This is a genomic window from Sphingomonas sp. ID1715 (assembly GCF_013044515.1).
Taxonomy (GTDB): domain Bacteria; phylum Pseudomonadota; class Alphaproteobacteria; order Sphingomonadales; family Sphingomonadaceae; genus Sphingomonas_B.
Genome location: NZ_JABEPR010000004.1, coordinates 1 through 53,720 on the forward strand (window position 1 = coordinate 1; position 53,720 = coordinate 53,720).

The 53,720-nt window shown below is 65.7% G+C and carries 65 protein-coding genes and 1 pseudogene (1 of these 66 running past the window's edge); 47 read left to right on the forward strand and 19 right to left on the reverse strand.

What is annotated here, in order from left to right; genetic code table 11:
* The 3 genes and pseudogenes from HJG53_RS11560 to HJG53_RS11570 all read right to left on the reverse strand — a co-directional run.
* Positions 1–322: pseudogene (locus HJG53_RS11560) on the reverse strand (inositol-3-phosphate synthase); the annotation flags it as partial.
* Positions 322–1,326, reverse strand: a complete 1,005-nt coding sequence (locus HJG53_RS11565; protein ID WP_171130753.1) for a glycosyl hydrolase — start codon at positions 1,324–1,326, stop codon at positions 322–324. The gene HJG53_RS11565 and the pseudogene HJG53_RS11560, both read right to left, overlap by 1 nt.
* Positions 1,323–2,135 carry a TIGR04290 family methyltransferase gene (locus HJG53_RS11570; RefSeq protein WP_254447720.1) on the reverse strand — a complete coding sequence of 271 codons (813 nt, stop codon included), beginning with the start codon at positions 2,133–2,135 and terminating at the stop codon, positions 1,323–1,325. Before HJG53_RS11570 ends, HJG53_RS11565 begins: the two co-directional genes overlap by 4 nt.
* 205 nt (positions 2,136–2,340) lie before the next feature.
* Between HJG53_RS11570 and HJG53_RS11575 the strand changes: the two genes are divergently transcribed.
* From HJG53_RS11575 to rpmD, 26 genes are all read left to right on the forward strand, one after another.
* Positions 2,341–3,234, forward strand: a complete 894-nt coding sequence (locus tag HJG53_RS11575) for a glycosyltransferase family 9 protein (RefSeq protein WP_254447721.1) — start codon at positions 2,341–2,343, stop codon at positions 3,232–3,234.
* On the forward strand, positions 3,231–3,656 hold the full coding sequence (locus tag HJG53_RS11580) for a DUF6165 family protein (protein ID WP_171130758.1): 426 nt from the start codon (positions 3,231–3,233) through the stop codon (positions 3,654–3,656). The genes HJG53_RS11575 and HJG53_RS11580 overlap by 4 nt, the downstream gene beginning before the upstream one ends.
* Positions 3,657–3,873: 217 nt before the next feature.
* A complete protein-coding gene (gene rpsL / locus HJG53_RS11585) occupies positions 3,874–4,245 on the forward strand; it encodes a 30S ribosomal protein S12 (protein WP_019831557.1) in 372 nt (123 codons plus the stop codon).
* Positions 4,246–4,291: 46 nt separating this feature from the next.
* The gene (gene rpsG, locus HJG53_RS11590) at positions 4,292–4,762 is read left to right on the forward strand and encodes a 30S ribosomal protein S7 (protein WP_171130760.1); all 471 of its coding nucleotides are present in this window, start codon (positions 4,292–4,294) and stop codon (positions 4,760–4,762) included.
* A gap of 68 nt (positions 4,763–4,830) precedes the next feature.
* Positions 4,831–6,903 carry an elongation factor G gene (gene fusA / locus HJG53_RS11595; protein ID WP_171130762.1) on the forward strand — a complete coding sequence of 691 codons (2,073 nt, stop codon included), beginning with the start codon at positions 4,831–4,833 and terminating at the stop codon, positions 6,901–6,903.
* Positions 6,904–6,982: 79 nt separating this feature from the next.
* Positions 6,983–8,173 (forward strand): elongation factor Tu, encoded by a 1,191-nt coding sequence (gene tuf, locus HJG53_RS11600; protein ID WP_171130764.1) that lies wholly within the window; start codon positions 6,983–6,985, stop codon positions 8,171–8,173.
* A gap of 109 nt (positions 8,174–8,282) precedes the next feature.
* Entirely contained in the window at positions 8,283–8,594 is a 312-nt protein-coding gene (rpsJ, locus tag HJG53_RS11605; RefSeq protein WP_046347132.1) for a 30S ribosomal protein S10, read from the forward strand.
* 299 nt (positions 8,595–8,893) lie between these two features.
* Complete coding sequence (gene rplC, locus HJG53_RS11610; RefSeq protein ID WP_171130766.1) at positions 8,894–9,646, forward strand: 50S ribosomal protein L3; 753 nt, start codon at positions 8,894–8,896, stop codon at positions 9,644–9,646.
* A 3-nt stretch (positions 9,647–9,649) separates the two neighbouring features.
* Positions 9,650–10,276, forward strand: a complete 627-nt coding sequence (gene rplD, locus HJG53_RS11615) for a 50S ribosomal protein L4 (RefSeq protein WP_171130768.1) — start codon at positions 9,650–9,652, stop codon at positions 10,274–10,276.
* The gene (locus HJG53_RS11620; RefSeq protein ID WP_171130770.1) at positions 10,269–10,583 is read left to right on the forward strand and encodes a 50S ribosomal protein L23; all 315 of its coding nucleotides are present in this window, start codon (positions 10,269–10,271) and stop codon (positions 10,581–10,583) included. The genes rplD and HJG53_RS11620 overlap by 8 nt, the downstream gene beginning before the upstream one ends.
* Complete coding sequence (rplB, locus tag HJG53_RS11625) at positions 10,583–11,419, forward strand: 50S ribosomal protein L2 (protein WP_171130772.1); 837 nt, start codon at positions 10,583–10,585, stop codon at positions 11,417–11,419. The genes HJG53_RS11620 and rplB overlap by 1 nt, the downstream gene beginning before the upstream one ends.
* Before the next feature lie 3 nt (positions 11,420–11,422).
* Positions 11,423–11,698 carry a 30S ribosomal protein S19 gene (gene rpsS, locus HJG53_RS11630; RefSeq protein WP_171130774.1) on the forward strand — a complete coding sequence of 92 codons (276 nt, stop codon included), beginning with the start codon at positions 11,423–11,425 and terminating at the stop codon, positions 11,696–11,698.
* Entirely contained in the window at positions 11,698–12,075 is a 378-nt protein-coding gene (gene rplV, locus HJG53_RS11635) for a 50S ribosomal protein L22 (RefSeq protein WP_171130776.1), read from the forward strand. Before rpsS ends, rplV begins: the two co-directional genes overlap by 1 nt.
* Positions 12,075–12,782, forward strand: a complete 708-nt coding sequence (gene rpsC / locus HJG53_RS11640; protein WP_171130778.1) for a 30S ribosomal protein S3 — start codon at positions 12,075–12,077, stop codon at positions 12,780–12,782. Before rplV ends, rpsC begins: the two co-directional genes overlap by 1 nt.
* Before the next feature lie 12 nt (positions 12,783–12,794).
* Positions 12,795–13,232 (forward strand): 50S ribosomal protein L16, encoded by a 438-nt coding sequence (rplP, locus tag HJG53_RS11645; RefSeq protein WP_171130780.1) that lies wholly within the window; start codon positions 12,795–12,797, stop codon positions 13,230–13,232.
* Complete coding sequence (gene rpmC / locus HJG53_RS11650; RefSeq protein WP_171130782.1) at positions 13,229–13,429, forward strand: 50S ribosomal protein L29; 201 nt, start codon at positions 13,229–13,231, stop codon at positions 13,427–13,429. The genes rplP and rpmC overlap by 4 nt, the downstream gene beginning before the upstream one ends.
* Before the next feature lie 13 nt (positions 13,430–13,442).
* Positions 13,443–13,715, forward strand: coding sequence for a 30S ribosomal protein S17 (rpsQ, locus tag HJG53_RS11655; protein ID WP_046347142.1), 273 nt, complete (start codon positions 13,443–13,445; stop codon positions 13,713–13,715).
* A gap of 12 nt (positions 13,716–13,727) precedes the next feature.
* A complete protein-coding gene (gene rplN / locus HJG53_RS11660) occupies positions 13,728–14,096 on the forward strand; it encodes a 50S ribosomal protein L14 (RefSeq protein ID WP_171130784.1) in 369 nt (122 codons plus the stop codon).
* A 2-nt stretch (positions 14,097–14,098) separates the two neighbouring features.
* Positions 14,099–14,419: a 50S ribosomal protein L24 gene (gene rplX / locus HJG53_RS11665; protein WP_171130786.1), complete on the forward strand. Its 321-nt coding sequence runs from the start codon at positions 14,099–14,101 to the stop codon at positions 14,417–14,419.
* Entirely contained in the window at positions 14,412–14,996 is a 585-nt protein-coding gene (rplE, locus tag HJG53_RS11670; protein ID WP_171130788.1) for a 50S ribosomal protein L5, read from the forward strand. Before rplX ends, rplE begins: the two co-directional genes overlap by 8 nt.
* Before the next feature lie 20 nt (positions 14,997–15,016).
* Complete coding sequence (gene rpsN, locus HJG53_RS11675) at positions 15,017–15,322, forward strand: 30S ribosomal protein S14 (protein ID WP_171130790.1); 306 nt, start codon at positions 15,017–15,019, stop codon at positions 15,320–15,322.
* A 10-nt stretch (positions 15,323–15,332) separates the two neighbouring features.
* Positions 15,333–15,728, forward strand: a complete 396-nt coding sequence (gene rpsH, locus HJG53_RS11680) for a 30S ribosomal protein S8 (RefSeq protein WP_171130792.1) — start codon at positions 15,333–15,335, stop codon at positions 15,726–15,728.
* Between the two features lie 2 nt (positions 15,729–15,730).
* Complete coding sequence (gene rplF, locus HJG53_RS11685; RefSeq protein ID WP_171130794.1) at positions 15,731–16,264, forward strand: 50S ribosomal protein L6; 534 nt, start codon at positions 15,731–15,733, stop codon at positions 16,262–16,264.
* A complete protein-coding gene (rplR, locus tag HJG53_RS11690; protein ID WP_171130795.1) occupies positions 16,264–16,617 on the forward strand; it encodes a 50S ribosomal protein L18 in 354 nt (117 codons plus the stop codon). The genes rplF and rplR overlap by 1 nt, the downstream gene beginning before the upstream one ends.
* A complete protein-coding gene (rpsE, locus tag HJG53_RS11695) occupies positions 16,618–17,346 on the forward strand; it encodes a 30S ribosomal protein S5 (RefSeq protein WP_254447722.1) in 729 nt (242 codons plus the stop codon).
* Between the two features lie 4 nt (positions 17,347–17,350).
* Positions 17,351–17,530 carry a 50S ribosomal protein L30 gene (rpmD, locus tag HJG53_RS11700; protein ID WP_010545738.1) on the forward strand — a complete coding sequence of 60 codons (180 nt, stop codon included), beginning with the start codon at positions 17,351–17,353 and terminating at the stop codon, positions 17,528–17,530.
* A gap of 84 nt (positions 17,531–17,614) precedes the next feature.
* Here rpmD and HJG53_RS19145 read toward each other — a convergent pair whose 3' ends face one another.
* The gene (locus HJG53_RS19145; protein WP_171130797.1) at positions 17,615–18,382 is read right to left on the reverse strand and encodes a Crp/Fnr family transcriptional regulator; all 768 of its coding nucleotides are present in this window, start codon (positions 18,380–18,382) and stop codon (positions 17,615–17,617) included.
* A 355-nt stretch (positions 18,383–18,737) separates the two neighbouring features.
* Between HJG53_RS19145 and HJG53_RS11710 the strand changes: the two genes are divergently transcribed.
* Positions 18,738–18,905 (forward strand): hypothetical protein, encoded by a 168-nt coding sequence (locus HJG53_RS11710; protein ID WP_171130799.1) that lies wholly within the window; start codon positions 18,738–18,740, stop codon positions 18,903–18,905.
* Positions 18,906–18,931: 26 nt separating this feature from the next.
* On the opposite strand, the gene HJG53_RS11715 is transcribed toward HJG53_RS11710, so the two are convergent.
* Both HJG53_RS11715 and HJG53_RS11720 read right to left on the reverse strand, forming a co-directional pair.
* Positions 18,932–19,099 (reverse strand): hypothetical protein, encoded by a 168-nt coding sequence (locus HJG53_RS11715; protein ID WP_171130801.1) that lies wholly within the window; start codon positions 19,097–19,099, stop codon positions 18,932–18,934.
* Positions 19,100–19,159: 60 nt separating this feature from the next.
* Positions 19,160–19,366, reverse strand: a complete 207-nt coding sequence (locus HJG53_RS11720; RefSeq protein ID WP_171130803.1) for a cold-shock protein — start codon at positions 19,364–19,366, stop codon at positions 19,160–19,162.
* A 283-nt stretch (positions 19,367–19,649) separates the two neighbouring features.
* Here HJG53_RS11720 and rplO point away from each other — a divergent pair, with 283 nt between their 5' ends.
* The 3 genes from rplO to HJG53_RS11735 all read left to right on the forward strand — a co-directional run bounded on the left by rplO (position 19,650) and on the right by HJG53_RS11735 (position 22,491).
* Positions 19,650–20,204: a 50S ribosomal protein L15 gene (rplO, locus tag HJG53_RS11725; RefSeq protein WP_171130805.1), complete on the forward strand. Its 555-nt coding sequence runs from the start codon at positions 19,650–19,652 to the stop codon at positions 20,202–20,204.
* A 244-nt stretch (positions 20,205–20,448) separates the two neighbouring features.
* Positions 20,449–21,813 carry a preprotein translocase subunit SecY gene (gene secY, locus HJG53_RS11730; RefSeq protein ID WP_171130807.1) on the forward strand — a complete coding sequence of 455 codons (1,365 nt, stop codon included), beginning with the start codon at positions 20,449–20,451 and terminating at the stop codon, positions 21,811–21,813.
* 30 nt (positions 21,814–21,843) lie between these two features.
* Positions 21,844–22,491, forward strand: a complete 648-nt coding sequence (locus tag HJG53_RS11735) for an adenylate kinase (protein ID WP_171130810.1) — start codon at positions 21,844–21,846, stop codon at positions 22,489–22,491.
* Here the strand turns inward: HJG53_RS11735 and HJG53_RS11740 are convergent.
* Entirely contained in the window at positions 22,488–23,780 is a 1,293-nt protein-coding gene (locus HJG53_RS11740) for an SLC13 family permease (protein WP_171131191.1), read from the reverse strand. The two genes, HJG53_RS11735 and HJG53_RS11740, sit on opposite strands and share 4 nt — an antisense overlap.
* A 93-nt stretch (positions 23,781–23,873) precedes the next feature.
* Here HJG53_RS11740 and HJG53_RS11745 point away from each other — a divergent pair, with 93 nt between their 5' ends.
* From HJG53_RS11745 to HJG53_RS11770, 6 genes are all read left to right on the forward strand, one after another.
* On the forward strand, positions 23,874–24,389 hold the full coding sequence (locus tag HJG53_RS11745; protein ID WP_171130811.1) for an SRPBCC family protein: 516 nt from the start codon (positions 23,874–23,876) through the stop codon (positions 24,387–24,389).
* An 86-nt stretch (positions 24,390–24,475) separates the two neighbouring features.
* Entirely contained in the window at positions 24,476–25,831 is a 1,356-nt protein-coding gene (gene gdhA / locus HJG53_RS11750; RefSeq protein WP_171130813.1) for an NADP-specific glutamate dehydrogenase, read from the forward strand.
* Between the two features lie 72 nt (positions 25,832–25,903).
* Positions 25,904–26,119 (forward strand): DUF2945 domain-containing protein, encoded by a 216-nt coding sequence (locus HJG53_RS11755; RefSeq protein WP_171130815.1) that lies wholly within the window; start codon positions 25,904–25,906, stop codon positions 26,117–26,119.
* A gap of 182 nt (positions 26,120–26,301) precedes the next feature.
* Positions 26,302–26,670: a 30S ribosomal protein S13 gene (gene rpsM / locus HJG53_RS11760; protein WP_171130817.1), complete on the forward strand. Its 369-nt coding sequence runs from the start codon at positions 26,302–26,304 to the stop codon at positions 26,668–26,670.
* A 71-nt stretch (positions 26,671–26,741) separates the two neighbouring features.
* Positions 26,742–27,131, forward strand: coding sequence for a 30S ribosomal protein S11 (gene rpsK, locus HJG53_RS11765; RefSeq protein WP_010545745.1), 390 nt, complete (start codon positions 26,742–26,744; stop codon positions 27,129–27,131).
* A gap of 88 nt (positions 27,132–27,219) precedes the next feature.
* A complete protein-coding gene (locus tag HJG53_RS11770) occupies positions 27,220–28,290 on the forward strand; it encodes a DNA-directed RNA polymerase subunit alpha (RefSeq protein WP_171130819.1) in 1,071 nt (356 codons plus the stop codon).
* Between the two features lie 160 nt (positions 28,291–28,450).
* On the opposite strand, the gene HJG53_RS11775 is transcribed toward HJG53_RS11770, so the two are convergent.
* From HJG53_RS11775 to HJG53_RS11785, 3 genes are all read right to left on the reverse strand, one after another.
* The gene (locus HJG53_RS11775; RefSeq protein WP_171130821.1) at positions 28,451–28,747 is read right to left on the reverse strand and encodes a PspC domain-containing protein; all 297 of its coding nucleotides are present in this window, start codon (positions 28,745–28,747) and stop codon (positions 28,451–28,453) included.
* 168 nt (positions 28,748–28,915) lie between these two features.
* Positions 28,916–29,764 (reverse strand): N-carbamoylputrescine amidase, encoded by an 849-nt coding sequence (aguB, locus tag HJG53_RS11780; protein WP_171130823.1) that lies wholly within the window; start codon positions 29,762–29,764, stop codon positions 28,916–28,918.
* The gene (locus tag HJG53_RS11785) at positions 29,761–30,765 is read right to left on the reverse strand and encodes an agmatine deiminase family protein (protein ID WP_171131193.1); all 1,005 of its coding nucleotides are present in this window, start codon (positions 30,763–30,765) and stop codon (positions 29,761–29,763) included. The genes aguB and HJG53_RS11785 overlap by 4 nt, the downstream gene beginning before the upstream one ends.
* Positions 30,766–30,875: 110 nt before the next feature.
* Between HJG53_RS11785 and HJG53_RS11790 the strand changes: the two genes are divergently transcribed.
* Positions 30,876–32,849, forward strand: coding sequence for a S9 family peptidase (locus tag HJG53_RS11790; RefSeq protein ID WP_171130825.1), 1,974 nt, complete (start codon positions 30,876–30,878; stop codon positions 32,847–32,849).
* A 96-nt stretch (positions 32,850–32,945) separates the two neighbouring features.
* Here the strand turns inward: HJG53_RS11790 and rpsD are convergent, their stop codons facing one another.
* The 8 genes from rpsD to rpiB all read right to left on the reverse strand — a co-directional run bounded on the left by rpsD (position 32,946) and on the right by rpiB (position 37,863).
* A complete protein-coding gene (gene rpsD / locus HJG53_RS11795; RefSeq protein ID WP_171130827.1) occupies positions 32,946–33,560 on the reverse strand; it encodes a 30S ribosomal protein S4 in 615 nt (204 codons plus the stop codon).
* Positions 33,561–33,714: 154 nt separating this feature from the next.
* Positions 33,715–33,978: a hypothetical protein gene (locus tag HJG53_RS11800; protein ID WP_171130829.1), complete on the reverse strand. Its 264-nt coding sequence runs from the start codon at positions 33,976–33,978 to the stop codon at positions 33,715–33,717.
* Between the two features lie 18 nt (positions 33,979–33,996).
* Complete coding sequence (locus tag HJG53_RS11805) at positions 33,997–34,251, reverse strand: hypothetical protein (protein ID WP_171130831.1); 255 nt, start codon at positions 34,249–34,251, stop codon at positions 33,997–33,999.
* A gap of 78 nt (positions 34,252–34,329) precedes the next feature.
* Entirely contained in the window at positions 34,330–35,376 is a 1,047-nt protein-coding gene (locus HJG53_RS11810; protein ID WP_171131195.1) for a TrmH family RNA methyltransferase, read from the reverse strand.
* A 93-nt stretch (positions 35,377–35,469) separates the two neighbouring features.
* Positions 35,470–35,934, reverse strand: coding sequence for a transcriptional regulator NrdR (gene nrdR / locus HJG53_RS11815; RefSeq protein ID WP_171130832.1), 465 nt, complete (start codon positions 35,932–35,934; stop codon positions 35,470–35,472).
* Position 35,935: 1 nt separating this feature from the next.
* On the reverse strand, positions 35,936–36,109 hold the full coding sequence (locus HJG53_RS11820) for a hypothetical protein (RefSeq protein ID WP_171130834.1): 174 nt from the start codon (positions 36,107–36,109) through the stop codon (positions 35,936–35,938).
* Positions 36,110–36,112: 3 nt separating this feature from the next.
* Positions 36,113–37,423 carry a serine hydroxymethyltransferase gene (glyA, locus tag HJG53_RS11825; protein ID WP_171130836.1) on the reverse strand — a complete coding sequence of 437 codons (1,311 nt, stop codon included), beginning with the start codon at positions 37,421–37,423 and terminating at the stop codon, positions 36,113–36,115.
* Positions 37,420–37,863 carry a ribose 5-phosphate isomerase B gene (gene rpiB, locus HJG53_RS11830; RefSeq protein WP_171130838.1) on the reverse strand — a complete coding sequence of 148 codons (444 nt, stop codon included), beginning with the start codon at positions 37,861–37,863 and terminating at the stop codon, positions 37,420–37,422. Before rpiB ends, glyA begins: the two co-directional genes overlap by 4 nt.
* Positions 37,864–37,947: 84 nt before the next feature.
* Between rpiB and HJG53_RS11835 the strand changes: the two genes are divergently transcribed.
* The 3 genes from HJG53_RS11835 (at position 37,948) to ahcY (ending at position 40,611) form a co-directional block, all read left to right on the forward strand.
* Positions 37,948–38,496, forward strand: a complete 549-nt coding sequence (locus HJG53_RS11835; protein ID WP_171130840.1) for a GNAT family N-acetyltransferase — start codon at positions 37,948–37,950, stop codon at positions 38,494–38,496.
* Positions 38,497–38,581: 85 nt separating this feature from the next.
* Complete coding sequence (locus tag HJG53_RS11840; RefSeq protein WP_171130842.1) at positions 38,582–39,085, forward strand: hypothetical protein; 504 nt, start codon at positions 38,582–38,584, stop codon at positions 39,083–39,085.
* Between the two features lie 119 nt (positions 39,086–39,204).
* Positions 39,205–40,611 (forward strand): adenosylhomocysteinase, encoded by a 1,407-nt coding sequence (ahcY, locus tag HJG53_RS11845; protein ID WP_171130844.1) that lies wholly within the window; start codon positions 39,205–39,207, stop codon positions 40,609–40,611.
* A gap of 65 nt (positions 40,612–40,676) precedes the next feature.
* Here the strand turns inward: ahcY and HJG53_RS19150 are convergent, their stop codons facing one another.
* A complete protein-coding gene (locus tag HJG53_RS19150) occupies positions 40,677–42,110 on the reverse strand; it encodes a radical SAM/SPASM domain-containing protein (RefSeq protein WP_171130846.1) in 1,434 nt (477 codons plus the stop codon).
* A gap of 358 nt (positions 42,111–42,468) precedes the next feature.
* Here HJG53_RS19150 and HJG53_RS11855 point away from each other — a divergent pair, with 358 nt between their 5' ends.
* The 7 genes from HJG53_RS11855 to addA form a co-directional block, all read left to right on the forward strand.
* Positions 42,469–45,627, forward strand: a complete 3,159-nt coding sequence (locus HJG53_RS11855; RefSeq protein ID WP_254447742.1) for an amidohydrolase family protein — start codon at positions 42,469–42,471, stop codon at positions 45,625–45,627.
* Between the two features lie 28 nt (positions 45,628–45,655).
* Positions 45,656–48,010, forward strand: coding sequence for a PAS domain-containing sensor histidine kinase (locus HJG53_RS11860; protein WP_171130849.1), 2,355 nt, complete (start codon positions 45,656–45,658; stop codon positions 48,008–48,010).
* A gap of 1 nt (position 48,011) precedes the next feature.
* Positions 48,012–48,455 (forward strand): tRNA (adenosine(37)-N6)-threonylcarbamoyltransferase complex ATPase subunit type 1 TsaE, encoded by a 444-nt coding sequence (gene tsaE, locus HJG53_RS11865; RefSeq protein ID WP_171130851.1) that lies wholly within the window; start codon positions 48,012–48,014, stop codon positions 48,453–48,455.
* The gene (locus HJG53_RS11870) at positions 48,452–49,423 is read left to right on the forward strand and encodes an aminoglycoside phosphotransferase family protein (protein WP_171131197.1); all 972 of its coding nucleotides are present in this window, start codon (positions 48,452–48,454) and stop codon (positions 49,421–49,423) included. Before tsaE ends, HJG53_RS11870 begins: the two co-directional genes overlap by 4 nt.
* Complete coding sequence (locus tag HJG53_RS11875; protein WP_171130852.1) at positions 49,420–50,181, forward strand: nucleotidyltransferase family protein; 762 nt, start codon at positions 49,420–49,422, stop codon at positions 50,179–50,181. The genes HJG53_RS11870 and HJG53_RS11875 overlap by 4 nt, the downstream gene beginning before the upstream one ends.
* Positions 50,182–50,254: 73 nt before the next feature.
* Positions 50,255–53,170, forward strand: coding sequence for a PD-(D/E)XK nuclease family protein (locus HJG53_RS11880; protein ID WP_368039570.1), 2,916 nt, complete (start codon positions 50,255–50,257; stop codon positions 53,168–53,170).
* Positions 53,167–53,720 carry the beginning of a double-strand break repair helicase AddA gene (gene addA / locus HJG53_RS11885; RefSeq protein ID WP_254447723.1) on the forward strand. Its footprint extends 2,908 nt past the window's final position, so 554 of the gene's 3,462 nt are visible here — the first part of the coding sequence; its start codon is at positions 53,167–53,169; its stop codon lies beyond the right edge, outside the window. The genes HJG53_RS11880 and addA overlap by 4 nt, the downstream gene beginning before the upstream one ends.

The window sequence follows — 53,720 nt, forward strand, 5'->3', positions numbered from 1 at the left end:
TATGCTCGGCGACGCCGTCGAGCACACGCCCCATGCGCACGGTCGCGCCGGTGCGCGGCACGGACTCGCAGAAGACAGCGGTGCAGTTGGGCCTGGCGAAGATCGCCTGGGCGACATCCCGGCCGACCTTGCGCCGGTCCACATCCCAGGCAGCGACCACGCGAATGTCGCTTGGGCGATAGCCGCCCAGCTCCCAATGCATCAGCCCGACATGCTCGTTCGCGCCATCACGATAATGCGCCAGCCCCTGCACCAGCGAACTCGCGCAATTGCCCACGCCGACCAGCGCGACGTTGATGCCATGGGGCTCGGGCGACAGCATCAGGCGGCGCTCCGTTCGGCGGCGAGACGCTCGTCGCGGTTGAAGTTCAGCGGGTTGAGTTCGGGCTCCTGCCAGTCGGCGAGCGGCACCACCGGTGCGTCGAGCCGCTGGGGCTGAGCGGGCGCATAGCGGTTGATCATCCAGGCGCAGAAGTCAGCGAACGCCTGGGGGTCTTGCGCGGGGCTGGTGTGATGAGGGGCGACGCCCAGATGCTGCGGCGTGAAGCAGAAGGTGACGGTCACGTCGAAGTCGGCGAGTGCTTCCATCTGCCGGTCGAACCAGTCGATCGCGCCGGGGCGGAAGCTGTCAGCCCAGCTGAGCCCGGTGCGGATGCGGCGGGTGCCGAGCCGCTTCATCCACTGCACCGCCTCGTCGAGCCGCGGATCGTGGAAGTGGAACCATTGCATCAGGCCGACATCGGCGGCGTGCGTCGCATAGGTTTCGAGCGCGGGCTTGGGCGTGCCGTCCTCGCGGATCAGGCCGAGATAGAAGTGGCGGTAATAGGAGGAGCCCTCCGCCTCGCGGTGGCGTGTCTCCGCGCCCCAGCTCTGCGGCAGGTCGAAGAGCGAATACCAGAAAATGCGGGGCACGACGTCCCTGAGCAGCTCGGCGGTGCGCTGGAGGCCGAAGACCTGCACTTCCTCGGCGCCGAACGAGCTGACGCCGACTTCCGTCACCCACACCGGCTTGTCGGTCACCGCCTTGATCTCGGCGATCTTGTCCGGCCAGGCGCTGAGCGGCCAGAGATTCCAGTCGAGCGGGAAGCCGTGCACGGCGACGACGTCGACGCCATCGAGCGCGCCATGATCTTCCATCCGCCGCAGCCAGTGCGGGTCGATCGGCGACATGCCGCCCAAGACCCGCGTCATGGCCGCATTGACGGAGCGGATGGCTTGGCCGGCGCGGATCACATGGTCGGCGAACTGCGACCAGTCGGGGTCGATCTGGGGGTCCCAATGCGACTTGTTGTTGGGCTCGTTCCAGATCATTGCGGCTTCGATCAACGCGTATTCCCCTTGACTGGATAGACGGCGGCGGGTCCGTATTTGGCGTAAGGTACGGGCGCGACGCGGCAGAGATAGACGTCGGCCTCAGGTGTCCTCTCGACGGTGAAGCCCGCGGCGCGAAGCATCGCCATGCTGCAGGCGGCGTTCGGGGCCCACCAATTGGTCCAGTCGTGCGCGAACTCGCGCTCGATGAAATGGAGCTTGGGATAGCCGGGATCGTCGAAGAAGGCGGGCGGCTCGCCGGTGGCGGGATCGAAAAAGGGGTGATCCGAGGGCACGTCGAGCACCGCGCCCGATCCCTGCTGCAGCGTCTGGAACAGCATCAGGTCGCCGGCGACATGCTCGCGGATCAGGTCGAGCGCGAGCAGCGGGTGGCGGAGATGGTAGAGCACGCCCATGAAGATGACGAGGTCGAAGCGTTCGCCGAGCGTCGCTACGTCATAGACGGAAAGCTTGGCGAACTCGACGCCGGTAAAGCCCAGCGCCTCGGTGGCGAGCCGGGCCTGGGCCAGGTAGCGATCGTCGCTGTCGATGCCGAGCACGCGCTCCGCGCCGCGACGCTTCATCTCGACCGAGTAGAAGCCGGCATTGCAGCCGATGTCGAGGACGCTCTTGCCGGTCAGGTCGGCAGGGATCGCATCGGCGAACTGGGCGAATTTGAAGCGCGGATAGTCGCCGAGAAAATGATCGGGAGCGGTGGCGATGCCGTCGAGATCGATGTTGTGGAACCAGGGTCCGAGCGCTTCGATCCGCTGGCGCAGCGAGGCACTTCGTGTGTCGGCAAATCTCTCGTCGTCGCGGCTCAACTCTCGCCCCTTTTTTCCGGGACGCTCCGGCGGCTGGATAGCCGCCATGACACTTCCGGCTGTGGCTTTCGTTTCGCTAACGAACGGGTTGCAGCGCCGTTCCCTCGGTCAACGCCACCCAGCAACAAAGCTGTGAGCGCGTCATTTTTCAGTGCCTTCGTATCGGATGTGGAACCAGTGTCGGCGGTGCGACTTGATCCCGCCGATGAGCGATAGAATGGCGCAATGGGTGGCGGTGATGCGGGCGGAGCGCTACGCCGAGGCCTGGTCGCTCGGCGCGCTGGCTCTGGCCGAGCGCGACCCCGCGACGCGCGACGATCCGTCGCTGCCCTATCATCTGCGCTGGGTGTGGGACGGCACGCCTGTCGACGGACGGGACGTGCTGGTGCGCTGCTATCACGGGCTCGGCGACACGATCCAGTTCGCCCGCTTCCTGCCGCTGCTCGCGGCCCGCGCGGCTTCGGTGACCTTGGAGGTGCAGCCGCGCTTGCTGGAGCTGCTGCGGACGCTCGATGCCGGCTTGAGGCTGCACCCGTTCGATCCCGCGCGTCCGCTGCCGCCCGCGGAAGTCGATCTCGACGTCACCGAACTGGATTTCGCCCTGCGGGCGACGCCCGACTGCGCGCGCCCGCCCTATCTGCGCGCGCCCGCTGCGATCCTGCCGGCCGGCACGATCGGACTCTGCTACGGAGCGGGGGAGTGGGACGCGGACCGGTCGGTTCCCCCGGCGCACTTCGCCTCGATCTGCCAACGGCGCCCGGTACTCACGCTCGTGTCGGAGCCGACCGAGTTGGCCGTGCTGAACCTCGCCGGCTGTCCGTTCGACATCGGCGCCACGGCGGCACTGGTCGCCGGCTGCGCGCTGGTCGTCACCGTCGATACGATGATCGGCCATCTGGCCGGAGCGCTTGGCCGCCCGACCTGGCTGCTGCTGAAGGCGCAGCCGGACTGGCGCTGGAATCCGGCGCAGGCGTCGAGCCCCTGGTATCCTTCAGTGCGGCAATATGTGCAGCCGCGCGCCGGAGATTGGGAGAGCGTCATTGCCGCGGTGGAGCGCGACCTGGCGGCGCGTGAAGCGCTTGCGGAGAAGCAGGGATGATCGAAACGCCGCTCGTGCCGGTCTCGTGGGGCGAATTGCTCGACAAGATCACGATCCTCGAGATCAAGGCCGAGCGGATTGTGAGCGAGACGTCCCGGGCCAATGTCTTGAAGGAACTGAGACTGCTGTCTCGCACCGCGGGCGAGGTGCTGGCACGGTCAAACCTGCGCCAGCCACTGGACGATCTTCGTGCCGTCAACCGCGACCTTTGGGACATCGAGGACGGGATCCGCGCCGAGGAGGCGAGGGGGCGCTTCGGGCCAGACTTCGTCCGGCTTGCCCGCGCGGTCTATATGCGCAATGACGAACGCGCTGCGATCAAGCGGCGGATCAATGCACTGCTCGGCTCAGAGCTGGTCGAAGAGAAGAGCTATTGGAGCGGCGCGAACGCGCCGTTCATGCTGAGCGGCGAACCTGCCTGAAGGGCGTTGACCGCGAGGGACTCGAAAGCTATAGCGCCGCCACGCTCGCGAGGCCGGTTGTGACCCAAGGCTGCTCCTGGACGCGCGGGTAAGCTTGAACATTGTTGGCGCATGAGGGGCCGGGGGGCAGATGCCGCCGGGCTCTTTTGTTTTGAATGGTTCGGGCGCTGACAAAGTAACCGCCGGGCTTTCCGGTAACACAAGGTGAAGGGCTTCAATGCCGACGATCAATCAGCTGGTCCGCAAGGGCCGCGAGCCGCAGAAGGCCAAGTCCAAGGTCCCTGCGATGGAACAGAACCCGCAGAAGCGGGGCGTGTGCACGCGCGTCTATACGACGACGCCGAAGAAGCCGAACTCGGCGCTACGCAAGGTGGCCAAGGTCCGCCTGACCAATCAGCGCGAGGTCATCAGCTACATTCCGGGCGAAGGCCACAACCTTCAGGAGCACTCGGTGGTGCTGATCCGCGGCGGCCGCGTGCGCGACTTGCCCGGTGTGCGCTATCACGTGCTGCGCGGCGTGCTCGACACCCAGGGCGTCAAGGACCGCAAACAGTCCCGTTCCAAGTACGGCGCAAAGCGTCCGAAGTAAGCTCCGGACACGTTCCGGATTGAGCTGAAGAGAAGGAATACAAGAAATGGCACGTCGTCGTCGTCCCGAGAAGCGGGAGATCCTGCCTGATCCGGTCTATGGGGATCAGGTCCTGTCCAAGTTCATGAACAACATCATGCTGGACGGCAAGAAGTCGGTCGCCGAAGCGATCGTCTATTCGGCGCTGGAAACGGTCGAGCAGCGCGCGAAGCGCGAGCCGCTCGGCGTGTTCCATGACGCGCTGAACAACATCAAGCCGGGCATCGAAGTCCGCAGCCGCCGCGTCGGCGGTGCGACCTATCAGGTGCCGGTCGAGGTGCGTCCCGAGCGCGCCCAGGCGCTCGCGATCCGCTGGCTGATCACCGCCGCGCGCAACCGCAGCGAGAAGACCATGTCGGGCCGCCTGTCGGGCGAGCTGATGGACGCCGCGCAGAACCGCGGCAACGCCGTCAAGAAGCGCGAGGACACGCACCGCATGGCCGAAGCGAACCGCGCCTTCAGCCACTACCGCTGGTAAGTTTCGTACCTATATCGTGGGGAGTGGGCGTCCGTGCCTGCTCCCTACATCGCTAAGGAACCACGATCATGGCCCGCAGCCATCCGCTCGAGCGCTACCGCAATATCGGCATCATGGCGCATATCGACGCCGGCAAGACGACGACGACCGAGCGCATCCTCTATTACACCGGCAAGTCCTACAAGATCGGCGAAGTGCATGAAGGCACCGCCACCATGGACTGGATGGAGCAGGAGCAGGAGCGCGGCATCACGATCACGTCGGCCGCGACGACTTGTTTCTGGAACGACCACAGGATCAACATCATCGACACGCCCGGCCACGTCGACTTCACGATCGAAGTCGAGCGTTCGCTGCGCGTGCTCGACGGTGCGGTCGCGTGCTTCGACGGCGTCGCCGGTGTGGAGCCGCAGTCCGAGACCGTGTGGCGCCAGGCGGAGAAGTACAAGGTTCCGCGCATGTGCTTCGTCAACAAGCTCGACCGCACCGGCGCGAGCTTCGAGCGGTGCGTCGACATGATCAAGGATCGCCTGGGCGCCCGCCCGGCCGTGCTTTATCTCCCGATCGGCATCGAGAGCGGCTTCAAGGGCCTGGTCGACCTGGTCGAGAACCGCGCGATCATCTGGCTCGAAGAGTCGCTGGGCGCGAAGTTCGAATATCAGGACATTCCGGCCGACCTCGCCGACGCCGCCGCGACCGCTCGTTCCGAGCTGATCGAGATGGCCGTCGAGCAGGACGACGAGATCATGGAAGCGTATCTGGAGGGCCAGGAGCCCGACGCGGCGACGCTCAAGAAGCTGATCCGCAAGGGCACGCTGAACTTCTCGTTCGTGCCGGTGCTGTGCGGTTCGGCGTTCAAGAACAAGGGCGTGCAGCCGCTGCTCGACGCTGTCGTCGACTATCTGCCGTCGCCGCTCGACATTCCGAACGTCCAGGGCGTGAAGCTCGACGGCGAGACGCCGGACGAGCGTCCGGCCGACGACACGGCGCCGTTCTCGGCGCTGGCGTTCAAGATCATGAACGACCCGTTCGTGGGCTCCTTGACCTTCGCGCGCATCTATTCGGGCAAGCTCGAAAAGGGCACGGTCCTCAACACGGTGAAGGACAAGAAGGAAAAGATCGGCCGCATGCTGCTGATGCATGCCAACAGCCGCGAAGACATCGATGAGGCCTTTGCCGGCGACATCGTGGCCATCGCGGGTCTGAAGGAAACGACCACCGGCGACACGCTGGCGGCGCCGAACGCGCCGATCATCCTGGAGCGGATGGAGTTCCCCGAGCCGGTCATCGAGCTGAGCGTCGAGCCCAAGACCAAAGCCGACCAGGAAAAGATGGGCATCGCGCTCAACCGCCTGGCCGCCGAGGATCCGAGCTTCCGCGTGTCGACCGACCATGAATCGGGCCAGACCATCATCAAGGGCATGGGCGAGCTCCACCTCGAGATCCTGGTCGACCGCATGAAGCGCGAGTTCAAGGTCGAAGCCAATGTCGGCGCGCCGCAGGTGGCGTATCGCGAGTATCTCGCGAAGCCGGTGTCGATCGACTACACCCACAAGAAGCAGTCGGGCGGCTCCGGCCAGTTCGGTCGCGTCAAGGTCGAGGTGAAGCCGGGCGAACGCGGTTCGGGATTCCAGTTCTTCGACGAGATCAAGGGCGGCAACATCCCGCGCGAATATATCCCGTCGGTGGAGAAGGGCTTCCGCGAGACTGCAGAGACCGGTCACCTGATCGGCTTCCCGATCATCGACTTCGAAGTGCACCTGATCGACGGCGCCTACCACGACGTCGACTCGTCGGCCCTGGCGTTCGAAATCTGTGCCCGCGGCGCGATGCGCGAGACGGCGGCCAAGGCCGGCATCAAGCTGCTCGAGCCGATCATGAAGGTCGAAGTCGTGACTCCGGAAGATTATCTGGGCGACGTCATCGGCGACATGAACAGCCGGCGTGGCCAGATCCAGGGCACCGACAGCCGCGGCAACGCGCAGACCGTCGAGGCGCTGGTGCCGCTCGCCAACATGTTCGGCTATGTGAACCAGCTCCGGTCCTTCACCCAGGGCCGCGCGCAGTACACGATGCAGTTCAGCCATTATGACGAAGTGCCGCAGAACGTGGCCGACGAAGTGAAGGCGAAGCTGGCGTAACTTGAAAACAGCCGCTATGGGGCCGCGTTCTCGCGACTCCTGTGGCAGCGCAGAAACCAACTGAAACGGTAGGAAGACAATGGCGAAAGCGAAATTCGAGCGGACGAAGCCGCACTGCAACATCGGCACCATCGGTCACGTCGACCATGGCAAGACGTCGCTGACCGCGGCGATCACCAAGGTGCTGGCCGAAACCGGCGGGGCCACGTTCGTCGACTACGCCAACATCGACAAGGCGCCGGAAGAGCGTGAGCGCGGCATCACTATCTCGACCGCGCACGTCGAGTATGAGACCGGCCAGCGCCACTATGCGCACGTCGACTGCCCGGGTCACGCCGACTATGTGAAGAACATGATCACCGGCGCCGCGCAGATGGACGGCGCGATCCTGGTCGTGTCGGCCGCCGACGGCCCGATGCCGCAGACCAAGGAGCACATCCTGCTCGCCAAGCAGGTCGGCGTGCCGACCATGGTCGTGTTCCTGAACAAGGTCGACCAGGTCGACGATCCCGAGCTGCTCGAGCTGGTCGAGCTGGAAATCCGCGAGGAACTGTCCAAGCGCGATTTCGACGGCGACAATATTCCGATCATCGCGGGTTCCGCGCTGGCGGCGCTCGAGGACAGCAACACGGAAATCGGCCGTGACGCGATCCTGAAGCTGATGGCGGCCGTCGACGAGTGGATCCCACAGCCGGAGCGTCCGCTGGACAAGCCGTTCCTGATGCCGATCGAAGACGTGTTCTCGATCTCGGGCCGCGGCACCGTCGTGACCGGCCGTGTCGAGACCGGCGTCGTGAAGGTCGGCGAGGAAGTCGAGATCGTCGGCATCAAGGACACCCGCAAGACCGTCGTCACCGGCGTCGAGATGTTCCGCAAGCTGCTCGATCAGGGCCAGGCCGGCGACAATATCGGCGCGCTGATCCGCGGCGTCGGCCGTGAAGAGGTCGAGCGTGGCCAGGTGCTCTGCAAGCCGGGCTCGATCAAGCCGCACACCGAGTTCACCTCGGAAGTGTACGTGCTGTCGAAGGACGAGGGTGGCCGTCACACGCCGTTCTTCGCCAACTATCGTCCGCAGTTCTACTTCCGCACCACGGACGTGACCGGCGAAGTCGTTCTCCCCGAGGGCACCGAGATGGTGATGCCGGGCGACAACGTGCAGCTGTCGGTCAAGCTGATCGCGCCGATCGCGATGGATCCGGGCCTGCGCTTCGCGATCCGCGAAGGTGGTCGGACCGTCGGCGCCGGCGTCGTCGCGACGATCACCAAGTAAGCCTTTTCGGCTTGCATCGCCGCCCGGCTCCCCCTAGGGGGCCGGGCGGTTTGCAATTTATGTAAGCCCGGGTCGAACCGGGCATGGCTCTTTCGCATCGGTAGTGGACATGGAAACCCAGAATATTCGCATTCGCCTGAAGGCGTTCGATCATCGCGTTCTCGACCAGGCGACCGGCGACATCGCCGACACCGCACGTCGTACCGGCGCGCTCATCCGGGGCCCCATTCCGCTCCCCACGCGTATCGAAAAGTTCACCGTCAACCGCAGCCCGCACGTCGACAAGAAGTCGCGCGAGCAGTTCGAAGTGCGCACCTACAAGCGCATGCTCGACATCGTGCAGCCGACGCCGCAGACGGTCGATGCGCTGATGAAGCTGGACCTCGCCGCGGGTGTTGATGTGGAGATCAAACTCGCGTAAAGGCGCCTCTCTCTCGCGGAAAAGTGATTCACTTTTCTGTTCCCCGGCGTAGGCCGGGGTCCAGCGGAAACGCTGAACTGGGCACCGGCCTTCGCCGGTGAACACGAACAATGGGATACCGCAGGACGCTTCTTCAAGCGGCCTGGACTGCGTCCCCGCCATTCGCAGCGATGCGGATATCCGGCCCGGGCGGGGGCGTATCGAACATGGGCCGGGGCCTCGGGATCACCGAGGCCTTTTTCGTTGGCACGCTCCCGAAGCCTCACGGCGACGGAGCCTCTGTTTGGAAGGAACGGATCATGCGCACTGGCGTGATCGCAAAGAAGATGGGGATGACCCGCCTGTTCCAGGATGATGGCCGGCACGTGCCGGTGACCGTCCTGCAGCTGGAAAATCTGCAAGTCATCGGACGCCGCGAAGCGGATCGCGACGGTTATGTCGCGGTGCAGCTCGGCGCCGGCGCGGCCAAGGCGAAGAACGTTGCCAAGCCGCAGCGCGGCATGTTCGGCAAGGCGGAAGTCGAGCCGAAGGCGCGCATCGTCGAATTCCGTGTCGCCGAGGACGCGCTCCTCGACGTCGGTGCGGAGATCACCGCGGACCATTTCGTCGCCGGCCAGCTGGTCGACGTTTCCGGCCACACCCAGGGCAAGGGCTTTGCCGGCGCCATGAAGCGCTGGAACTTCGGCGGTCTGCGCGCGACGCACGGTGTGTCGGTTTCGCATCGCTCGCACGGTTCGACCGGCAACCGCCAGGATCCGGGCCGCGTGTTCAAGAACAAGAAGATGGCCGGCCATATGGGCGACCGTCAGCGCACCCAGCAGAATCTGGAAGTGGTCGGCACCGATGTCGAGCGCGGCCTGATCTTCGTGAAGGGCTCGGTGCCGGGTCACAAGGGCACTTGGCTCACCGTCAAGGATGCGGTGAAGGTCAGCCGTCACAAGGACGCGCCGTATCCGGCTGCGGTCCGGACCGCCCAGAACAACAATGACGCTCCTGCCGACACGCCCGCCGAGGCGCCGGCGCAGGACGCCACCGAGAGCCAGGAAGGCTAAGCGATGAAGGTCAAGGTACAGACCCTCGACGCCAAGGGTAACGGCGACATCGAGCTCAAGGACGAGATTTTCGGCCTCGAGCCCCGCGCCGACATCCTGCACCGCGTCGTCACCTGGCAGCTCGAAAAGCGCCGCGGCACCGCGCGCCCGACCCGTGAACGGTCGGACGTCGCCCGCACCGGCAAGAAGTTCGGCCGTCAGAAGGGCGGCGGCACTGCCCGTCACGGCGATCGCCGCGCCCCGGTGTTCATCGGCGGCGGTAAGGCGCACGGCGCCCGTCTCCGCGACTTCAATCCGTCGCTGAACAAGAAGATCCGCGCGCTGGGCCTGAAGATGGCGCTGTCGTCGAAGGCTCGGGACGGCAAGCTGATCGTCATGGACAGCCTCGCGGTTGCCGAGAACAAGACCAAGACGCTGAAGGGCAACCTGCAGGCGCTGGGCTTTGGCAAGACCGCGCTGGTGATCGACGGCGACCAGGTCGAGACGAGCTTCGCGCTCGCCGCGGGCAACCTGCGCGAGATCGACGTGCTGCCGGCGATCGGCGCCAATGTTTACGACATCCTGAGGGCCGAGACGCTGGTGCTGACCCGCGCGGCCGTCGAGAAGCTGGAGGCCCGCTTCAATGGCTAAGACCCAGACGGTCGACCCGCGTCATTACGACGTGGTGGTTGCGCCGCACATCACTGAAAAGTCGACGCTGCTGTCCGAGCACAACGCCGTTGTGTTCAAGGTCGCGAGCGACGCCACCAAGCCGCAGATCAAGGCGGCGGTCGAGGCGCTGTGGGGCGTGACCGTCACCGGCGTCAATACGATCACCCAGAAGGGCAAGACCAAGCGCTGGAAGGGCAAGCCCTACACGCGGTCGGATGTGAAGAAGGCCGTGGTGACGCTGAAGGACGGCGACACCATCGACGTGACGCAAGGGGTTACCCGGTAATGGCGCTCAAGCAATATAACCCGACGAGCCCGGCCCGCCGTGGCCTGATCCTCGTCGACCGCGCGAACCTCTACAAGGGCAAGCCGGTCAAGGCGCTGACCGAAGGCAAGCGCAAGAGCGGCGGCCGCAACAACAAGGGCCATGTCACTTCGCGTGGCATCGGCGGCGGTCACAAGCAGCGCTATCGCTATGTCGATTTCAAGCGTCGTAAGTGGGACATGTCGGCGACGGTCGAGCGGATCGAATATGATCCCAACCGCACCGCCTTCATCGCGCTCGTGAAGTATGAGGATGGCGAGCTCGCCTATATCCTCGCGCCGCAGCGGCTTGGTGCGGGCGACGTCGTTGTCGCCGGCAAGAAGACCGACGTGAAGCCGGGCAATGCGATGGAGATCGGCCAGGTTCCGGTCGGCACCATCGTCCACAATGTCGAGATGAAGCCCGGCAAGGGCGGTCAGATCGCGCGTTCGGCGGGCACCTATGTGCAGGTCGTCGGCCGTGACCGCGGCATGGTGATCGTCCGCCTGAACTCGGGCGAGCAGCGCTACATCCGCGGCGAGTGCATGTGCACGGTGGGTGCGGTGTCGAACCCCGACAACGCCAACCAGAACCTTGCCAAGGCCGGCCGCAACCGGTGGCTGGGCAAGCGCCCGCTGACCCGCGGCGTCGCCAAGAACCCGGTCGACCACCCGCATGGCGGTGGTGAAGGCCGGACCTCGGGCGGCCGTCACCCGGTCACCCCGTGGGGCAAGCCGACCAAGGGTGCGCGCACCCGTCACAACAAGGCGACGGACAAGATGATTATCCGCAGCCGTCACGCGAAGAAGAAGGGTTAAGAGATGACCCGTTCCGTCTGGAAAGGTCCGTTCGTCGAGCTCAGCCTGCTGAAGAAGGCCGAGACCGCGCAGGAGAACAATGCGCGTGCGCCGATCAAGACCTGGTCGCGCCGCTCCACGATCCTGCCGCAGTTCGTCGGGCTGACGTTCAACGTCTATAACGGCCGCAAGTTCGTGCCCGTGTCCGTCAACGAGGACATGGTCGGCATGAAGCTCGGCGAGTTCGCGCCGACCCGCTTCTTCCCGGGTCACGCGGCCGACAAGAAGGGCAAGCGCTAATGGGCAAGCAGGCAGCTCCGCGTCGCGTCGACGACAAGGAAGCGCTGGCGGTTGGCACCACCATCCGTGGCAGCGCGCAGAAGCTCAACCTCGTCGCCGGCCTGATTCGCGGCAAGAAGGCGGGGGAGGCGATGAGCATCCTCCAGTTTTCGCCCAAGGCGATGGCCGTGGAAGTGCGCAAGGTGCTCGCGTCCGCGATTGCGAATGCCGAGAACAATCACAATCTCGACGTCGACGCGCTGGTCGTCAAGGAAGCCAGCGTCGGCAAGTCGATCTCGATGAAGCGGTTCGCCACGCGCGCCCGTGGTCGTTCGACCCGGATCGTGAAGCCGTTCAGCCGTCTTCGCATCGTCGTGCGCGAGCAGGAAGAAGCATAATGGGTCAGAAATCCAATCCCATCGGTCTGCGCCTGCAGATCAACCGGACCTGGGACAGCCGCTGGTTCGCGGAAGGCGACGACTATGGTCGTTTGCTGCTCGAGGATCTTCGGATCCGCAAGCACATCATGAAGACGCTGCCGCAGGCGGCGATCTCCAAGGTGGTGATCGAGCGTCCGGCGAAGCTGTGCCGCATCTCCGTCTATGCCGCGCGCCCCGGCGTGATCATCGGCAAGAAGGGCGCGGACATCGAGAAGCTCCGCAAGACGCTGAACGCGATGACCGCGTCCGACGTGTCGCTGAACATCGTCGAGATCCGCAAGCCCGAGATCGACTCCAAACTCGTCGCCCAGTCCGTGGCCGACCAGCTGGAGCGTCGTATCGCCTTCCGCCGCGCGATGAAGCGCGCCGTGCAGTCGGCGCTGCGGCTGGGCGCCGAGGGCATCCGCATCACCTGCGCCGGCCGTCTGGGCGGTGCGGAGATCGCGCGGACCGAATGGTATCGCGAAGGTCGCGTGCCGCTGCACACGCTGCGCGCGAACGTCGACTATGCCGAGGCCGAAGCGCACACCGCTTATGGTGTGTGCGGCGTCAAGGTCTGGATCTTCAAGGGCGAGATTCTCGGCCATGATCCGACCGCGACCGACCGGCTGATGATGGAAGCGCAGACTTCCGGCGTGCGCCCCGCGCGCGACGAGCGCCGCTAAGGATAAGAGAACATGCTGCAACCGAAACGCACCAAGTTCCGCAAGGCCTTTAAGGGCCGTATTTCCGGCGACGCACCGGGCGGTACCCAGCTCAACTTCGGCGCCTATGGCCTGAAGGCGATGGAGCCCGAGCGGATCACCGCCCGCCAGATCGAAGCGGCCCGCCGCGCGATCACGCGCCACATCAAGCGCCAGGGTCGCCTCTGGATCCGCATTTTCCCGGACGTGCCGGTCTCGTCGAAGCCGGCCGAAGTCCGCATGGGCTCCGGTAAGGGCGCGCCCGAATATTGGGTCGCGCGCGTCAAGCCCGGCCGCATCCTGTTCGAGCTGGACGGCGTGCCAGGCGACATCGCCGCGGTCGCGTTCAGCCGCGCCGCGATGAAGCTGCCGATCAAGACCAAGGTCGTGGCCCGCCTGGGCGACACCTCGCACCTGGGAGCAGGCAAGTGAAGCAGAGCGAGCTCACGCCGATGACCGACGACCAGCTGTCCGAGCAGCTCGGGGCACTGAAGCGCGAGGCCTTCAACCTCTGCTTCCAGGCGGCCACCAGCCAGCTGGAAAAGCCGTCGCGGGTCCGCGAGGTGCGCCGCACCATCGCGCGCATCAAGACGATCCAGTCCGAGCGTTCGCGCTCGGCTGCGAAGTAAGGAAAACGGAAACATGCCGAAGCGCGTGCTGACGGGGACCGTAGTCTCCGACAAGACCGACAAAACGGTGGTCGTCCGTGTGGAGCGCAAGGTGAAGCACCCGCTCTACGGCAAGATCATTCGTCGGTCGAAGAAGTATCATGCCCATGACGAGGGCAACGAGTTCAAGGCCGGCGAGATCGTGCGGATCGAGGAGACCGCGCCGATTTCCAAGCTCAAGACCTGGCGCGTGGTGGATCGCGTCGCAGCAGCCGTCACGCCCGAGCGTGCGTCGGCCGAAGGCTAAGGAGGCACTGCCATGATTCAGATGCAGTCCAACCTGGACGTCGCCGACAACTCGGGCGCCAAGCGCGTCCAGTGCATCAAGGTGCTGGGCGGCTCCAAGCGGCGCACCGCCGGCGTGGGCGACATCATCGTCGTGTCCATCAAGGAAGCGGCGCCGCGCGGCAAGGTGAAGAAGGGTGACGTGCACCGTGCCGTCATCGTCCGCACCGCCAAGGACATTCACCGTCCGGACGGCTCGACCATCCGCTTCGACGGCAATGCCGCCGTGCTGGTCAACAAGAACGAAGAGCCGATCGGCACCCGCATCTTCGGGCCGGTGGTTCGCGAACTGCGCGCCAAGGGCCACATGAAGATCATCAGCCTGGCGCCGGAGGTTTTGTAATCATGGCTGCCGCCAAGATCAAAAAGGGTGACACGGTCGTCGTCCTGTCCGGCAAGGACAAGGGCAAGACCGGCGAAGTCACCCGTTCGCTCCCGAAGGACGGCAAGGTCGTCGTTTCGGGCATCAACATCGCCACGCGCCACAAGAAGCCGAGCCAGGTCGACCCGCAGGGCGGCCTGGAGCGCACGGAAGCGCCGCTGCATGTGTCCAAGGTCGCGCTTGCCGACCCGAAGACCGGCAAGGCCACCCGCGTCCGCTTCGAAACGCGCGACGGCAAGAAGGTCCGCGTGGCCGTCAAGTCCGGGGAGGTCATCAATGGCTGACACCTACACCCCGCGGATGAAGCAGCGGTACGACGACGTCATCGTCAAGGCGATGACGGAGAAGTTCGGCTACAAGAACCGCATGGAAGTGCCCAAGATCGAGAAGATCGTGCTCAACATGGGCGTGGGCGAAGCGACGCAGGACAAGAAGAAGGTCGAAGCGGCCGCCTCCGAAATGGAAGCGATCGCCGGCCAGAAGCCTGTCATCACCAAGGCGAAGAAGTCGATCGCGCAGTTCAAGCTGCGTGAAGGCATGCCGATCGGTTGCAAGGTCACCCTGCGCCGCGAGCGGATGTACGAGTTCCTCGACCGTCTGATCACCATCGCGCTGCCGCGCGTCCGCGACTTTCGCGGGCTGAATGCCAAGTCGTTCGACGGCCGCGGCAATTATGCGATGGGTCTCAAGGAACAGATCGTGTTCCCCGAGATCAACTATGACCGCATCGAAAAGGTGCGCGGCATGGACGTGATCGTCACCACCACTGCGAAGTCCGACGATGAAGCGCGCGAGCTGCTGCGTCTGTTCGGCTTCCCGTTCCCGCGTGAAGACGCGGACGAACAGAAGCAAGCGGCCTGAGGGCCTGGAGAACTTAAGTCATGGCGAAACTGAGTTCCGTGAACAAGAACGAGCGTCGCAAGAAGCTCGTCAAGCAGTACGCACCCAAGTACGCGAAGCTGAAGGCGATCGCGAACGACGAGAGCCGCGACGAGACCGAGCGTCTGATCGCGCGTCTCAAGATGGCCGAGCTGCCCCGCAATGCGAACCCGACGCGGATCCGCAACCGGTGCGAGATCACCGGCCGTCCGCGCGCTTATTATCGCAAGTTCCGTCTCGCTCGTGTGATGCTGCGCGATCTGGCCAACAAGGGCCTGATCCCCGGCGTGACCAAGTCGAGCTGGTAAGGATCAGAATATGGCATTGACCGATCCCCTGGGCGATCTGCTCACCCGCATCCGCAACGGCCAGCAGGCCCGCAAGGACAGCGTGGTCACCCCCGCGTCCAAGCTGCGCGCCCGCGTGCTCGATGTGCTGCAGCGCGAAGGCTATATCCGCGGCTATCGCGAAGAAGACGTCGCCGGCCATGCGGGGCTCCGCATCGAGCTGAAATATTTCGAGGGCCAGCCGGCGATCAAGCACATCGCCCGCGTCTCGAAGCCGGGCCGCCGCGTCTATTCGGGCAGCAAGGAGCTGCCGCGCGTGCGCAACGGCCTTGGCATCACCATCGTCTCGACGCCCAAGGGCGTTCTGTCCGACGCGGAAGCGCGCGAACAGAATGCGGGCGGCGAGGTTCTCGCAGAGGTGTTCTGATCATGAGCCGCATCGGTAAGAAACCGGTTCCCGTACCCGCAGGCGTCACCGCCACCGTCGAGGGCGGTCAGATTTCGGTCAAGGGTCCGAAGGGCACGCTGACCATGCCCCTCCGCGACGAGATCAGCTACTCGGTCGAAGGCGACGGCATCCTCGTCAAGCCGGCGAACGACACCAAGCAGGCGCGTGCCTTTTGGGGCATGCAGCGGACCATGGTGCAGAACCTGATCACCGGTGTGACCGAGGGCTTCACCAAGACCCTCGAGATCACCGGCGTCGGCTATCGCGCGAATGCCCAGGGCAAGACCCTGAAGCTGCAGCTCGGCTACAGCCACGACGTCAACTTCGACGTGCCGGAAGGCATCACGATCGCGACGCCCGACCAGACGACGATCAACATCACGGGGATCGACAAGCAGAAGGTCGGCCAAGTCGCCGCCGAGATCCGCCGCTGGCGCAAGCCGGAGCCTTATAAGGGCAAGGGCATCAAGTATCGCGGCGAGTATATCTTCCGCAAGGAAGGGAAAAAGAAGTAATGGCGAAGCTCTCCATCTTCGAAAAGCGTCGCCAGCGCGTGCGGACCTCGCTCCGCGCCCGCGCCGGTTCGCGTCCGCGCCTGTCGATCCATCGCTCGGGCAAGCACATTTATGCGCAGGTGATCGACGACGAGGCGGGCCGCACGCTCGCCGCCGCCTCGACCCTCGACAAGGATGTGAAGGGCCAGGCCGGCGCGACCAAGGACGCCGCGGCGTCGGTCGGCAAGCGTGTCGCCGAGCGTGCGACGGCTGCCGGCGTCAAGGCCGTGGTCTTCGATCGCGGCGGCTTCCTGTTCCACGGGCGCGTCAAGGCGCTCGCTGATGCCGCCCGCGAAGGCGGATTGGAGTTCTAAATGGCTGACGAAAACGAAATCCAGGCCGAAGGCGCCGGCGCTGCCGCCGGTGCTCCTGCCGAAGGCGGCGAGCGCCAGGGCCGCGGGCCCCGCGGCGGTCGCGGTCGCGGCGGCGGCGACAATCGTGGCCGTGGCGGTCGGGACGGCAATCGCCGTCGCGACGATCGCCGTGGCGGCGCCGAAGACGGCGGCGAAGAGCTGATCGAAAAGCTCGTCCACATCAACCGCGTGTCCAAGACCGTGAAGGGCGGCAAGCGCTTCGGCTTTGCGGCGCTGGTCGTGGTCGGCGACGGCAAGGGCCGGGTCGGCTTCGGCCATGGCAAGGCACGCGAAGTGCCGGAAGCCATTTCGAAGGCGACTGCTTCGGCCAAGAAGAAGATGATCCGCGTGCCTCTCCGCGAAGGCCGCACGCTGCACCATGACGGCAACGGCCGTTTCGGCGCCGGCAAGGTGACGCTGCGTTCGGCGCCGCAGGGCACCGGTATCATCGCGGGCGGCCCGATGCGCGCGATCTTCGAGAGCCTGGGCGTGGCCGATGTGGTGACCAAGTCGGTCGGCACGTCCAACCCGTACAACATGATCCGCGCGACCTTCGAGGCGCTCGGCGAGCAGACTTCGCCGAAGTCGGTCGCGCAGCGTCGCGGCAAGAAGATCGCCGACCTGCTCGGCCGCGCGCAGAACGCCACCGCCCAGTCCGCCGAAGCGGACGCCGCGATGGTGACGGAGTAAGCTCATGGCGAAGATCAAGATCAAGCAGATCGGCTCCCCGATCCGCCGCACCAAGGATCAGCGCGCGACGCTGATCGGCCTGGGCCTCAACAAGATGCACAAGGTCAGCGAGCTCGAGGACACCCCCGAGGTCCGCGGCATGATCCGCAAGCTGCCGCATATGGTCGAGGTGATCGAGGGCTAACCCTCCGCTCATTGCCGAATACGAGAAGGCCCGGACGGCACCGCCGCTCCGGGCCTTTTCCATGGCAGCCTTGGGCTGGCCGTTTCACGCAAGTGCCAGGCTGTTCGGCATGTGCCTGGGCGCGGCGGGGGCGGGGCCGAGATAGGCGTCGTCGAACTCGCCGATATCCTGGAGCCGGTGCCAATCGAAGATCTCGACGGTGCGCGCGCGGATTGCGGCCACGCCCTCGTCGCGAAGCACCTTGAGCGTGCGGTTCACATGGACCGAGGTGAGCCCGGTGGCGTCGGCGAGATTCTCCTGCGTCGTCGGCATCACGAACGTGCAGTGCGCGGTCTGCGGTGCGCCGTAGCGCCGCGCCATCTCGCAGAGGAGATGGGCCATGCGCGTGCGGGCATCCCGGCGGCCGACATTCACCACCCATTGCGCGGTGATCGCCGCGTCGATCATGCATTCGCGCCAGAACGCCTCTGCGACGGTCGACCGCGTCCGCGTCAGTTCGCGCAGGGCCGCGTGCGGGACCATCAGGATCGTGGTCGTGGTCAGCGCCTGGAGGCCGGAGGTCGGGTTGGGCAGTACCACCGAGTGGAGGTCCGCCATATCGCCGCTGATGTGGAAGGCGGTATACTGGCGCAGTCCGGCGTGGTTCTGCGAGAAGCGGGCGGCAAAGCCTTCCAGGATGAAACAGGCATGTTCGACTGGTTCTCCCAGCCGCACGAAATCGCGCTTCTCGGCGATCTGCGAAGTGCGGTTGGGCAGCGCGGCCAGTGCGTGCTGATCGTCCCTGCTGAGATGCGAATGCGCAGCGAGACGCGCGACGAATGGATATAGGTTGGACGAAATAGAGCCTGTCACAGCATGCTCCCCAGACTGCAAGCGGGAGCACATAGTATCTCTCAGCCGCCGGTGCCTGCGGGCCAAAATGCCGGCGATGCAAGCTTATAACATAGGCTGTGTCCGCCGCACACTTGAATCAAGTTAACCTAGATGCAGGAGAATAACCTGGTTGAGATGAACCTGCACCCAATGATGGTACGTGTTCACAAGCCGCGGCGGAGCCATGGCGACGGCGAGTTGAGGCCTCGGGCATGGCCCAGATCGGGACAGCTGTTGCAAGCTGATATGCGTTAGGCATCGGGCACTTGGCTCAATGTCGGATTGCCGACATAGCTCGCTTGCCGCCTGCAGTCCGCATGCGCCGGAGCCCGAGTTGATGAGCGATGCGGCAGCCTTGCGCGAAAAGGCCGAAAAGTGTCGGCGGCTGGCAGACGCCATCCGCGATCCGATCGCCGTTGAGGGCCTGAGCAAACTTGCGGAGGAGATGGATCGACAGGCCGCAGCGCTGGAACCGGACCCGAAGACCTCCGCCATCGGCTAGGGCAACAGGTGCCGGTCGCGTTCCGCTCAGCCGCGTTCGGCGCGGAGCCGGTCGGTGCGCGCAGCCTTCTCAGCCATTTCATGCCAAGCCTGTGCGGAGCGCAGATTTCGCTCGCGGACATTGGCGAGCACGGCCTCCGCAGCGGCGGCCTCCGCGGCTTGCGCCTGGGCGCGATATTGTTCGGCTTGGCTCATGATATTTTCCTTGGGCGGCCGGAAGAGGCGGACGCATGCGCCCGCCTCCGCTTGAAAAGGTCAGGCCGACTGGAGATTGACCGCGCTGGTCTTGCCGCGGCGGTCGGTCTCGAGCTCGTAGCTGACGCGCTGATCGCGATCGAGGGTGCGCATGCCGGCGCGCTCGACGGCGGAGATGTGCACGAAAGCATCCGTGCCGCCGTCCTCGGGCTGGATGAAGCCATAGCCCTTGTCGGCGTTGAAGAACTTGACGGTTCCGGTGATCATGAGAGTCTTCCTTCGTTAGAACAGGCGTCCGACTGCCGGTGCGCCCGAGCAGCAGCTGCAGGGAGAGAAGGAAGAAGGAGCCGCAAAGCGCCAAAGACCGTCAGTTTGCGACCGTAGCGCGCGACAATTGGGGCGCGTGCGGGAGATGCGCAAGGGGGCGCGGCAATTCGTCGGCCCGTTACGCATTTGTCGCACAGCGCATTAACCCCGTGACAAACCCATTAGCCGCCGCTATGCGCCCCCGCTTCCATCCATCTGCGCGAACACAGGGAAACCGAGTGCTATGAAACTGAACGAAATCCGCGACAATCAGGGCGCGCGTAAGTCGAAGATGCGGGTCGGACGGGGCATTGGCTCCGGCAAGGGCAAGACCGGCGGCCGCGGCCAGAAGGGCCAGAAGAGCCGCGAGGGCGTCTCCATCGCCGGCTTCGAGGGCGGCCAAATGCCGCTCCACATGCGGCTGCCGAAGCGCGGCTTCAACAACATCTTCGCCAAGGATTATGCCGAGGTGAACCTGGGTGCGATCCAGAAGCTGGTCGATGCCGGTACGCTCGATGCGAACGGCACGATCGACCATGCCGCGCTGAAGGCCGCAGGCGTGGCGCGCGGCGGCAAGGACGGCGTGCGCGTGCTCGGCAAGGGCGAGTTCTCGGCCAAGCTGAACTTTAGCGTCGCCGGCGTGTCGAAGGGTGCGCGCGAGGCGATCGAGAAGGCCGGTGGTTCGGTGTCGGTGATCGAGGTCGTGCCGGCCGCGGAGAAGGCTGCGGCCAAGAAGAACAGCGTCCGCGACGCGAACCGCGCCGCACGCGGCCAGGCGCCGATCCCCGCCAAAGCGTAAGCTTTCGGTCCGATAGCCGTTCGTGCTGAGTAGAGACCGAGTAGCTGCGCCAGCAGCGTATCGAGGGCTCGTATCGAAGCATCCCTCGATACGCCGTCTCGGCAAGCTCGTCGGCTACTCGGGACGAACGGAGTTGGGGATTGGACCTGCCGCTCCCGTGACAAGCGCCTTCAGGTGACTATATGGGCGGCGGGGGCTGATCGGCTTCCCGCCGCTTGTGGCATTTCAGGACTGACAGACTCTCATGGCATCTCGCGCCGACGCAATGGCCTCCAACCTCAACCTGTCGAAGTTCGGGCAGGCGACCGAGCTGAAAAAGCGGCTGTGGTTCACGATCGGCGTGCTGATCGTCTTCCGCATGCTGAGCTTCATCCCGCTGCCGGGCATCGACCCGACCATTCTTCAAAGCCTGGCCAATCAAACACGCGGCGGCGTGCTCGATTTCTTCAATACCTTCTCGGGCGGTTCGCTGACCCGCATGTCGATCATCGCGCTGGGCGTGATGCCATACATCACCGCCTCGATCGTCGTGCAGCTGGCGACGACGCTCAGCCCCGCGCTCGGCGCGATCAAGAAGGAAGGGGAGAGCGGGCGCAAGCGGCTCAACCAATACACCCGCTACGGCACCGTCGCGCTGACCGCGATCCAGGGCTATTTCATCGCCGTCGGGCTTGAGAGCTTCGGTGGGAGCGGGGGACAGTCCGCCGTCGTCGATCCGGGCATGTTGTTCCGCATCACCGCCGTCATCTCGCTGATCGGGGGCACCATGTTCCTGATGTGGCTAGGCGAGCAGATCACCAGCCGCGGCGTCGGTAATGGCGTCTCGCTGATCATCATGGCCGGTATCGTCGCGCAGTTGCCGACGACGCTCGTCAACCTGTTCGAAGGCGGTCGCACGGGCAGCCTGTCGCCGTTCCTGATCCTGACGATCGTGATCGTCGCGCTCGGCCTGATCGGCTTCATCTGCTTCATGGAACGCGCTCAGCGTCGCGTGCTGATCCAGTATCCGAAGCGGCAGACGCAGCGCGGCATGATGCAAGCGGACCGCAGCCACCTGCCGCTGAAGATCAACACGTCGGGCGTGATCCCGCCGATCTTCGCGTCGTCGCTGCTGCTGATGCCGCTGACGATCACCCAGTTCGCGGGTCAGCGGACGGCGGGCGAGAGCCAGTGGGGCGATTTCATCATCGGCCTCAACCAATATCTGCAGCACGGCACGCCGCTCTACATGGCGCTCTATGGTGCCGGCATCATCTTCTTCGCCTTCTTCTACACGGCGGTGGTGTTCAATCCGGAAGAGACTGCCGACAATCTGAAGCGCTATGGCGGCTTCATCCCCGGCATCCGGCCAGGCAAGAACACGGCCGACTATCTCGACTACGTGCTGACCCGCATCACCGTGATCGGCGCGGCCTATCTGACGATCATCTGCCTGTTGCCGGAATATCTGGTGTCGGCGGCGGGCATTCCCTTCTATCTGGGAGGCACCAGCCTGCTGATCGTCGTCAACGTGACCATGGACACGGTGACGCAGATCCAGAGCCACTTGCTCGCGCACCAATATGGCGACCTGATAAAGAAGGCGAAGCTGAAGGGACGTGCCCGCTAGACGGCGCGACAAGGGGAGACTGGCCTGCCCATGAACATCATCCTGTTGGGGCCTCCGGGCGCGGGCAAGGGGACCCAGGCCACGCGCCTGGTCGCCGAGCGCGGCATGGTGCAGCTTTCCACCGGCGACATGCTGCGCGCGGCGCGCAAATCCGGCACGCCGGTCGGCAACCGCGTCGCGGCGGTGATGGACGCGGGCGAGCTGGTGTCGGACGAAATCGTGTCCGACCTGATCGGCGAGGCGCTCGACCTGATGGGCCCGAACCAGGGCGCGATCTTCGACGGCTATCCTCGCACTGCGGCGCAGGCGGAGTCGCTCGACGCGATCCTTGCCGCCCGCGGCCGCTCGCTCGATCATGTCATCGAGTTGGAAGTGGACGAGGATGCGCTGGTCGACCGGATCACCGGCCGCTTCACCTGCGCCCAGTGCGGCACCGGCTATCACGACCGCTTCAAGCAGCCGAAGGTCGCAGACACCTGCGACGTCTGTGGCGCGCATGAGTTCAAGCGCCGGCCGGACGACAATGCCGAGACGGTGCGCACCCGCATGGCCGAATATCGCGCCAAGACGGCGCCGATCCTGCCGATCTACGAAGCCCGCGGGCTGGTCAGCCGCGTCGACGGCATGGCCGATATGGACAGCGTCTCCGCCCAGATCGAAGCTATTCTGGACCGCTAGAACGGGAACCAGATTGGGATGGTGAGCGAGCCGACCAGCCAGGTCAGCAGGTTGAGCGGCAGCCCGAACCGCACGAAGTCCAGATAGCGATATTGACCCATCCGGTAGACGATGGTGTTCGTCTGATAGCCGAACGGAGTTGCGAAGGCCGCGCTGCCCGCCATCATCGTGGCAACGATGAAGGGGGTTGAACTCACCCCGATCGTTTCCGCTAGCGCCATCGCGACGGGCGTCAACAGCACTGCAACGGTGGCGTTGGACAAGATCTCAGTCAGGATCAGCGTCGCGCCGTAGAAGATGACGAGAGCCCAAAAGGGCGACAGGGGCAGAAGGAGTTGCGAGAGCGCGCGCGTCGCCGTCTCGGCGAGGCCCGTCTGCTCGAGCGCTAGGCCGATGATGACCATGCCCGCGATTAGCAGCAGCACGTCCGGTCTCAAGCCGGCATAGGCTTCGTCCGGCTCGATCACCCCAGTCGCGATCAGCACCACCGCGCCGGCGAAAGCGGTCGCGGCGATCGGCGCCACCCCTGCCGCTGCCAGGCCGACCGCAGCGATGAAAGTCGCGAGGGAGAACGCCGCTCGCCAGGGGTGCAACGGACGCTCCGGCGCGAAAATGTCGGCCCGACCGACATTCGCTGTGTCGGCCAGGGTGGCAGCCGGCCGAGGCTCGGTCGCCTCTGCGTCGCGGCCAAGGTGGTTGCTGAACAAGAGCAGGTAGATTGCTCCCGCCGCGGCAATCGCCAGCCCGACCGGCGCGATCTCGAAAATGCCGAAGCCGGGATGGCCGGCAGCGCGCGCCATGTCATTGACCAGCAGGTTGGTCGAGGTGCCGATCAGGGTGCAGCAGCCGCCCAGGACCGTGATGTAGGATAGCGGCATAAGGTAGCGCTTCGGCGGCTCTCCAATGCCGCGCGCGACGTCGCTCACCACCGGTGCGGCGAGGATCACGATCGGCGAGTTGTTGAGAAACGCGGACGCTCCGCCGCACGTCAGCACCACGATCCACATCCCCAGCCGGCCCAAGGCCCTGCCCAGCCGCACGCCCCCGCGAGCGACGAGGTCGAGCAGCCCGGAACGTTCCATCGCGTAGGAAATCACGAAGAGCGAGGCGAGGGCGATGATCGCGGGACTCGCGAACGCCGACTGGACCTCGCGCGGCTTGATGGCGCCCGTCATCAGCAACACGGCCGCGCCGAGCAGCGCGACAACCTCCGGCCGTCCCTTGTCCACGATCAGCGCAATGACGACACCGGCAAGCACCGCCAAGGTGATCGCCTGGGCTAAAGTGATCGTCAGCATGCCTGTGTTCGCGGCCGCCCTCGTCTCATGATAGGTGAACTGCCATCACGGCCATTTGGTCCGTTGCAGGGAGGGAGCAAGAGGATGCGCGTCATTATGATGCTGGGGGCAGTGGCGAGCGCGCCGGCAATGGCGGAGGTGAAGACGGCCTCGCCGACAGGGTTCGAAATCGCGAATGCCGCCCGCATTTCGGTGCCGCCGGAGCAAGTCTATGCGATGCTAGGCCAGCCGGCGCGCTGGTGGAACAAGGCGCACAGCTATTCGGGCGACTCTGCCAACTTCACCCAGGAGCTTCGCGCCGGCGGCTGCTTTTGCGAGGCGCTCCCGGCGGACCGCGGCTCGATCGAACATGGACGCGTCGTCTTTGCGCAGCCGGGCAAGGCGTTGCGCCTTTATGCCGCGCTCGGGCCGCTTCAGCAGGAGGCGGTCACCGCCGTGCTCACCTGGAGCCTCAAGCCGGTCGCTGGCGGCACCGAAGTGACCCAGAGCTATGTCGTCAACGGCTCTGTGCGGGGCGGAGCCGATAAGCTGGCGCCGATCGTCGATCGCGTGCTGGCCGAACAACTGCGCGGACTGCAAGCCGCCTTGGCCAAGCCATGAACTATGCTAACCCTCGGGGATAACGGCCTCGAATCAGAGAAGGCCACGGGTCATCGCAACACCGATCCGCACCAATGGGGGCATGAATGGCAGTTTCCGATCACGTCGACCTTCCTCGCTTCATCGAGGGAGTGAAGAAGCGCAACCCTGGGCAGCCGGAATTCGTCCAGGCGGTCCAGGAGGTCGCGGAGGATATTTTCGACTTCATTCAGGACAAGGAAGATTACCACAAATGGCAGATCCTCCGGCGCATCGCCGAGCCGGATCGCGTGGTTTCGTTCCGGGTCGTTTGGGAAGACGACAACAACAATATTCGCGTGCAGCGCGGCTGGCGTGTCCAGAACAACAATGCGATCGGCCCCTATAAGGGCGGCATCCGCTTCCACCCATCGGTGACGGAGGGGACGCTCAAGTTCCTTGCCTTCGAACAGACCTTCAAGAACGCCCTGACCGGCCTGCCGATGGGCGGCGGCAAGGGCGGGTCGAACTTCAATCCGAAGGGCAAGAGCGACGCCGAAGTGATGCGCTTCTGCCAGAGCTTCATGACGGAGCTATACCGCCACATCGGCGCGGACGTGGACGTGCCTGCCGGCGATATCGGCGTCGGCGCGCGCGAGATCGGCTATATGTTCGGCCAGTATAAGCGGATCACGAACGAGTTCACCGGCGTGCTGACCGGCAAGGGTCTGGAATATGGCGGCTCGCTGATCCGCACCGAGGCGACCGGCTATGGCGCCACCTATTTCCTCCTCAATATGCTCAAGACCAAGGGCCAGGACTTGGTCGGCAAGGTCGCGGTGATCTCGGGCTCCGGCAATGTCGCGACCCACGCCGCAGAGAAGGTGACGCAACTCGGGGGCAAGGTCGTGACCCTGTCCGACTCCGAAGGCTTCATCCACGATCCGGCCGGGCTCGATCAGGAAAAGATCAACTGGGTCAAGCATCTGAAGAATGTGAAGCGCGGCCGCATCAAGGAATATGTCGACCAGTTCGCCGGCTCGACCTTCACCGCAGGCAAGACGCCCTGGGGTGTGCCGTGCGACGTGGCGCTTCCGTGCGCGACGCAGAATGAGCTGCTCGGCGAGGATGCGAAGACGCTGATCGCCAATGGCTGCATCGCGGTGTCGGAAGGCGCCAACATGCCGACGAACCTCGACGGCGTGCACCTGTTCAAGGAAGCGAAGATCCTGTTTGCGCCCGGCAAGGCGGCCAATGCCGGCGGCGTCGCCGTCTCGGGGCTCGAGATGAGCCAGAACTCGGCGCGCATCTCCTGGAAGGAAGAGCAGCTGCAGCAGTTGCTCGTCGACATCATGGACGGCATCCACTCGCGCTGCGTGGAATATGGCCAGCAGGGCGGCGGCTATTGCGACTATGTGAAGGGCGCCAACATCGCCGGCTTCAAGAAGGTCGCCGACGCGATGCTGGCCTACGGCGTCGTTTGATGCGGTGAGCGGCGGGGCGGGAACGCCTCGCCGCATCCGCTGGTTGAGCGCTCCAGCCGCGAGGAGTGCGACATGGCGGAAAAGACGTTCAAGGCGGGCGACAAGGTCGAGTGGGACAGCTCGGGCGGCCATTCGGTCGGGAAGGTCGTGAAGAAGCTGACTTCTGAAACCCGGATCAAGGGCCACAAGGTCGCGGCGTCGAAGGACAATCCCGAATATCTGGTTCGGTCCGACAAGTCGGGCAAGGAAGCCGCGCACAAGCCCGAAGCGTTGAAGAAGGCCAAATAGCGGCTTCGGGTCGGATCGGGCGTTGACAGCCGGCGAGCCGCTCCCTAGATCGCTGCTCTTCCGACACACCGCTCGTTCCGGCGGCGCACTTGCGCGCTCGCCGGTCTTGCTCGTTTCGGGACTTTTGAAGCGCTGAGATGGGCCGGTCGCCAGCCGGCCTGTGGAGCAGGAGAAGACGTTACATGGCACGTATCGCGGGGGTGAACATCCCCACCAACAAGCGCGTCGAGATCGCGCTGACCTATATCCACGGCATCGGCCCGACCACGGCCAAGAAGCTGACCGAACAGCTCGGCATCGCGTCCGAGCGTCGCGTGCAGGACCTGAGCGATCAGGAAGTGCTGCAGATCCGCGAAGCGATCGACGCGGGCCTGACGGTTGAGGGTGACCTTCGCCGCCAGACGGCGATGAACATCAAGCGCCTGATGGACCTGGCCTGCTATCGTGGCCTGCGCCACCGCAAGGGCCTGCCGGTCCGCGGCCAGCGCACCCACACCAACGCCCGCACCCGCAAGGGCAAGGCGAAGCCGATCGCCGGCAAGAAGAAGTAATCCCTCGACGCGCCGCCTGAACGGCGGCGGCTCGGGACTAAAAGCTTCTCAGGACAAAGGTCAGACAGAAAATGGCACGTGAACCGCAGCGTATTCGCCGTCGCGAACGCAAGAACATCACCGCCGGCGTCGCCCATGTGAACGCCAGCTTCAACAACACCATGATCACCATCACCGACGCGCAGGGCAATGCGATCAGCTGGTCTTCGGCCGGCATGATGGGCTTCAAGGGCAGCCGCAAGTCGACGCCCTATGCCGCCCAGGTCGCCGCCGAGGACGCGGGCCGCAAGGCCGCCGAGCACGGCGTCCGCACGCTCGAAGTCGAGGTGAAGGGTCCGGGTTCGGGCCGCGAATCGGCGCTCCGTGCGCTGCAGGCGGTCGGCTTCCAGATCACGTCGATTCGCGACGTGACCCCGATCCCGCACAATGGCGTGCGTCCGTCCAAGCGCCGCCGCGTCTGATCTTTTTCGCGCGGACGGAACTCGCCCGGCCGCGCAGCTTTTCTCGGCGGGAGCGTGCACACTCCCGCCCTACCCCGAGGGGAACACAGTGGCTGTCAACGCAAAGAACTGGCAGGAACTCAAGAAGCCGACCGCTCTCGAGCGCAAGGCTGGCGGCGATAGCCGCCGCAAGGGCACCTTCGTCGCCGAACCGCTGGAGCGTGGCTTCGGCCTGACGCTCGGCAACGCGCTGCGTCGCGTGCTGCTGTCGTCGCTGCAGGGCGCGGCGGTGACCTCGATCAAGATCGAGAACGTCCTTCACGAATTCTCGTCGCTCGCAGGTGTTCGCGAGGACGTGACCGACATCGTGCTGAACGTGAAGCAGATCGCGCTGCGTATGCAGGGCGAGGGCGCGAAGCGGCTGCAGCTGTCGGCGACCGGCCCGGCGGAAGTGACCGCGGGCATGATCAACGTGTCCGGCGATATCGAGGTGATGAACCCCGATCTGGTCATCTGCCACCTAGACGAAGGCGCGACGCTCAACATGGAGCTGACCGCCGAGGCCGGTAAGGGCTATGTGCCCGCCGCCAACAACCGTCCGGCCGACGCGCCGATCGGCCTGATCCCGGTCGATGCGCTTTACTCGCCGGTGCGCCAGGTCGCCTACAAGGTGGAAAACACCCGCGTTGGGCAGGAGCTCGATTACGACAAGCTGACGATCACCGTCGAAACCGACGGCACCGTCTCGCCGGACGATGCGCTCGCCTATGCGGCGCGCATCCTGCAGGATCAGCTGCAGCTGTTCGTCCATTTCGACGACGGCATGGCGGTCTCGGCTCCGGTCGGCGGCGCGGTGCATGGCGGCGCGCTGTCGCCGGTCGAGGCCGAAACCGACTCCAACCAGCTCAACCGCTACCTGCTCAAGAAGGTGGACGAGCTGGAGCTGTCGGTGCGTAGCGCCAACTGCCTCAAGAACGACAACATCATCTATATCGGCGATCTCGTGCAGAAGACCGAGGCGGAGATGCTCCGCACGCCGAACTTCGGCCGCAAGAGTCTCAACGAGATCAAGGAAGTGCTGTCCTCGATGGGCCTTCGCCTGGGCATGGAAATCCCCGGCTGGCCGCCCGAGAATATCGAGGAAATGGCGAAGAAGCTGGAGCAGGACATTATGGGTTGAGCCGCGCACGGCACTAAGCAAGCTTAGTGCCGAGACGTGGCTCGCCCCGCCGGCGGCAAGGCCGACCGACGACGCGGGGTTCAATCCCGCGTTCCTCCGGCAGACACAAAGAAAAGGCCGCCCGATCGGGCGGCCTTTTTGTTTTCGCTGAGCGAGTTCCTCAGGCGGCGAGTTCGAGCTCCCGCTCGACTGAGTCGTTCACCGCTTCCACCTTCGGAGCAGCCTTCGGGGCTTGGATAGTGGGGTGCTGCCTGCGCGCGACCGGGAAGAAGTAGCGGCTTGCAAAGACCAGCACGCCGAGGGCCGCATAGGTACCGATCACCAGCATCGGGTTCCACATCACTGCCACGCCGAAAACGATGCGGAGGATGTTGGGGCTGAAGCCCAGATCGGTGCCCAATGCCTCGCACACGCCGAAGAAGGTATCGTCGCGGCTGAGAAGGTTGGCGGTCTGCATGTCTTCACTCCTGTCGGTCTGCGTCGCGGCCCGGCCGCGCTCTCCAACGGCTTTGCACGCGGCGTGCCAAGTCGGAGATCGACGGAAATGCGAGGGGCTTAGACGAAACGCGCCCTAGATAGGTGCGCAATCATTACCAACAAGTGGCGAAAAGCGCCGTGATCTGGCTCAGCGGTCCTCGACCAAGCGCGTATAGAGCTCCGGCCGCCGATCGCGGAAGAAGCCGAAGGCGGCGCGATGCCGCTTCACCCGCTCCAGATCGAGCGTGGCGGTCAGGACGCCTGTCTCGCCTGCGCCGAACTCGGCAAGCATGTCGCCGCGTTCGTCGCAGATGAAGCTGTGACCATAGAAACGCTGGCCGTCCTCGGTGCCGATCCGGTTGGCCGCCACCACCGGCACGACGTTCGACACCGCATGGCCGATCATCGCACGGCGCCACAGCCGGCTGGTGTCGAGATCGGGGTCATGTGGCTCGGAGCCGATGGCCGTGGGATAGAAGAGGATCTCCGCACCCATCAGCATCATCGCGCGGGCGGCTTCCGGATACCATTGGTCCCAGCATACGCCGACGCCCAAGGTCGCCCCCGGCGTCTTCCAGGTCTTGAATCCGGTATTGCCGGGCCGAAAGTAGAATTTCTCCTCATAGCCCGGCCCATCGGGGATGTGGCTCTTGCGGTAGAGGCCCATGATCCCGCCCGTGTCGTCGATCATCGCGAGGCTGTTATAGTGATGCGGGCCTTCGCATTCGAAAAAGCTGGTAGGGATATAGACGCCCAGTTCCGCCGCGAGCTTCCGCATGGCGAGCACGGACGGATGCTCCTCCGTCGGCCGCGCGTTGGAGAAGAGCCCTTCATCCTCGACCCGGCAGAAATAGGGACCTTCGAACAACTCGGGCGGCAGGATGACCTTGGCACCCTTGGCGGCCGCCTCGCGCACCAGCTCCGACACATGCGCGATGTTCTCGGTCTCGGGGCCGGGCAGGGCGAGTTGCAGGGCGGCGACGGTGATCTCGGTCATCTGGATTCCGGTGGCTGGAGCGCGGGCACTTGCTGGCTGATGCAGTGGAAGCTGCCGCCGCCGGTCAAGATATGATCGGCGCGGTGGCCGACAACCCTGCGCGTGGGGAAGAGCGCCTGAATGGCGGCGACTGCTGCCGTGTCGTTGGCCGCGCCATAGAGCGGCACCACGACGGTCGCATTGCCGATGTAGAGGTTCATGTAGGAAGCAGGGATGATCTCTCCGCCGCGCTCGACGCGTCCGGGAGAGGGCAAGGTGACGACATCCAGCCCGAAAGCCCGCGCTCGCGCCTGCGCGTCGCGATAGACGGCGGCGTTGGGGTCGTCGTCGCGCGCCGGTTCAGGGATGGCGATCCGACCCGGACCCACGAAGCGCGCGAGATTGTCGACATGGCCATCGGTATGGTCGTTGAGCAGGCCGTCACCGAGCCAGAGGACGCGGTCCAGCCCCAGATCGCCGCGCAGACGCGCCTCGATCTCAGCTCTGCCCAGGTCGGGATTGCGGTTCGGGTTGAGCAGGCATTGCTCGGTGGTGACGGCGAGGCCCGTGCCGTCGACGTCGATCGCGCCGCCTTCCAGCACATAATGGCAGCTGCGGCTGTCTAAGCCAGCACCCTGCGCCAGCCGGGCGGCGAGATCGTCATCGCCTTCCAGCCGGTACTTGCCGCCCCAGCCGTTGAAGATGAACGAGCGGGCCTCGCGTTGCGCACCATCCGACACGATGATCGGGCCGGTATCGCGCAGCCAGATGTCGCCGAACCTGGCGATGAGGATGTCGATGCCCGAGGCAGAGAGGCGCGTGGCCTCCGCGGCGGCCGTGGCATCGGAGGCGACCAGCACCACCTTTTCTCCCGAACCTTCGGCATGGACCGCATTGGCGAACGCCGCGACTTCCGCTTGGGCGGGGGCCAGATCGTCCTCCCAGAGCGACCCGTCGCTGGGAAAGCCGATCCACACGCTTTCGTGCGGAACCCATTCGGCGGGTTGGCGAGGGACGTTCATCATCCGCGCGATTCGCCGTTTAGCATTGTTTTTGCTCCGAAATGACGTGCCGGCCTTGCAAACCCGCGAAGAAGGCGCTGCTATAGAAATCGAATGCCCGGGGGGAAAGAATGAAGCTGCACACCGTTTTCGGGCTCGCTGCCACTGCGAGCCTGTCCTCTATTGCCGCAGCCCAGGCGGTGCCGCCGGAAAAGGCGTTCGGCGCGCGCGAGTCGGTGGTGAGCGCGAGTCTCTCACCCGACGGCAAGACCATGGCTTTCCTCGCCCCGACCGCAGGCAAAGGCAATGCGCTCTTCACCGTCCCGGTCGACGGCAGCGCGGCGCCGAAGCGATCGATGGTGGCCAGCGGCGACCCGGAACTGATCTCGAGCTGCGGCTGGGTGGCGAATGATCGGCTGCTCTGCACGATCGTGGCGCCACGGGAGTCGTCGGGATTCCTGCTGAACGCCTCCCGTCTCGTCGCGATCGATGCCGGCGGCACCAACTTCAAAATGCTGAGCGAGCGCAACACGGACAATGCGCTCTACTTCAACCGTTATGGCGGCGGCATCGTCGATTGGCTGCCAGGTCAGGACGGCGCGTTCCTGATGAGCAAGTGGATCGTGCCCGAGGTGACCACCGGCACCAACATCAAGAAGCGCGGCGAGGGCTTCGCCGTCGAGCGGATCGACACCCGGAGCGGCCAGGGCAGGTCGGTCGTCCGCCCGATCCTGAACGCCAGCGAGTTCATCAGCGATGGTTCGGGCGAAGTGCGGATCGCCGGCATCAGCCAATATACCGGGGATTTCAGCGCCACGGGCGTCGTCCGGTACATGTATCGACCGAAGGGGAGTACGGACTGGAAGGACCTGTCGAGCTACAACAACCTGACCTACACGGGATTCAACCCCTACGCGGTGGATCCGTCGGAGGACGTGGTTTACGGGCTCGAAAAGCAGAATGGCCGCTTCACGCTCGTCAAGCGCAAGCTCGACGGTAGCGATGTTGCAACAACGGTGTTCACGCACCCAGAGGTCGATGTTGACGGGCCTCTCCGGCTCGGTCGGAAGCAGCGGATCATCGGCGTCAGCTATGCCACGGATCGCCGTCACGCCGAATATTTCGACCCCACGCTAGAGAAGCTCGCCACCTCGCTCGCCAAGGCACTCCCGGGCTCGCCAATCATCAGCTTCGAGGGGGCGAGCGACGACGAGCAGAGGCTGCTGATCTGGGCTGGATCGGACAATGATCCGGGCCGCTATTATCTGCTCGATCGGGCGACCAAGCAGATGCGTCCGCTGCTGCTGAGCAGGCCGGAGCTGGACGGGTATAAGCTGGCGACGGTGAAGAGTATCGAGGTTAAGGCGGCGGACGGCACCTTGGTCCCGGCCTATCTGACGCTGCCGCCCGGTTCCTCGGGCAAGGGGCTGCCCGCGATCGTGATGCCCCACGGCGGTCCGCAATCGCGTGACGAATGGGGCTTCGACTGGCTGGCGCAATATTACGCCCACAAGGGTTTCGCGGTGCTGCAGCCGAACTTTCGCGGCTCCGCCGGCTATGGCGATAGCTGGTTCAAGGAGAACGGCTTCAAGTCGTGGAAGATCGCGATCGGCGACGTCGTCGACAGTGGCCGCTGGCTGGTGTCGCAGGGGATCGCCGATCCGTCCAAACTGGCGATCCTGGGCTGGTCCTATGGCGGCTATGCCGCGCTGCAGTCGGGCGTGGTCGCGCCCGACCTCTACAAGGCGATCGTCGCAATTGCGCCCGTCACCGACCTCGACGAGTTTCGGAAACAGTTCATCGACACGACGAGCCAGAAGGTGATGCGCGATTGGGTCGGCACCGGCCCGCATCTGAAGGAAGGCTCTCCGGCGCAGAATGTGGCAGCGATCAAGGCGCCCGTCATGCTCTTTCACGGCGAGGTCGACTTCAACGTGAAGGCGCTGGAGTCCCAGATCATGGCGGATCGCCTGAAGAGCGCCGGCAAGCCCGTCACCCTGATCACCTATCCAGGCCTGACGCACTCCCTCAACACGAGCGAAGCCCGCGCCGACATGCTCGGCAAAAGCGACGCCTTCCTGCGGGCGAGCATGGGGCTGAAATGACGAACGGCGCGGGGTGATTCCGCGCCGTCGAACCTCGTTTGAGGCAAGGCTGGCGGAGCCGACGAGCGGCTCCGGCCAGCTATGCAGATGCTGGTATCAGCGCGAGTAGAACTCGACGACCAGGTTCGGCTCCATCTTCACCGGATAGGGCACTTCGTCGAGCGTGGGGACGCGGGTGAAGGTCGCCTTGGCAGTGCCGTCCATCGCCACATATTCGGGGATGTCGCGCTCGGCGAGGCTCTGCGCCTCGAGCACCAGCGCCATTTCCTGCGCCTTGTTCGACAGCGAGATCTCGTCGCCGACATAGCAGCGGCGCGAGGCGATGTTGCACTTCACGCCGTTGACGCGGACATGGCCGTGGCTGACCAGCTGGCGCGCCGCCCAGATCGTCGGCGCGAACTTGGCGCGGTAGACGATCATGTCCAGCCGCTGCTCGAGCAGGCCGATCAGGTTCTGCGACGTGTCGCCCTTCATCCGCGAGGCCTCTTCATAGGCCTTCTTGAACTGCTTCTCGGTGACGTCGCCGTAATAGCCCTTCAGCTTCTGCTTGGCACGCAGCTGCAGGCCGAAGTCCGACATCTTGCCCTTGCGGCGCTGGCCATGCTGGCCGGGACCATATTCGCGCTTGTTGACCGGGGATTTGGGGCGACCCCAGATGTTCTCGCCCATGCGGCGGTCGAGTTTGTGCTTGGCGCTATGGCGCTTCGACATGTCTTACCTTTCAATCGCTTTCAACGTTAGTCCCGGTCTCGCCTGCTTGCTTCTCGAAAGAGGAAGGGCAGGGCCGCCGCTTCACCGGGGTGCGGGGCCGATTGCGAAGGCGCGCGCCTAGACGAAGGCGCGGGGGAGGTCAAGCTTCAGCGGGTCAGAACGGGCAGACGCCGCCATCCTTGCCGCAGGCGCCGGCGCCGTCCTCGACCAGCTGGCGCGCGGTCGCGTTGCCGTCGTCGGTGCGCTTCCGCCACTGGGTTTGAGTGAGGCAGATTTTTCGGGTCGCGATCAGCGACCCGATCGGCACTTCGCGCTTGCAGATCAGCTTTTCCTTTGCGGCCTCAGGCGCAGTCGCGGGCTGGTCTGCCGCAAGAGCGGGGGCCGCAGCAAGGATCAACAGGCCGATAAGGCTGCGCATGTCTCGTCCCCCTGGCGCTCAGTTCCCGGAGGAACGGCTCGTATTGTCGTACACGAACTTGCGCGCGATCTCGTTCTGCTCCTGCTCCATCCGCGTCCACTCTTCCTTGGTCATGCAGCGCTTGCGGCTGGCAATGAGGGAGCCGACGGGCGTTTCCCGCTTGCAGATCAATTTATCCTTGTTCGCGGCTGGCTGGGCCGCCGGCGGCGTAGAGGGCTGAGCCAAGGCGGAGGCACTCACCGCGATCAACGGCAGCAGCAAAAAGTGACGCATCGAAGACCCCTGTGAAAAGCTGTGTCGTCTGAAGTTTATCAAAAATCTCCGCATTCGCAACGGACGCGGAACGCGTGCTCAGCGGCGGGACAGCGCCGACAGCACGCCGCGCAATGTGCGGATTTCGAGGCTGTTCCAACCAGGCTTGGTCAGCACGCCACGGAGCGTTCGGCGGGTGGCGCCGGCGCGCTCCGGTGGCAGGAAATATCCGGTGGGCTCCAGCAACCGGTCGAGATGATCGATCAGGCCGTCAAGTTCTGCCTGCGGGGCCGGCGGCAGCGCTTCCGCGGCGGTCGGCTGCACCAGATCGGCCTGCTTCGACCATTCATAGGCGAGCAGGATCACCGCCTGCGCAAGGTTCAGCGACCCGAACTCGGGGTTGATCGGCACGGTGACGATCGAGCGGGCGAGGGCGACATCCTCCGTCTCGAGACCCGATCGCTCGGCGCCGAACAGGATCGCGCTCCGGCCAGGCGCGGCGTGGATGTCGCGGGCCGCCGCCTCGGGCGTCAGCACCGGCTTTGTCACCCCGCGCTTGCGCACGGTGGTCGCATAGACATGTGCGCAATCGGCGACCGCTTCCGCCGCGGTGGCGTACACCCGGGCTTGCTCCAGCACGACATCCGCCCCTGACGCTGCCGGCCCGGCCGACGGATTGGGCCAGCCGTCCCGCGGGGCGACGAGCCGCAGCTCGGTCAGCCCGAAGTTCAGCATCGCCCGCGCCGCCTTGCCGATATTCTCGCCGAGCTGGGGGCGGATGAGGATGATGATGGGGGGCGCGGTGCCGCCTGCTTCTATTCGCTCATCCTGAGGAGCCGCTGAGCTTGGCGAAGCGGCGTCTCGAAGCAGGGATCGGCTGGAAAGCGCTCGCACGGCCTCCCAGTCCCCACGAATGAGCGCTTCCTTCTTCGCCCGCGACCAGCCCTTCAGTTGGCGTTCGGCGGCGAAGGCTTGATCCCGCTCGGGAAACTGCTCCGACCACACAAGTTCTACCGGCCTGTATTTGCTCGTCCATCCGCCCAGGGCGCCGCTCTGATGCTGAGCGATCCGGAAGTCGAGATTGTCGGTGTGGCCGACATAATATTTGCCGTTCGAGCAGCGCAGCAGATAGGCGTAGAAATCCATTCCCATTCTCAACAGTTCGTCCTTCGAGACGGGCCTTCGCCGGGCTCAGTCCCTCCTCAGGATGAGCGGTTGGTCCAGGGAAGGCGCCCCGCCCTAGGTCGCGTCTCCGCCTCCCGCCAGCGTCCCCGCAAACTCGTGGAAGTCACGCGCCTCCGCGAACTCCTTATAGACGCTGGCGAAGCGGATATAGGCGACGCTGTCGAGGCCGCGCAGGCCGTCCATCACCAGCTCGCCGATCTGCTTGGAGGTGACTTCGCTTTCGCCGCTGGTTTCAAGCTGCCGCTGGATGCCGCTGATCAGTCGCTCGACCCGCACGGGTTCGATCGGGCGCTTGCGGCAGGCGATGGCGATCGAGCGGGCGAGTTTGTCGCGGTCGAACGGCTCGCGCCGGTCCTCGCTCTTGACGACGGTCAGTTCGCGTAGCTGGATCCGCTCGAAGGTCGTGAAACGGGCGGCGCACCCTTCGCACTGGCGGCGGCGGCGGATCGCCGCGCCATCGTCGGTGGGGCGGCTATCCTTGACCTGGCTGTCTTCGTGTCCGCAATAGGGGCAGCGCAATTCAGCCCTTTCGCTTGTGAATGCGGTAGGCGGCGATGGCGCCGCCGATCACCGCGCCGCCGATGAAGGTGACGAAGGGCAGGGGAATGCCGACGACCGCGCCGACGGCGGCCCATGTCGCGATTTCCTTCGTGTCGGGCGACATGCTGCCGTCCGGCCGCTTCTTCAGGTCCATGGCTCAGAGCTCCGGATAAATGGGAAAGCGTGTGGTCAACGCGGCGACCTCGTCGCGGACGTGCTGCTCGGCCTGTCCGTCGCCTTCGTCTCCATTGCGGGAAAGACCCTCCACGACCCTGGCGATCAGCTGCCCGATTTCGCGAAACTCCTGCGGGCCGAAACCGCGCGTGGTGCCTGCCGGAGTGCCCAGCCGGATTCCCGAGGTGACGAATGGCGAGCGCGTGTCGAACGGAACACCGTTCTTGTTGCAGGTGAGCCAGGCGCGATCCAATCCCTTTTCGGCCGCCTTGCCGGTGACACCCTTTGCCGTCAGATCGACCAGCATCAGGTGGTTGTCGGTGCCGCCCGAGACGACGCCCAGACCTGCGTCCATCAGGCTTGCCGCCAAAGCGCGGGCATTTTCGACCACCCGGTGCGCGTAGAGCTTGAACTCGGGGCGCAGCGCTTCGCGGAACGCGACCGCCTTGGCGGCGATGATGTGCATCAGCGGCCCTCCCTGCAGGCCGGGGAAGATCGCGCTGTTCAGCTTCTTCGCTAGATCCTCGTCATTGGTCAGGATGACGCCCGATCGCGGCCCGCGGAGCGACTTGTGCGTGGTGGTGGTCACGACGTGGCAATGCGGGAAAGGGCTTGGGTGGACGCCGCCCGCGACCAGGCCAGAGAAATGCGAGATGTCGGCCAGCAGCGTCGCGCCAACCTCATCAGCGATCATTCGGAATGCTGCGAAATCCCAGACGCGCGAATAGGCGGTGCCGCCACAGATGATGAGCTTGGGCCGGTGCTCGCGGGCCAAGGCGGCCACCTGATCCATGTCGATCCGGTGATCGTCCGCCCGCACACCATAGGGAATGGGTTTGAACCATTTGCCGCTCATATTGACTGGCGAGCCGTGGGTCAGGTGCCCGCCCGAGTTGAGATCAAGCCCCATGAACTTGTCGCCCGGCTCCAGCAGCGCCAGGAACACGGCCTGGTTCATCTGGCTGCCGGAATTAGGCTGGACGTTGGCAAATGCGCAGCCGAACAGCTTCTTCGCGCGCTCGATGGCCAAGCTCTCGACCACATCGGCGTATTCGCAGCCGCCATAATAACGCTTGCCCGGATAGCCCTCGGCATATTTGTTAGTGAAGACGCTGCCCGCGGCCTCCAGCACGGCGCGGCTGGCGATATTCTCGCTCGCGATCAGCTCGATCTTGTCCTGCTGCCGCTTCAACTCATTGGCGATCGCCTCGGCGACCTCCGGATCGGCGTCGGCGATACTATCGCGCCAGAAACGATGCATCGGCTCACTTGCGACGATTGGGTTGGTGCTCATGCGGGCTCCGTGACGGAGAGCTTCTCGACCCGGGCCTGATGGCGGCCGCCGAGGAACTCGGTGGAAAGGAAGGTCTCGATACAGGCGCGCGCCATCTCCGGTCCGATCAGGCGGGCGCCCAGCGCAATCACGTTCGCGTCATTGTGTTCGCGGGAGAGGCGCGCCGAGAGCGGCTCGGAAACGAGCGCGCAGCGACAGGCGCGGCTGCGATTGACTGCGATGGAGATGCCGACCCCCGATCCGCAGAGAGCAATGCCGCGATCGGCCTCTCCCCGCTCGATCGCACGCGCCAGACGAGCGCCATAATCGGGATAGTCGACCGAGGCCCCGCTGTGCGTGCCGAGATCGCTCACGTCGTGACCGCCCTCGCGCAGCCACGCGGCCAGCGCGATCTTCAGATCGTAGGCGGCATGATCCGAGGCGATGGCGATGCGCGTCATGGAAGCTCCGGGAATCGGACGGCCGCTCTTTAGTCGGCGCGCACGGAAATTGCCACGGACGCGAACAGCGGCAAAAGGCATGTCATGATCACCGCCGCACCCGAACTTCGCACCGACCGTCTGCGGCTGCGGCCCCACCGCCGCGACGATGCCGACCAGTTGCTCGCCATGTGGCAGGATCCGGTGGTGGTGCGGCACTTCGGGGGCCAACCCGTGGCGGCCGAGGACAGCTGGAACCGCCTGCTGCGTTATGTCGGGCATTGGGTGGTGAACGGCTATGGCCTGTGGGCGGTCGAGGAGCGCGAAAGTGGCCATTTCGTCGGCGATGTCGGCCTGTTCGAGGGCCGGCGCGGACTCGGCGACCGCTTCGATACCGCACCGGAGGCAGGCTGGGTGCTGCTCCCGGCCGGCCATGGCAAGGGCTATGCGCGCGAGGCGGTGAAGGCTGCCCTGGCCTGGGGTGAATCGCAGCATGACTGGTTGCGAACAGTGTGCATGATCGATCCCGACAATGCGCCGTCCCTCCGTACCGCGGATGCGCTCGGTTACCAGGTATTCGACCGGCAGCCTTATCGCGGCAGGGAGTTGCTGCTGCTGGAGCGGCGCCGAGACTGGCACTTGGAGGGCCGTTAACCAGATTCGCGAACGCTTCCGACAGGCTCTCACCGGCAGAGTGGCGGCCAGGCCGCGCCCTTGCGGCTCTGTCCGGGGAACAGACATGAGGATCGTCACCAAGGCCGTTGCCGCCGCTGTCGCCGCCGCACTCTGCGCCGGCTCCGCCACCGCCGCCTGCTGGACGGACGCCGCCTATGCCGCGGCGCAGGTCCGCGAACTCGACACCATGCTGATGGTGCAGGCGCTGCGCTGCCGGAAGACCAATGCCAATTTCGTCGAGGGCTATAACCGCTTCGTGGTCGCGAGCCGCCCAGCGCTGTTGAAGGCCAATGCCACGCTGAAGGGGCATTTCGCCGAGGAGTTCGGCGAGCGCGGGGCGCTCAACGCCTACGACAATTACATGACCACGGTCGCCAACCGCTATGGCGCAGGCACCGTCGACATGGATTGCGAGGATGCGGCCGCGCTGGTCGAGATGGCGGCCGCCGCGAAGGGCAATGCGGCGTCGCTGCAGGAAGTCGCGGAGATCGCCCAGATGACGCCGAACCTGCAGGGCCGCCGTTGCCTTGGCGGCGGGTCGCCGCTGACGATCGCATCCCGTCGCTGAACAGCATATAAAGATATCCTTATATTTGCATTTGGCGCGCTGTGGCTCTATAGCCGCCTGCATCACCGGCCGTCCGCACGTCGCGGACGGCCGCTTTTGTTGAGTCGGAGAAAGCTGTCGTGGCCACCATTGCCGATACCAAAGATTTCGTCGTTGCCGATCTGAGCCTCGCCCCCTGGGGCCGCAAGGAGATCGAGATCGCCGAGACCGAGATGCCGGGTCTGATGGCGCTGCGCGAGGAATATGGGGCCGAACAGCCGCTCAAGGGCGCGCGCATCACCGGCTCGCTGCACATGACGATCCAGACCGCGGTGCTGATCGAAACGCTGACCGCGCTCGGTGCGCAGGTCCGCTGGGCCAGCTGCAACATTTTTTCGACGCAGGACCATGCCGCGGCCGCGATTGCGCAGACCGGGGTGCCGGTCTTCGCCGTCAAGGGCGAGACGCTCGAGGAATATTGGCAGTATGTCGAGCGCATCTTCGACTGGGGCCAGGACCAGACCTGTAACATGATCCTGGACGATGGCGGCGACGCCACCATGTTCGCGCTGTGGGGCGCGCGGGTCGAAGCGGGCGAAGATCTGTTCACGCCGACCAACGAGGAAGAGGAGATCTTCGTCGCGACGCTGAAACGCTTCCTCGCCGAGCGTCCGGGCTACCTCACCAAGACGGTCCAGGCGATCAAGGGCGTGTCGGAAGAGACCACGACCGGCGTTCACCGCCTCTACGAGCTCGCCAAGAAGGGCAAACTTCCCTTCCCGGCGATCAACGTCAACGACAGCGTCACCAAGTCGAAGTTCGACAATCTCTATGGCTGCAAGGAATCGCTCGTCGATGCGATCCGCCGCGCGACCGACGTCATGCTGGCCGGCAAGGTCGCCTGCGTCGCCGGCTTCGGCGATGTGGGCAAGGGCTCGGCACAGTCGCTGCGCAATGGCGGCGCGCGCGTGCTGGTGACCGAAGTCGACCCGATCTGCGCGCTGCAGGCGGCGATGGAAGGCTTCGAGGTCGTGACGATGGAAGAGGCGACCAAGCGCGCCGACATCTTCGTGACAGCGACCGGCAATGCCGACGTGATCACGCTCGATCACATGCGCGACATGAAGAACATGGCGATTGTCTGCAACATCGGCCACTTCGACAGCGAGATTCAGATCGGCGCGCTGGCCAACATGAAGTGGACCGAGATCAAGCCGCAGGTCGACGAAGTCGAGTTCCCGGACGGCAAGAAGATCATCGTCCTGTCGAAGGGGCGACTGGTGAACCTCGGCAACGCGACCGGCCACCCTTCCTTCGTGATGAGCTCCAGCTTCACAAACCAGACCATCGCCCAGATCGAGCTGTGGAAGAACCACGCCAACTACAAGAACGAAGTCTATGTGCTGCCGAAGCACTTGGATGAGAAGGTGGCGATGCTCCACCTCGAAAAGCTGGGCGTGAAGCTCACCAAGCTGACCAAGAAGCAGGCTGACTATATCGGCGTGTCGACCGAAGGCCCGTTCAAGCCGGACCATTACCGCTACTGACATCCTCCGTTCGTATCGAGCGAAGTCGAGATACGCTTCTCGACTTCGCTCGAAGCGAACGGTGCTCAGGCGGCTTCCATCACTTCGCTATCTACATCCACGAACGGTAGCAGGTCGCCAAGGAAGGCGAGCGGGTCGCGCAGCCGCGGGTCCTGCATCGCTGCCAGGAAGTCGGCATGATCGGGGTGCGTGGGCAGGAAGACGGCCTTGTCCGCATATTGGCGATCGGTGAAGGTGCCCCAATTGGTGATCCGGGCGAAATAGACGCAGGTGGCTCCGACCTCGTGGCCGAGATCGACCGCGGCGCCCATCTCGCGGAAATTCTCTGCCTGAACGACGAAGACCAGGTCGAATTTGTCGATCAGACCGGCTTTGGTAAGCTCGCCCGCGAACTTCATGTTCTCCAGGACGACCGGCCATTTCGCGCCGCGCCGCAGCAGCTCGTGGGTCTGCCCGGTCGCGGCGTCGACGCTGATCTTCAGCACCGCGGTGCGGCCGTGCAGCGTTGGGAAGTTTGCCCATTGCGCCGGCGTGAACAGCATGCCGTTGGTCATCACCTGAAAGCGAAGATCAGGATATTCTTCCGGCGTGAGCTGCTCGAGCAGGCGCCTGAAATTCTTGCTGGCAAACGGATCGCCGGAGCCCGTGACCATCACGCGCTTGGCGTTCTTCAGCATCGGCAGGATCGCGCGTTCCTGCATGCGATCGAAAATGGCACGCTCCGCATCCGTCGCCGCGAAGCGCTCGGTCCGGCAGCTCGGGCAGGACAGGTTGCAGGTCCGGTCGTAAGCGAGATTAACGATTTCCGGACCCTGCGGAACTGCGGTGCGGCCTTCCGCCACGACGTCAGCCCATTCGGGCGCCTGGGCGAGGTCGGTTTCAGGCGTCCAATGGCTCGCCTGGATGCGCGGGCAGGCGATCTTGTTGCAATAGCGATAGCTGCCGTCGAACATGCTCGCCCGGATCGCCTGCGCCGTCGGGCTGTTCCACACGTCCTGCCATTCGTTGCGTGACAGGTCGCCGGCGGAGGTCTGCAGCCAGCTGGCGCAGCATTGGTGGGTCGAGCGCTCGAGCACGTCCAACTGCTGGAAGGGCGTGGCGCAGATCCGGCCCTGCAGCTGGAACTTGGGATTGTCGGGGTCGAGGCGGCCCTGAAGATAGAAGATAGCGCCCTGCACGAGCGGGGACTGGCTGTATTCGACCGCCAGCGGCTGCAGCCGGTCGAGCATCAGCTCCGTCTCGCCGAGGTGCGCGCCGCAAATGCCGAGCAGCACCAGTAGCGACGTGCGCACCGGCTTGGCCCGTTCGATTGCTAGCCGCGATTGCAGCTCTGCGACCAGCCCGTCCACCCCATCGAGGAACTGCGGGAGGACCGCCCAGATCTCAGGATGATCGAGCCCGTCCGACAGCACGCTCAGCAGGATGTCGACGGCTTCGCCGGCGCCGAGCGGAGGAGCCTCCTGGCTGTCGGCGAACTGCTGGCTATCGGCTTGCTGCACTCTGCGTCTCCTGGTCGAATGCAGCGTGGGGTAGGCGAAGAAGGTAAACAGCACGTTGACCATCCGTCGATCGCCCCCGCTTGTGGGGCAAGCCCGTTCGCTTCTAGAGCGTGCACACGATAGATTCTCCGAGGATGCTCCAATGAACAAGATCGCGCTGCTGGCAGGCTTGCTGGCGACCACCGCGGCTGTCGCGCAGGCGCCAACGCCTCCACAACCGGTCGAGAACACGCAGGTGCCGGAGAACGAGATCCTCAATCCAGAACAGAGGACCAATCCGCAGACGCCCGCCAGAGCGAACGCGCCCGCGTCAACGCCGGCCAAAGCCGACAAATGGGACGTGAATGCGCCGCCGGGCATGACGCTGCGGCAGGTGCCGATCAACGTCGATCAGGGCAGCTGGATGAATGTCGACGTGTCGCCGGACGGCCGAACCATCGCGTTCGATCTGCTGGGCGACATCTACACCATGCCGATCACGGGCGGCACGCCGACGCGGATCGCGGACGGCCTTGCCTTCGAGCACCAGCCGCGCTTCTCGCCCGATGGCCGCCGCATCGCCTTCGTGTCCGACCGTGCGGGCGGCGACAACATCTGGATCATGAATGTCGACGGATCCGACAAGCGGCAGGTGACGAAGGAGGATTTTCGCCTTCTGAACCAGCCGAGCTGGAGCCCGGACGGGCGTTTCATCGTCGCCAAAAAGCATTTCACCACCGGCCGTTCGCTCGGCACCGGCGAAGTCTGGCTCTACCATGTCTCGGGCGGCGGCGGCGTGCCGCTCGTCAAGCGGGCGAACGAGCAGCACCAGAAGGAGCTGGGCGAGCCGATCTTCGCGCCGGACGGCAAGCACGTCTATTTCACGCGCAACGTCACGGCGGGGCCGATCTTCGAATATGCCCAGAACTCGAATGACGACCTGTTCCACATCGAGCGCTATGACCTCGAAACCGGCGAGGTGGCGACGACGGCGCAGGGGGCCGGCGGATCGGTGCGGCCGACACCTTCGCCCGACGGCAAGAAGATCGCCTTCGTCCGCCGCGAACGCGCCAAGTCGAAGCTCTATGTGAAGGACCTTGCGTCGGGCGAGGAGCGCAAGATCTACGACGCGCTGGACCAGGACGTGCAGGAAACCTGGGCGGTCACCGGCGTCTATCCCAACATGGCTTGGACGCCCGACGGGCGTTCGGTCGTGTTCTGGGCCGCGGGCAAGATCCGGCGGGTGAACGCCGATGGATCGGGCGCCTCCGAAATCCCGTTCCGGGTCAACGACACGCGCGTGGTCGTCGATGCCACCCACCCGAAGGTCGAAGTCGCGCCCGATCGCTTCACGACCAAGATCCCGCGCTGGGCGGCCGTGTCGCCGGATGGCCGGCAAGTGGTGTTCGAGACGCTCGGCAAGCTCTGGATCAAGCCGATGGCCGGCGGTGCCGCGCGTCGGCTGACCAGCAGCAAGGGCGACAATTTCGAGCGCTATCCGGCTTGGTCGCGGGACGGGCGCACGATCGTGTTCGTCGACTGGACCGATCAGGGGCTCGGGCGGCTGCGCACGGTAGGCGCGGGCGGCGGCACGCCGCGAGACGTGACCGCACAGCCGGGTCATTACTCCCACCCAGCCTTTTCGCCCGACGGCAAGACGATCGTGTTCGAACGCGAAGCCGGCGGTTACCTGACCTCCGACCGCTGGTCAGAGGACCCCGGCGTCTATCGCGTCGCCACCGCCGGCGGCACGCCCGTGCGCGTGGCGAAGGACGGTGCGATGCCCCAGTTCGGCGCCTCCAACGACCGCGTGTTCATGGCCATGTCCGCACAAGGCAAGCGCCAGCTGGTTTCAACGAACCTCGATGGCGACGCCAAGCGGGTTCATGCGACCGGCGAACTCGTCAACGAGTTCGACGTGTCGCCGGATGGCCGCTTCGTCGCGTTCCGCCAAAACTATCAGGCCTTCGTCATGCCGCTGTTGCCGGGCACCCAGGACGTGTCCGCCGACCCCAAGGGCGGGCCGATGCCGGTGACGCGGGTCAGCTCCGAAGGCGCGGATTTCCTGAATTGGTCCGACGGCGGCCGCAAGCTCCATTGGAGCCTCGGACCGACGGTTTACACCGCCAGCAGCGATGCGTTCTTCGCTTCGGCTCCGGCAGGTGAGAATGCGCCCAAGTTTCAGCCTCCAAAGTCCGGCGTATCGCTGGCGATGGAAGTCGCCGCGGACAAGCCGACCGGCACCGTCGCGCTCACCGGCGCACGCATCGTCACCATGGCAAATGCCGATGGCGGCATCGTCGACGACGGTGTGATCGTTATCCGCGGCGATAGGATCGTGGCGGTCGGGCCGCGGGCTTCCGTGCAGGTGCCCGCGGGTGCAAAGACCGTGGATCTTGCCGGCAAGACGATCATTCCCGGACTGGTCGATGCGCATGCTCATGGGCCGCAGGGCGTCGATGGAACGACGCCGCAACAGAATTGGTCCGACATCGTCAATCTGGCGATGGGCGCCACCACGATCCACGATCCGTCCTCGCGCTCGTCGGAGATTTTTCCGGCTGCCGAGATGCAGCGGGCGGGCAAAATCCTCGCGCCCCGCATCTTTTCGACCGGCGAGATCATCTACGGCGCCAAGGCGGCGGGCATGTATGCCGAGATCAACAGCTTCGACGATGCGCTCGCTCATGTTCGCCGGCTGAAGGCGCAGGGCGCGATGAGCGTGAAGAACTATAATCAGCCACGGCGAGAGCAGCGGCAGATGGTGGTGGCCGCGGCCCAACGTGAAGGCATGGAAGTGGTGCCCGAGGGCGGATCGCTCTTCACACAGGACGTGACGCTGATCCAGGACGGCAATTCGACCGTCGAGCACAATGTGCCGTTGCTCACCTTCTATGACGATCTGATTCAGCTCTGGAGTCAGTCCAAGACCAACTATACGCCAACGCTGGTCGTCACCTATGGTGGGCCTGCCGGCGACCCCTATTGGCGGTCGCATACCGACGTGTTCAGGCATCCGATCCTGACCCGGCATATTCCGCCCGGCACGCTCGCGGCCGACAATTCCCGCCGCCAGATCGCGCCGGAGGAGGATTATGTCGACGACGACAGCGCCCGGGAGTCGCGCAAGCTGGCCGACAAGGGCGTGCTGGTCTCGATCGGCGCGCATGGTCAACAGGCCGGCCTTGGGCCGCATTGGGAAATGTGGTCGTTCGTCCGTGGCGGCTGGTCGCCGATCGAGGCGCTCAAGGCCGGCACCATCTACCCCGCGCGCTCGCTCGGCTATGAGCGGGATGTCGGTTCGCTCGAGGCCGGCAAGCTCGCCGACCTGGTCGTGCTCGATGCCGATCCGACGCAGGACATCCGCAACACGGAGAAGATCAGCCGCGTGATGCTCGGCGGGCGCCTCTATGATCCGCTGACGATGAACGAAGTGGCGACCGGCACCCGCACGCGCGCGGCCTATTGGTGGGAAGGCGCCAATGGCAGCCGTTCGGCTGGTGCGCCGAGCGTCAGCTACGGGCATGCGCGCGACTAGTGCGTTGCTGGGGAGCGGCTGAGCCGGCGTGACAGCGCTTTCTCCCTTGGCGGCGTTGCTGGTCGGCGCCCTGCTCGCGCTGTGGCTCGGTGGCGCCGCCTGGGCGCTGATCACCGGGCTGCGGCTGCGGCGAAGCGCCCAGACGGCGGAGGTGCGGAGCAGCCAGCTGCAGGCGCTGCTCGATTCCGCGCCGGCCCTGGTGGTGATCGTCGGCGCCGACGACCGGATCGATGCTCCGGATCGGTTGACCGACTGGCTGGGGCTCGTCGACCGCCCGCGCGAACTGGCCGATCTTTCGTCGGCAGGCGCAGGGCTGAGCGAGACGGACTTTGCGTTGCTGCGGCAGGACATCGAGACCGCCCGCACGGCCGCCGAACCCTTTTACCGGGTGGTCAGGCCGGAAGGGTCCTCACGCACGCTGACGATCCGCGGCGGGCCGGTGCCCACCGCATTGGCGGCGGCCGGCGCGGTCGTCATGTACCTGTTCGACTCGACCGAGATCCGATCCGAAATGACGCGCCTTGCCGAAGAAGGCGAGCGGCTGGCGCAGGCCTTCGACGCATTGTCCGGGCTGATCGAGGCGTCGCCGATCCCGATGTGGCATCGTGGTCCCGACCTGCGGCTGTCATTGGTCAACAGCGCCTATGTGAAGGCCGTCGAGGGAGCGAGTGCCGCTGACGTGATCCAGCGCGGTCTTGAACTGGTCGAGGCCGCACCCGGTCGCAATCCGATCGCCGCCGCCGCCGCCGCTCGTCAGAGCGGGGAGTCGAGGTCGCGCGTGCTGCCGGCCACGATCGCCGGGGAGCGGCGCAGCCTGCAGATCGTTGACGTGCCGCTCGGCGATGCGGGTGTCGCCGGCTATGCGATCGACGTCGAGGAACTCGAACAGGCCCGGTCCGCCTTCAAGCGCTTTGCCGAGGCGCAGCGCGACCTGCTGGACCGGCTTTCGGCGGGCGTCGCCCAGTTCGAGGCGGATCGCTCGCTCAGCTTTTACAACCAGGCGTTCATGCGGCTCTTCTCGATGAAGCCGGAATGGCTGGCCGAAGGGCCGGAATTCGCCCGCGTGCTCGACCGGATGCGGGAGGCGAACCGGGTGCCCGAGGCGCGCGACTTCCGCGCCTGGCGCGAAGAGCGGCGCGCCTGGTTCACCAGCGCGAGCGAGGGGCAGGAAGAGAATTGGATGCTGCCCGGCGGCACGCACCTCCGTGTGGTGGCCCAACCGCTCCCCGATGGCGGCCTGCTCACCATCTTTGAGGACCGGACCGAGCAGGTGTCGCTTGCCAGCGCCCGGGACACGCTTCTGCGCGTGCGTGCAGCGACGTTCGAGCATCTGTTCGAGGCGGTAGGCGTCTTCGCGGCGGACGGCCGGCTCCAGCTCTGGAACCAGAAGTTCCGCGATGTGTGGGAGTTGGACGATGCGTTCCTCAGCACCCATCCACGAGTCGATGCGCTGGCCGATGCGGCTTCGCGCCAGTTGACCAATCCTTCACGCGCGGCGGTCATCCGGGAGTTGGTGCGGGTGGCGACACAGGACAGGAAGCAGCGCAACGGACGCGTCGCACTCAGGAACGGCCGCCACTACGAGTTCGCGGCCGTGCCGCTGCCCGACGGCAACGCGCTCTTCACCATGCTCGACATCAGCGACAGCCGCCGCATCGAAGCCGCCCTGCGCGATCGTAACGAAGCGCTGGAAGAGGCGGACCGGGTCAAGACCGCCTTCGTCGCCAATATGAGCTACGAGCTGCGCACGCCTTTAACGTCGATCGGCGGCTTCGCGGAAATGTTGTCGGGCGGCTATGCCGGCCCGCTGACTTCGACCGCGGGCGAATATGTTGAAGCGATTCTGGAATCGGTGGCGCGGCTGAGCACGCTGATCGATCATGTGCTCGACCTGACGCAGAGCGAGGCGGGCGCCCTGCCGCTCGAAAACCGCTCGGTGGATCTGAAGCGGCTGGCGCGGGAGGCGTCCAAAGCGGCGACGATTGGGGCAGCCGAAAAGTCGATCGAGTTCGCGGTCGAACTCGACAAGAGCCTGGGCAGCGTCACCGGCGATTCACGGCGCCTGCGCCAGGTGCTGGACAATCTTCTCGGCAATGCCATTCGCTTCACTCCGCCCGGCGGCCGCGTGCTGCTCCACGGCAGCGGCACGGAGACCAGCGCACGACTGGTGGTGTCCGACAATGGGCCCGGGATGAGCGTGAAGGAGCAGGGCCGAGCGTTCGACCGCTTCAGCCGCACCAGCGATGCGCGCGAAAGCGGCGCGTCGCTGGGCCTGGGGCTGCCGCTCGCCCGTCAATGGGTGGAGGCGCATGGCGGCACGCTGACGCTGGAATCGGAGCCGGGGCAGGGCACCGCCGTCACCGTCGAGCTGCCGCGCCGCTGACATGCTGCTGCGGGACCAAGCCGCCACTTTGCAGTTGGGCGCTCGTCTGGCGGGGCTGGTCCGCCCCGGCGACATGATCGCGCTGTCAGGTGGCCTCGGCGCCGGCAAGACCACGCTCGCGCGTGGTCTGCTCGCGTCGCTGGGTCTGGCGGGGGAGGCGCCCAGCCCGACCTTCGCGATCGTGCAATCCTATGCGCCGCCCGAGACGCGGCTGCCGGTCGCTCATATCGATCTGTATCGCCTCGACGCACCCGAAGAGGCCGAGGAGCTCGGCCTGGATGAACTGCGGCAGGACCATCTGCTGCTGGTCGAGTGGCCGGAACGGCTCGACGCGTCATTCTGGCGGGACGCGCTGTGGCTGCGGCTGGAAGAGGGAGTAGGCGCGGGGCGGCGCTTGACAGCGCAGGTGCCGCCGTCATGGGAGGCGCGATGGCCCCCGAAATGACTCCCCCGGCCGCTGCTGCGGATTTCCTGAAGCATGCGGGCTGGGACGATGCCGAGATCCTGCCGCTCGCCGGCGATGCCTCCTTTCGCCGCTATTTCCGCGTGCTGGCGCCGGGCCGCCGCGCCGTGTTGATGGATGCACCGCCGCCGCACGAGGACCCGCGGCCGTTCCTGACCGTCGCCGAACATCTGATCGCGCTCGGCTTTTCGGCTCCGCGAACGCTCGCCGCAGACCTGACCCATGGCCTCGTCCTGCTCGAAGACTTTGGCGATGCGCGGATGCGCGAAGTCATCGATGCCGCGCCGGAGGCCGAACGGCGCATCTATGCCGATGTGGTCGACCTGCTCGCTCGGCTGCACCGCCACCCCGCCGCCGATCTGCCGCCCTATGACGAGCGCGAATACCTCCGCGAGGTCTCTCTGCTGACCGAATGGTATGCGCCCGCGCTCGGCCTCGACCTGAACGCCGATGGCTACCGCGCCGCTTGGCGTGAGGCGCTGGCGCCATTGCTGGACGACCAGTCGGTGACGGTGCTGCGAGACTATCACGCCGAAAATATCATGCTGATCGAAGGACGGGACGGGATCGAAAGCCTGGGCCTGCTCGACTTCCAAGACGCACTTGCCGGTCATCCCGCCTATGATCTCGTGTCGATGCTGCAGGACGCGCGTCGCGACGTGCCCGAGGCGATCGAAGCGGAGATGCTCGCGCGTTATCTCGAACGCGCGAAGCCGGCGGACGGGTTCCTCGATGCCTATTGGCTGTTGGGCGCTCAGCGGAATGCCAAGATTGTCGGTATCTTCGCGCGGCTTTGGAAGCGGGACGGCAAGCCACGCTACCTTGATTATCTGCCGCGGGTGTGGGGCTATCTGGAACGCGATCTGCAGCAGCCGGCGCTCGCCCCGGTCAGGGCCTGGTTCGACGCCCATGTGCCGACCCACGCACGCGGCGGCGCGCAGCTCGCATGAGCCGCTACAAAAAGCCGCTCGCGCTCCGGCCCCAGCCGGACGCGCCGCCGCTCAACACGGCAATGGTGCTCGCGGCGGGGCTGGGCAAACGAATGCGGCCGCTGACGGCGACGCGCCCCAAGCCGCTGGTCGAAGTCGCGGGCAAGCCATTGCTCGACCATGCCCTCGACCGGCTGCGCGCCGCGGGGGTGAAGCGCGCGGTAGTCAACGTCCATTATCTTGCCGACGCGCTCGAAGCCCATCTGAAGCGGCGAGTGCAGGGCATTGAGATCGCGGTGTCGGACGAGCGCGCCGAGCTGCTCGAAACCGGTGGCGGCCTGGTTCACGCGCTGCCGTTGATCGGGGACGATCCGTTCCTCGTCGTGAACAGCGACAACCTCTGGGTTGACGGCCCGGCAGATTCGATCCGGTCGCTCGCAGCGCGCTGGAATGATGCCGAGATGGACGCGTTGCTGCTGCTGGTTCCGCTGGCCCGCGCCAACTGCCACAATGGCCGCGGCGACTTCCACATGGATGGGGCGGGGCGGCTGAGCCGGCGCCGACCCGGCCGGGTCGCGCCCTTCGTCTTCACCGGCGTCCAAATCGTGTCGAAGCGGCTGTTCGAAGGGGCGAAGGCCGAACCCTTTTCGCTGAACATCCTGTGGGACCGGGCGATCGAGGCGGGCCGCGCCTTCGGGCTGGTGCATAACGGCCTGTGGTTCGATGTCGGCACGCCGCCGGCGGTGAAGCGCACCGAAGAAATGCTCCGCCACGAATAGGAAGCTGGGGACAAAGCCCGTTCCGAACCAAGTTCGGGATGACGGCGCGCGGACCCGCATCTAGTCTCGTACCGTGATCCGTCCTTCCGTTTTCACCATCCCGCCGCACCGATCCTTTGCAGAAGCGCTGGTCGCCGGGCTGATGGCGCGCGAGGGCAAGGATCGGATGGAGCTCGCCCGCGGGCTAATCCTGCTGCCCAACAACCGGGCAGCACGCGCGCTCCAGGATGCCTTTGTCCGTCGGGCCGATGGTGGCCTGCTGCTCCCGCGCCTCGTAGCGCTCGGCGACGCCGAAATCGACGAGCGGCTCGGACCGCTGTTCGATCCGGCTGATGGCAGTGAGCCGATCCCCCCGGCAGTCGAGCCACTGCAGCGCCAGCTGATCCTTGCCCGCCTCATCGAGGAGCAGGGCGGCGCCACCGGCGGCGAGGCGATGCGGCTGGCGGCGGATCTCGCCCGCACGCTCGATCAGCTCAATGTCGAGCAGATCGCGCCGGAGCGGCTGCGCGCCATCGACGTGGGCGAGCTGACGCAGCATTGGGCGCGTTCATTGCGATTGCTGGAGCTGGTGCTGGCGTGCTGGCCCGAAGAGTTGCGCCGCCTCGGCCGCATCGACCTGTCGGACCGGCGCAACCGGCTGCTGATGCGCGTGGCGAGCGACTGGCGCGCGGCGCCGCCGCCGGGCTTCGTAGTAGCGGCGGGCATCTCGACTGCTGCGCCCGCCGTGGCGCGCCTGCTCCGCACCATCGCGCACATGCCGAACGGACGCGTGGTGTTCGATGCGCTCGATACCAGCATGCCGGAAGAGCAATGGGCGTCGCTCGGCCCGCATCAAGCCGACGCGGTCACGGGACGCGCGCCGCCCTCCGTCGAGACTCATCCGCAGTATCACCTGAAGCTGCTGCTCGACCGGATGGGGATTGGGCGCGGCGAAGTGCAGCGCTGGCGCTGGGGCGGCGGCCATGCAGCGCGCGCCGGCCGCAGCCGACTGATCTCGAATGCCCTCGCGCCGGCACCGTTCACCGTCGACTGGACCGATCTGGCGCGCAAGGACCGTGACCGCAGTGGCGTCGAACTGCTGGAAGTCGCGACGCCCGCCGACGAGGCGCAGGCGATCGCGCTTGCCTTGCGGGAGGCGCTGGAGGCGCCGGGCCGCACCGCCGCGCTGGTGACGCCCGATCGGGGTCTCGCCCAACGTGTCTCCGCACATCTGAAGCGGTGGGGTGTTGAGGCCAGCGACTCGGCCGGCACGCCGCTGTCGGTAACGCCACCCGGCACTTTGCTGCTGGCGATTGTCGAGGCGGTGGCCGAGCAATTCTCGCCCGTGCCGCTGCTTGCCCTGCTCAAACATCCGCTGGTGGAGGCGGGGGAGGGGCGCCCGGCGTGGCTCAATCATGTCCGGGCACTGGACCATGCATTGCGTGGACCAAGGCCAGCGCCGGGCCTTGCCGGCGTCTCGGCACGTCTCGGCGCGGACAACGACGCCTGGCGCGCCATTCTGCCGCGCATCGAGCCGATCGAGTCCGGCTTCGCTGCAGCCACCGACCTGTCCGGCTGGTTGGCGGCCTTGCGCGAAGCCACCGAGCGGCTCGCCGGCGACGAGGTCTGGGCCAGGCCCGCCGGACGCGCGGCCGCCGACTTTCTGGAGCAGCTCGAAGCCCATGCGGGTCTTGGCCCCCAGCGCGTCGACTTTGCTCAAGTCGCGCCGATGCTGGGCGAACTGATGAACGGCATCGCGGTGCGGCCTCCTCAGGGTGGGCACCCGCGCATCTTCATCTGGGGCCTGATCGAGGCGAGGCTGCAGCAGGCCGACCTGACGATCCTCGGCGGCCTCAACGAAGGCACTTGGCCGGCGCTACCCTCGCCCGATCCCTGGCTCGCCCCACGCATCCGCGCCGAGCTCGGCCTGCCCGGGCTGGAGACGCGTATCGGTCTCGCCGCCCATAGCTTCGCCGGTGGCCTGGGAGCGCCGCAGGTGCTGATCACCCGCGCGCGCCGCGATGCCCGTGGCCCCGCGGTCGCGTCGCGCTTCTGGCTGCGCCTTGAGGCGCTCACCGGTGGATTGCCCCGTGCCACTCGACTGGCGGACTGGGCGCGTGCCCTCGATGGCGTCACCCGGCCACAGCCCGCGCTCCGTCCACAGCCTTCGCCGCCGATGGCCGACCGCCCGAAAAGGCTGGCCGTCACCGATCTCGACCGCCTGAAGGCCGACCCGTTCGCTTTCTACGCCCGCGCAATGCTTCGGCTGAAGGTGCTCGATCCCGTGGACGCGGATGCGACGGCTGCCTGGCGCGGGACGATGGTGCATGACGTGCTCGAGCGCTGGGCGAAGGAGGACTCCTGCGACCCTTCGAAGCTGCGCGCCCGGGCCGAAGCGATGCTGGAAGCGGCCGAGGCGCACCCGCTGATGCGCGCGCTTTGGGAGCCGCGGCTGATGGAAGCGATCGACTGGATCGCCGCCGAGATGGCCGAGATGAAGGCGGCCGGCCGCAAGTTCCTGGTGGCAGAAGAAAAAGGTGAGCTCGAGGTCTTCGGGGTTACGCTCAACGGACGCGCCGATCGCATAGACCGGCTGCCCGACGGCAAGCTCGCTATTGTCGACTACAAGACCGGCAATGCGCCCAATGCCAAGCAGGTCTCAGGCGGCTATGCCCAGCAGCTCGGCCTCATCGGCCTGATGGCGGAGCGGGGAGCGTTCAAGGGCGTCGACGGCACCGCCGCCGCGTTCGAATATTGGTCGCTTGCACGCAACAAGGAGGACGGGTTCGGCAAGATCGTGTCGCCGGTCGATCCGAACGGCGCGCGCGACCGCATCCGCACCGATGAGTTCGTGGAGCGTGCCGCGCGCACGCTGCAAGCCGCGGTCGAGACCTGGCTGACCGGCGCGGCTCCTTTCACGGCCAAGCTCCACCCGGAACACGCGCCTTATGGCGATTACGACCAGCTGATGCGCCTCGACGAATGGTATGGCCGGGATCAGGATCGATGAAGCCGCTTCCTCCGCTGAAGGATGAGCAGCGCGCCGCGTCCGATCCGCGCGAGCAGGTGTGGCTGTCCGCCTCGGCCGGTACCGGCAAGACCCAGGTCCTCGTCGCCCGCGTGCTGCGGCTGTTGCTGCGGCCCGGCGTCGATCCCTCCGCGATCCTGTGCTTGACGTTCACCAAGGCGGGCGCCGCGGAGATGTCGAACCGCTTGAGCGAGCGGCTCGCCCATTGGGTGCGGCTGCCGGGACCGGAGCTGGCTGCCGAGCTGATCGCGCTTGGCGAGGATCATGGCCCCGAGATGCAGCGCCGCGCCCGCGGCCTGTTCGCGCGGGTGCTGGAAGCGCGCGGCGGCGGCTTGCGCATCCAGACCATTCACAGTTTCGCACAATCGCTGCTCGCCTCCTTTCCGCTCGAGGCTGAGCTCGCGCCCGGCATGCGCCCGCTGGAGGGGCGGGAGGAAGCGGCCCTCGCGCGGCAGGTGCTGGCCGCCTTGGTGACGGACGCCGCGCGCGAGGGGCGTCATGGCCTCATCGCCGATCTCCAGGCGCTCAGCCG

What these genes read in the sequence shown, in the direction of transcription:
- HJG53_RS11575 (WP_254447721.1), top strand. Translation starts at nt 2,341, where the DNA reads ATGAGCGATAGAATGGCGCAATGGGTGGCGGTGATGCGGGCGGAGCGC.
- HJG53_RS11580 (WP_171130758.1), top strand. Translation starts at nt 3,231, where the DNA reads ATGATCGAAACGCCGCTCGTGCCGGTCTCGTGGGGCGAATTGCTCGAC.
- rpsL (WP_019831557.1), top strand. Translation starts at nt 3,874, where the DNA reads ATGCCGACGATCAATCAGCTGGTCCGCAAGGGCCGCGAGCCGCAGAAG.
- rpsG (WP_171130760.1), top strand. Translation starts at nt 4,292, where the DNA reads ATGGCACGTCGTCGTCGTCCCGAGAAGCGGGAGATCCTGCCTGATCCG.
- fusA (WP_171130762.1), top strand. Translation starts at nt 4,831, where the DNA reads ATGGCCCGCAGCCATCCGCTCGAGCGCTACCGCAATATCGGCATCATG.
- tuf (WP_171130764.1), top strand. Translation starts at nt 6,983, where the DNA reads ATGGCGAAAGCGAAATTCGAGCGGACGAAGCCGCACTGCAACATCGGC.
- rpsJ (WP_046347132.1), top strand. Translation starts at nt 8,283, where the DNA reads ATGGAAACCCAGAATATTCGCATTCGCCTGAAGGCGTTCGATCATCGC.
- rplC (WP_171130766.1), top strand. Translation starts at nt 8,894, where the DNA reads ATGCGCACTGGCGTGATCGCAAAGAAGATGGGGATGACCCGCCTGTTC.
- rplD (WP_171130768.1), top strand. Translation starts at nt 9,650, where the DNA reads ATGAAGGTCAAGGTACAGACCCTCGACGCCAAGGGTAACGGCGACATC.
- HJG53_RS11620 (WP_171130770.1), top strand. Translation starts at nt 10,269, where the DNA reads ATGGCTAAGACCCAGACGGTCGACCCGCGTCATTACGACGTGGTGGTT.
- rplB (WP_171130772.1), top strand. Translation starts at nt 10,583, where the DNA reads ATGGCGCTCAAGCAATATAACCCGACGAGCCCGGCCCGCCGTGGCCTG.
- rpsS (WP_171130774.1), top strand. Translation starts at nt 11,423, where the DNA reads ATGACCCGTTCCGTCTGGAAAGGTCCGTTCGTCGAGCTCAGCCTGCTG.
- rplV (WP_171130776.1), top strand. Translation starts at nt 11,698, where the DNA reads ATGGGCAAGCAGGCAGCTCCGCGTCGCGTCGACGACAAGGAAGCGCTG.
- rpsC (WP_171130778.1), top strand. Translation starts at nt 12,075, where the DNA reads ATGGGTCAGAAATCCAATCCCATCGGTCTGCGCCTGCAGATCAACCGG.
- rplP (WP_171130780.1), top strand. Translation starts at nt 12,795, where the DNA reads ATGCTGCAACCGAAACGCACCAAGTTCCGCAAGGCCTTTAAGGGCCGT.
- rpsQ (WP_046347142.1), top strand. Translation starts at nt 13,443, where the DNA reads ATGCCGAAGCGCGTGCTGACGGGGACCGTAGTCTCCGACAAGACCGAC.
- rplN (WP_171130784.1), top strand. Translation starts at nt 13,728, where the DNA reads ATGATTCAGATGCAGTCCAACCTGGACGTCGCCGACAACTCGGGCGCC.
- rplX (WP_171130786.1), top strand. Translation starts at nt 14,099, where the DNA reads ATGGCTGCCGCCAAGATCAAAAAGGGTGACACGGTCGTCGTCCTGTCC.
- rplE (WP_171130788.1), top strand. Translation starts at nt 14,412, where the DNA reads ATGGCTGACACCTACACCCCGCGGATGAAGCAGCGGTACGACGACGTC.
- rpsN (WP_171130790.1), top strand. Translation starts at nt 15,017, where the DNA reads ATGGCGAAACTGAGTTCCGTGAACAAGAACGAGCGTCGCAAGAAGCTC.
- rpsH (WP_171130792.1), top strand. Translation starts at nt 15,333, where the DNA reads ATGGCATTGACCGATCCCCTGGGCGATCTGCTCACCCGCATCCGCAAC.
- rplF (WP_171130794.1), top strand. Translation starts at nt 15,731, where the DNA reads ATGAGCCGCATCGGTAAGAAACCGGTTCCCGTACCCGCAGGCGTCACC.
- rplR (WP_171130795.1), top strand. Translation starts at nt 16,264, where the DNA reads ATGGCGAAGCTCTCCATCTTCGAAAAGCGTCGCCAGCGCGTGCGGACC.
- rpsE (WP_254447722.1), top strand. Translation starts at nt 16,618, where the DNA reads ATGGCTGACGAAAACGAAATCCAGGCCGAAGGCGCCGGCGCTGCCGCC.
- rpmD (WP_010545738.1), top strand. Translation starts at nt 17,351, where the DNA reads ATGGCGAAGATCAAGATCAAGCAGATCGGCTCCCCGATCCGCCGCACC.
- HJG53_RS11715 (WP_171130801.1), bottom strand. Translation starts at nt 19,099, where the DNA reads ATGAGCCAAGCCGAACAATATCGCGCCCAGGCGCAAGCCGCGGAGGCC.
- HJG53_RS11720 (WP_171130803.1), bottom strand. Translation starts at nt 19,366, where the DNA reads ATGATCACCGGAACCGTCAAGTTCTTCAACGCCGACAAGGGCTATGGC.
- rplO (WP_171130805.1), top strand. Translation starts at nt 19,650, where the DNA reads ATGAAACTGAACGAAATCCGCGACAATCAGGGCGCGCGTAAGTCGAAG.
- secY (WP_171130807.1), top strand. Translation starts at nt 20,449, where the DNA reads ATGGCATCTCGCGCCGACGCAATGGCCTCCAACCTCAACCTGTCGAAG.
- HJG53_RS11735 (WP_171130810.1), top strand. Translation starts at nt 21,844, where the DNA reads ATGAACATCATCCTGTTGGGGCCTCCGGGCGCGGGCAAGGGGACCCAG.
- HJG53_RS11745 (WP_171130811.1), top strand. Translation starts at nt 23,874, where the DNA reads ATGCGCGTCATTATGATGCTGGGGGCAGTGGCGAGCGCGCCGGCAATG.
- gdhA (WP_171130813.1), top strand. Translation starts at nt 24,476, where the DNA reads ATGGCAGTTTCCGATCACGTCGACCTTCCTCGCTTCATCGAGGGAGTG.
- HJG53_RS11755 (WP_171130815.1), top strand. Translation starts at nt 25,904, where the DNA reads ATGGCGGAAAAGACGTTCAAGGCGGGCGACAAGGTCGAGTGGGACAGC.
- rpsM (WP_171130817.1), top strand. Translation starts at nt 26,302, where the DNA reads ATGGCACGTATCGCGGGGGTGAACATCCCCACCAACAAGCGCGTCGAG.
- rpsK (WP_010545745.1), top strand. Translation starts at nt 26,742, where the DNA reads ATGGCACGTGAACCGCAGCGTATTCGCCGTCGCGAACGCAAGAACATC.
- HJG53_RS11775 (WP_171130821.1), bottom strand. Translation starts at nt 28,747, where the DNA reads ATGCAGACCGCCAACCTTCTCAGCCGCGACGATACCTTCTTCGGCGTG.
- aguB (WP_171130823.1), bottom strand. Translation starts at nt 29,764, where the DNA reads ATGACCGAGATCACCGTCGCCGCCCTGCAACTCGCCCTGCCCGGCCCC.
- HJG53_RS11785 (WP_171131193.1), bottom strand. Translation starts at nt 30,765, where the DNA reads ATGAACGTCCCTCGCCAACCCGCCGAATGGGTTCCGCACGAAAGCGTG.
- HJG53_RS11790 (WP_171130825.1), top strand. Translation starts at nt 30,876, where the DNA reads ATGAAGCTGCACACCGTTTTCGGGCTCGCTGCCACTGCGAGCCTGTCC.
- rpsD (WP_171130827.1), bottom strand. Translation starts at nt 33,560, where the DNA reads ATGTCGAAGCGCCATAGCGCCAAGCACAAACTCGACCGCCGCATGGGC.
- HJG53_RS11800 (WP_171130829.1), bottom strand. Translation starts at nt 33,978, where the DNA reads ATGCGCAGCCTTATCGGCCTGTTGATCCTTGCTGCGGCCCCCGCTCTT.
- HJG53_RS11805 (WP_171130831.1), bottom strand. Translation starts at nt 34,251, where the DNA reads ATGCGTCACTTTTTGCTGCTGCCGTTGATCGCGGTGAGTGCCTCCGCC.
- HJG53_RS11810 (WP_171131195.1), bottom strand. Translation starts at nt 35,376, where the DNA reads ATGGATTTCTACGCCTATCTGCTGCGCTGCTCGAACGGCAAATATTAT.
- HJG53_RS11820 (WP_171130834.1), bottom strand. Translation starts at nt 36,109, where the DNA reads ATGGACCTGAAGAAGCGGCCGGACGGCAGCATGTCGCCCGACACGAAG.
- glyA (WP_171130836.1), bottom strand. Translation starts at nt 37,423, where the DNA reads ATGAGCACCAACCCAATCGTCGCAAGTGAGCCGATGCATCGTTTCTGG.
- rpiB (WP_171130838.1), bottom strand. Translation starts at nt 37,863, where the DNA reads ATGACGCGCATCGCCATCGCCTCGGATCATGCCGCCTACGATCTGAAG.
- HJG53_RS11835 (WP_171130840.1), top strand. Translation starts at nt 37,948, where the DNA reads ATGATCACCGCCGCACCCGAACTTCGCACCGACCGTCTGCGGCTGCGG.
- HJG53_RS11840 (WP_171130842.1), top strand. Translation starts at nt 38,582, where the DNA reads ATGAGGATCGTCACCAAGGCCGTTGCCGCCGCTGTCGCCGCCGCACTC.
- HJG53_RS11855 (WP_254447742.1), top strand. Translation starts at nt 42,469, where the DNA reads ATGACGCTGCGGCAGGTGCCGATCAACGTCGATCAGGGCAGCTGGATG.
- tsaE (WP_171130851.1), top strand. Translation starts at nt 48,012, where the DNA reads ATGCTGCTGCGGGACCAAGCCGCCACTTTGCAGTTGGGCGCTCGTCTG.
- HJG53_RS11870 (WP_171131197.1), top strand. Translation starts at nt 48,452, where the DNA reads ATGACTCCCCCGGCCGCTGCTGCGGATTTCCTGAAGCATGCGGGCTGG.
- HJG53_RS11875 (WP_171130852.1), top strand. Translation starts at nt 49,420, where the DNA reads ATGAGCCGCTACAAAAAGCCGCTCGCGCTCCGGCCCCAGCCGGACGCG.